Origin of the sequence: Candidatus Stoquefichus sp. SB1 (assembly GCF_001244545.1) — a bacterium.
Taxonomy (GTDB): domain Bacteria; phylum Bacillota_I; class Bacilli_A; order Erysipelotrichales; family Coprobacillaceae; genus Stoquefichus.
The window spans coordinates 57,672-115,342 of sequence record NZ_LN852693.1 but is presented as its reverse complement, the minus strand read 5'-3'; the positions used below and the strand labels follow the sequence as shown (position 1 = coordinate 115,342).

At 31.1% G+C, this 57,671-nt stretch carries 48 protein-coding genes and 3 other annotated features (2 of these 51 cut by a window edge); of the genes, 9 read left to right on the top strand and 39 right to left on the bottom strand.

The window, feature by feature from the left end; translation table 11 throughout:
* The 10 genes from rlmD to BN1865_RS01650 form a co-directional block, all read right to left on the bottom strand.
* Nucleotides 1-421: the 5' end (the start) of a 23S rRNA (uracil(1939)-C(5))-methyltransferase RlmD gene (gene rlmD / locus BN1865_RS01695; protein WP_050635535.1), read on the bottom strand. 932 nt of this gene lie to the left of the window's left edge; 421 of the gene's 1,353 nt are visible here — the first part of the coding sequence; its start codon is at nucleotides 419-421; the stop codon falls past the left edge of the window.
* Between the two features lie 33 nt (nucleotides 422-454).
* Nucleotides 455-1,192, bottom strand: a complete 738-nt coding sequence (locus BN1865_RS01690; RefSeq protein ID WP_050635534.1) for a hypothetical protein — start codon at nucleotides 1,190-1,192, stop codon at nucleotides 455-457.
* A 54-nt stretch (nucleotides 1,193-1,246) separates the two neighbouring features.
* The gene (gene gatB / locus BN1865_RS01685; protein WP_050635533.1) at nucleotides 1,247-2,680 is read right to left on the bottom strand and encodes an Asp-tRNA(Asn)/Glu-tRNA(Gln) amidotransferase subunit GatB; all 1,434 of its coding nucleotides are present in this window, start codon (nucleotides 2,678-2,680) and stop codon (nucleotides 1,247-1,249) included.
* A 3-nt stretch (nucleotides 2,681-2,683) separates the two neighbouring features.
* A complete protein-coding gene (gene gatA / locus BN1865_RS01680; RefSeq protein WP_050635532.1) occupies nucleotides 2,684-4,126 on the bottom strand; it encodes an Asp-tRNA(Asn)/Glu-tRNA(Gln) amidotransferase subunit GatA in 1,443 nt (480 codons plus the stop codon).
* Entirely contained in the window at nucleotides 4,127-4,417 is a 291-nt protein-coding gene (gene gatC / locus BN1865_RS01675; protein ID WP_050635531.1) for an Asp-tRNA(Asn)/Glu-tRNA(Gln) amidotransferase subunit GatC, read from the bottom strand.
* An 11-nt stretch (nucleotides 4,418-4,428) separates the two neighbouring features.
* Nucleotides 4,429-5,499, bottom strand: a complete 1,071-nt coding sequence (locus tag BN1865_RS01670; RefSeq protein ID WP_050635530.1) for a CamS family sex pheromone protein — start codon at nucleotides 5,497-5,499, stop codon at nucleotides 4,429-4,431.
* Nucleotides 5,496-7,484 carry an NAD-dependent DNA ligase LigA gene (gene ligA / locus BN1865_RS01665; RefSeq protein ID WP_050635529.1) on the bottom strand — a complete coding sequence of 663 codons (1,989 nt, stop codon included), beginning with the start codon at nucleotides 7,482-7,484 and terminating at the stop codon, nucleotides 5,496-5,498. Before ligA ends, BN1865_RS01670 begins: the two co-directional genes overlap by 4 nt.
* Before the next feature lie 239 nt (nucleotides 7,485-7,723).
* Nucleotides 7,724-9,871 (bottom strand): ATP-dependent helicase, encoded by a 2,148-nt coding sequence (locus BN1865_RS01660; protein WP_050635528.1) that lies wholly within the window; start codon nucleotides 9,869-9,871, stop codon nucleotides 7,724-7,726.
* A 102-nt stretch (nucleotides 9,872-9,973) separates the two neighbouring features.
* A complete protein-coding gene (locus BN1865_RS01655; RefSeq protein WP_050635527.1) occupies nucleotides 9,974-11,545 on the bottom strand; it encodes a hypothetical protein in 1,572 nt (523 codons plus the stop codon).
* Entirely contained in the window at nucleotides 11,538-12,242 is a 705-nt protein-coding gene (locus tag BN1865_RS01650; RefSeq protein WP_050635526.1) for an ABC transporter ATP-binding protein, read from the bottom strand. The genes BN1865_RS01655 and BN1865_RS01650 overlap by 8 nt, the downstream gene beginning before the upstream one ends.
* A gap of 138 nt (nucleotides 12,243-12,380) precedes the next feature.
* Between BN1865_RS01650 and BN1865_RS01645 the strand changes: the two genes are divergently transcribed.
* On the top strand, nucleotides 12,381-13,241 hold the full coding sequence (locus tag BN1865_RS01645; RefSeq protein WP_050635525.1) for an ROK family protein: 861 nt from the start codon (nucleotides 12,381-12,383) through the stop codon (nucleotides 13,239-13,241).
* A gap of 67 nt (nucleotides 13,242-13,308) precedes the next feature.
* Here BN1865_RS01645 and BN1865_RS01640 read toward each other — a convergent pair whose 3' ends face one another.
* On the bottom strand, nucleotides 13,309-15,003 hold the full coding sequence (locus tag BN1865_RS01640; RefSeq protein WP_050635524.1) for a Na/Pi cotransporter family protein: 1,695 nt from the start codon (nucleotides 15,001-15,003) through the stop codon (nucleotides 13,309-13,311).
* 124 nt (nucleotides 15,004-15,127) lie between these two features.
* Here BN1865_RS01640 and BN1865_RS01635 point away from each other — a divergent pair, with 124 nt between their 5' ends.
* Nucleotides 15,128-16,030 carry a Ppx/GppA phosphatase family protein gene (locus tag BN1865_RS01635; RefSeq protein WP_050635523.1) on the top strand — a complete coding sequence of 301 codons (903 nt, stop codon included), beginning with the start codon at nucleotides 15,128-15,130 and terminating at the stop codon, nucleotides 16,028-16,030.
* Here BN1865_RS01635 and BN1865_RS01630 read toward each other — a convergent pair.
* The 9 genes from BN1865_RS01630 to murC form a co-directional block, all read right to left on the bottom strand.
* The gene (locus tag BN1865_RS01630; protein WP_050635522.1) at nucleotides 16,027-16,947 is read right to left on the bottom strand and encodes a bifunctional riboflavin kinase/FAD synthetase; all 921 of its coding nucleotides are present in this window, start codon (nucleotides 16,945-16,947) and stop codon (nucleotides 16,027-16,029) included. The genes BN1865_RS01635 and BN1865_RS01630 overlap by 4 nt on opposite strands.
* Nucleotides 16,947-17,783, bottom strand: coding sequence for a tRNA pseudouridine(55) synthase TruB (gene truB, locus BN1865_RS01625; protein ID WP_050635521.1), 837 nt, complete (start codon nucleotides 17,781-17,783; stop codon nucleotides 16,947-16,949). Before truB ends, BN1865_RS01630 begins: the two co-directional genes overlap by 1 nt.
* A 58-nt stretch (nucleotides 17,784-17,841) precedes the next feature.
* The gene (locus BN1865_RS01620) at nucleotides 17,842-18,465 is read right to left on the bottom strand and encodes an FKBP-type peptidyl-prolyl cis-trans isomerase (protein ID WP_050635520.1); all 624 of its coding nucleotides are present in this window, start codon (nucleotides 18,463-18,465) and stop codon (nucleotides 17,842-17,844) included.
* A 9-nt stretch (nucleotides 18,466-18,474) separates the two neighbouring features.
* Entirely contained in the window at nucleotides 18,475-19,701 is a 1,227-nt protein-coding gene (gene tyrS, locus BN1865_RS01615) for a tyrosine--tRNA ligase (protein WP_050635519.1), read from the bottom strand.
* Between the two features lie 33 nt (nucleotides 19,702-19,734).
* Nucleotides 19,735-19,933: a binding site (T-box leader), on the bottom strand.
* A 48-nt stretch (nucleotides 19,934-19,981) separates the two neighbouring features.
* Complete coding sequence (locus tag BN1865_RS01610; protein WP_050635518.1) at nucleotides 19,982-21,541, bottom strand: ClC family H(+)/Cl(-) exchange transporter; 1,560 nt, start codon at nucleotides 21,539-21,541, stop codon at nucleotides 19,982-19,984.
* A 44-nt stretch (nucleotides 21,542-21,585) separates the two neighbouring features.
* Complete coding sequence (locus BN1865_RS01605; protein ID WP_050635517.1) at nucleotides 21,586-22,593, bottom strand: LacI family DNA-binding transcriptional regulator; 1,008 nt, start codon at nucleotides 22,591-22,593, stop codon at nucleotides 21,586-21,588.
* Nucleotides 22,594-22,595: 2 nt separating this feature from the next.
* Nucleotides 22,596-23,078, bottom strand: a complete 483-nt coding sequence (locus BN1865_RS01600) for a YtxH domain-containing protein (RefSeq protein ID WP_050635516.1) — start codon at nucleotides 23,076-23,078, stop codon at nucleotides 22,596-22,598.
* A gap of 21 nt (nucleotides 23,079-23,099) precedes the next feature.
* Entirely contained in the window at nucleotides 23,100-23,399 is a 300-nt protein-coding gene (locus tag BN1865_RS01595) for a hypothetical protein (protein WP_050635515.1), read from the bottom strand.
* A gap of 64 nt (nucleotides 23,400-23,463) precedes the next feature.
* Nucleotides 23,464-24,774 carry a UDP-N-acetylmuramate--L-alanine ligase gene (murC, locus tag BN1865_RS01590; protein ID WP_050635514.1) on the bottom strand — a complete coding sequence of 437 codons (1,311 nt, stop codon included), beginning with the start codon at nucleotides 24,772-24,774 and terminating at the stop codon, nucleotides 23,464-23,466.
* Nucleotides 24,775-24,898: 124 nt separating this feature from the next.
* Here murC and BN1865_RS18900 point away from each other — a divergent pair, with 124 nt between their 5' ends.
* The gene (locus tag BN1865_RS18900; RefSeq protein ID WP_255351745.1) at nucleotides 24,899-25,033 is read left to right on the top strand and encodes a hypothetical protein; all 135 of its coding nucleotides are present in this window, start codon (nucleotides 24,899-24,901) and stop codon (nucleotides 25,031-25,033) included.
* 84 nt (nucleotides 25,034-25,117) lie between these two features.
* Here BN1865_RS18900 and BN1865_RS01585 read toward each other — a convergent pair whose 3' ends face one another.
* Genes BN1865_RS01585 through hisS form a run of 3 tightly spaced genes read right to left on the bottom strand, consistent with a single transcriptional unit; the run spans nucleotide 25,118 to nucleotide 29,217 of the window.
* Nucleotides 25,118-26,200 (bottom strand): M24 family metallopeptidase, encoded by a 1,083-nt coding sequence (locus BN1865_RS01585; RefSeq protein WP_050635513.1) that lies wholly within the window; start codon nucleotides 26,198-26,200, stop codon nucleotides 25,118-25,120.
* A complete protein-coding gene (gene aspS / locus BN1865_RS01580) occupies nucleotides 26,178-27,944 on the bottom strand; it encodes an aspartate--tRNA ligase (RefSeq protein ID WP_050635512.1) in 1,767 nt (588 codons plus the stop codon). The genes BN1865_RS01585 and aspS overlap by 23 nt, the downstream gene beginning before the upstream one ends.
* Nucleotides 27,937-29,217, bottom strand: coding sequence for a histidine--tRNA ligase (gene hisS / locus BN1865_RS01575; protein ID WP_050635511.1), 1,281 nt, complete (start codon nucleotides 29,215-29,217; stop codon nucleotides 27,937-27,939). Before hisS ends, aspS begins: the two co-directional genes overlap by 8 nt.
* 36 nt (nucleotides 29,218-29,253) lie before the next feature.
* Nucleotides 29,254-29,437, bottom strand: a binding site (T-box leader).
* A 469-nt stretch (nucleotides 29,438-29,906) separates the two neighbouring features.
* On the opposite strand from hisS, the gene BN1865_RS18265 reads away from it, so the two are divergent.
* Nucleotides 29,907-30,065 carry a hypothetical protein gene (locus BN1865_RS18265; protein WP_157844071.1) on the top strand — a complete coding sequence of 53 codons (159 nt, stop codon included), beginning with the start codon at nucleotides 29,907-29,909 and terminating at the stop codon, nucleotides 30,063-30,065.
* Nucleotides 30,066-30,449: 384 nt separating this feature from the next.
* Nucleotides 30,450-31,892 (top strand): ISL3 family transposase, encoded by a 1,443-nt coding sequence (locus tag BN1865_RS17845; protein WP_050636206.1) that lies wholly within the window; start codon nucleotides 30,450-30,452, stop codon nucleotides 31,890-31,892.
* A 748-nt stretch (nucleotides 31,893-32,640) separates the two neighbouring features.
* On the opposite strand, the gene BN1865_RS01560 is transcribed toward BN1865_RS17845, so the two are convergent.
* From BN1865_RS01560 to BN1865_RS01540, 5 genes are all read right to left on the bottom strand, one after another.
* A complete protein-coding gene (locus BN1865_RS01560) occupies nucleotides 32,641-33,126 on the bottom strand; it encodes a nucleoside-diphosphate kinase (RefSeq protein ID WP_050635508.1) in 486 nt (161 codons plus the stop codon).
* Between the two features lie 113 nt (nucleotides 33,127-33,239).
* Nucleotides 33,240-35,456: a RelA/SpoT family protein gene (locus BN1865_RS01555; RefSeq protein ID WP_050635507.1), complete on the bottom strand. Its 2,217-nt coding sequence runs from the start codon at nucleotides 35,454-35,456 to the stop codon at nucleotides 33,240-33,242.
* A gap of 47 nt (nucleotides 35,457-35,503) precedes the next feature.
* A complete protein-coding gene (locus tag BN1865_RS01550; RefSeq protein ID WP_050635506.1) occupies nucleotides 35,504-36,016 on the bottom strand; it encodes an adenine phosphoribosyltransferase in 513 nt (170 codons plus the stop codon).
* 59 nt (nucleotides 36,017-36,075) lie between these two features.
* Nucleotides 36,076-37,698: a single-stranded-DNA-specific exonuclease RecJ gene (recJ, locus tag BN1865_RS01545; RefSeq protein WP_050635505.1), complete on the bottom strand. Its 1,623-nt coding sequence runs from the start codon at nucleotides 37,696-37,698 to the stop codon at nucleotides 36,076-36,078.
* A 38-nt stretch (nucleotides 37,699-37,736) separates the two neighbouring features.
* The gene (locus BN1865_RS01540) at nucleotides 37,737-38,024 is read right to left on the bottom strand and encodes a post-transcriptional regulator (protein WP_050635504.1); all 288 of its coding nucleotides are present in this window, start codon (nucleotides 38,022-38,024) and stop codon (nucleotides 37,737-37,739) included.
* Between the two features lie 79 nt (nucleotides 38,025-38,103).
* Here BN1865_RS01540 and BN1865_RS01535 point away from each other — a divergent pair, with 79 nt between their 5' ends.
* The gene (locus BN1865_RS01535) at nucleotides 38,104-39,426 is read left to right on the top strand and encodes an oligosaccharide flippase family protein (protein ID WP_050635503.1); all 1,323 of its coding nucleotides are present in this window, start codon (nucleotides 38,104-38,106) and stop codon (nucleotides 39,424-39,426) included.
* 1 nt (nucleotide 39,427) lies between these two features.
* Here BN1865_RS01535 and BN1865_RS01530 read toward each other — a convergent pair whose 3' ends face one another.
* The 6 genes from BN1865_RS01530 to BN1865_RS01505 all read right to left on the bottom strand — a co-directional run bounded on the left by BN1865_RS01530 (nucleotide 39,428) and on the right by BN1865_RS01505 (nucleotide 44,769).
* Nucleotides 39,428-40,729, bottom strand: coding sequence for a GGDEF domain-containing protein (locus tag BN1865_RS01530; protein ID WP_050635502.1), 1,302 nt, complete (start codon nucleotides 40,727-40,729; stop codon nucleotides 39,428-39,430).
* Nucleotides 40,730-40,844: 115 nt separating this feature from the next.
* The gene (locus BN1865_RS01525; RefSeq protein WP_050635501.1) at nucleotides 40,845-41,963 is read right to left on the bottom strand and encodes an aminotransferase class I/II-fold pyridoxal phosphate-dependent enzyme; all 1,119 of its coding nucleotides are present in this window, start codon (nucleotides 41,961-41,963) and stop codon (nucleotides 40,845-40,847) included.
* Nucleotides 41,963-42,688 carry an amino acid ABC transporter ATP-binding protein gene (locus tag BN1865_RS01520; protein WP_050635500.1) on the bottom strand — a complete coding sequence of 242 codons (726 nt, stop codon included), beginning with the start codon at nucleotides 42,686-42,688 and terminating at the stop codon, nucleotides 41,963-41,965. Before BN1865_RS01520 ends, BN1865_RS01525 begins: the two co-directional genes overlap by 1 nt.
* Nucleotides 42,681-43,364, bottom strand: coding sequence for an amino acid ABC transporter permease (locus tag BN1865_RS01515; RefSeq protein ID WP_050635499.1), 684 nt, complete (start codon nucleotides 43,362-43,364; stop codon nucleotides 42,681-42,683). Before BN1865_RS01515 ends, BN1865_RS01520 begins: the two co-directional genes overlap by 8 nt.
* A 19-nt stretch (nucleotides 43,365-43,383) precedes the next feature.
* On the bottom strand, nucleotides 43,384-44,151 hold the full coding sequence (locus tag BN1865_RS01510; protein ID WP_050635498.1) for a substrate-binding periplasmic protein: 768 nt from the start codon (nucleotides 44,149-44,151) through the stop codon (nucleotides 43,384-43,386).
* 132 nt (nucleotides 44,152-44,283) lie between these two features.
* Nucleotides 44,284-44,490: a binding site (T-box leader), on the bottom strand.
* 48 nt (nucleotides 44,491-44,538) lie between these two features.
* Entirely contained in the window at nucleotides 44,539-44,769 is a 231-nt protein-coding gene (locus BN1865_RS01505; RefSeq protein ID WP_050635497.1) for a hypothetical protein, read from the bottom strand.
* 318 nt (nucleotides 44,770-45,087) lie between these two features.
* On the opposite strand from BN1865_RS01505, the gene BN1865_RS01500 reads away from it, so the two are divergent.
* Nucleotides 45,088-46,821, top strand: a complete 1,734-nt coding sequence (locus tag BN1865_RS01500) for an LTA synthase family protein (RefSeq protein WP_157844070.1) — start codon at nucleotides 45,088-45,090, stop codon at nucleotides 46,819-46,821.
* Nucleotides 46,822-46,842: 21 nt separating this feature from the next.
* On the opposite strand, the gene BN1865_RS01495 is transcribed toward BN1865_RS01500, so the two are convergent.
* Nucleotides 46,843-47,133, bottom strand: a complete 291-nt coding sequence (locus BN1865_RS01495; RefSeq protein ID WP_050635495.1) for a hypothetical protein — start codon at nucleotides 47,131-47,133, stop codon at nucleotides 46,843-46,845.
* Nucleotides 47,134-47,264: 131 nt separating this feature from the next.
* Between BN1865_RS01495 and eno the strand changes: the two genes are divergently transcribed.
* The gene (eno, locus tag BN1865_RS01490) at nucleotides 47,265-48,518 is read left to right on the top strand and encodes a phosphopyruvate hydratase (RefSeq protein ID WP_050635494.1); all 1,254 of its coding nucleotides are present in this window, start codon (nucleotides 47,265-47,267) and stop codon (nucleotides 48,516-48,518) included.
* Nucleotides 48,519-48,552: 34 nt separating this feature from the next.
* On the opposite strand, the gene BN1865_RS01485 is transcribed toward eno, so the two are convergent.
* Nucleotides 48,553-50,289 carry an ABC transporter ATP-binding protein gene (locus tag BN1865_RS01485; RefSeq protein WP_050635493.1) on the bottom strand — a complete coding sequence of 579 codons (1,737 nt, stop codon included), beginning with the start codon at nucleotides 50,287-50,289 and terminating at the stop codon, nucleotides 48,553-48,555.
* Nucleotides 50,290-50,368: 79 nt separating this feature from the next.
* Nucleotides 50,369-52,075 carry a Na/Pi cotransporter family protein gene (locus tag BN1865_RS01480; RefSeq protein ID WP_050635492.1) on the bottom strand — a complete coding sequence of 569 codons (1,707 nt, stop codon included), beginning with the start codon at nucleotides 52,073-52,075 and terminating at the stop codon, nucleotides 50,369-50,371.
* A gap of 185 nt (nucleotides 52,076-52,260) precedes the next feature.
* Between BN1865_RS01480 and BN1865_RS01475 the strand changes: the two genes are divergently transcribed.
* Nucleotides 52,261-53,331: a hypothetical protein gene (locus BN1865_RS01475; protein WP_050635491.1), complete on the top strand. Its 1,071-nt coding sequence runs from the start codon at nucleotides 52,261-52,263 to the stop codon at nucleotides 53,329-53,331.
* Nucleotides 53,332-53,400: 69 nt separating this feature from the next.
* Here BN1865_RS01475 and BN1865_RS01470 read toward each other — a convergent pair whose 3' ends face one another.
* Both BN1865_RS01470 and BN1865_RS01465 read right to left on the bottom strand, forming a co-directional pair.
* Entirely contained in the window at nucleotides 53,401-53,934 is a 534-nt protein-coding gene (locus tag BN1865_RS01470; RefSeq protein ID WP_050635490.1) for a nitroreductase family protein, read from the bottom strand.
* Between the two features lie 336 nt (nucleotides 53,935-54,270).
* On the bottom strand, nucleotides 54,271-57,671 hold the 3' portion of the coding sequence (locus tag BN1865_RS01465) for a diguanylate cyclase domain-containing protein (RefSeq protein WP_050635489.1). 994 nt of this gene lie beyond the right edge of the window; 3,401 of the gene's 4,395 nt are visible here — the last part of the coding sequence; its start codon lies off the right edge, out of view — the gene reads right to left on this strand; its stop codon occupies nucleotides 54,271-54,273.

Genomic DNA, 57,671 nt, shown 5'->3' with positions numbered 1-57,671 from the left:
TAACCAATCTATTATTCTGATATCCTACAGGGACTTGAACCTTATTTCTATAAAACCATGGTTCATCCATCATAAAACAAGGCAGCACTTCTACATGACAATGTCCAATACGTTCCAATGTATCCTGAACTCGTTTGGTTTTAAATACCTGTTGTCCTTCTTTTGACAAATGCTGAAGATGACAACCACCACATTGTTTAAATAAAGGACATCGTGCCTCTTGACGACATGGGTGAGAATGATAAAGTTCAATTAAACGTCCAACAGCATAATTTTTTAATACCTTAATAATTTTCACTTTTCCAACTTCGTCAATCAACATATTTTTAACAAAAACCGGAAATCCTTCTACCTTAACAATCCCTTGTCCATCATGAGAATAATCAATACACTTTGCTTCAATATATTCGTTTTTTTTCATAAGTCCTCCAAAAAAAACGAGCAATGCTCGTTTTTAATTATCATTTAATGTCTCTTTTGCTTTTTCAGCACTATCTTTATCTCGTACACTTGCTAGTGTATAAGAAAATTCATCATTTTGAACATTCTTTGTTCCATAGATTGGAAAATCATCACTATTTTGAGAAGTTAAGAATAAATTCACTTCATACTGATTAACATTATCAATTTTTCCAAATAATGTACTATATGTTTTTCCTTCTTCTTTGGTTTTTCCAACAAGTTTATCTAAAGTTTGAACTGCATTTTCAGCAATTTTCTGAGCTTTTTTTGTATCCATTTTATCCTTATAGACAATATCCACTTTGACCTGACGACATGCGATTTCAATTGTTATATCTTGAACATCAGAATTCTCTTTCTTAACCGTATCTATCGCAGCTGTTTGTAAATCTTTAGGAATAGTCACTAAACCTTCACATCTTTTACCATAAACAGGTCCATCATTACTTGACAAAACAAAAATGTAAACAATAAATGCAATCATTAGAACAGCCAAAGCAATTAACAGATAATACCACCATTTCCATACAAATTTTTTCTTTTTCTTACTCATAGGTTGACTATCCTCTTCATCAAAATCTTCATATTCATCAGTATATCCATATGTATCTTCTACTGGTTCGCTTGATTCTTGCATCTTCATATTTTCTAATTCATCAATATGAGATGGTTGCTGATATCCACTTTCTGGTATATCATCTTCATCATCAAACTGAAATTTCTTTGCCATTATCTCACCTACTTTCTCTCATTGTACCAAAAATACTCACAAATGTATAGGGCATTATTTTGTTCTTTCTTTTAACAATTGAATCAAAAGCTGATTTGTAATTTTAGGATTCGCTTGTCCACCTGTTTTCTTCATAATTTGACCAACTAAAAATCCTACAGCACGATCCTTACCAGCAGCAAAATCCTGAATTGACTGTTCATTTTGATCAAGAACTTCATTAATAATATGTGTTAAAGTCTCAACATCAGAAATTTGTTTCATCCCTTTTTCTTCAATAATGATTTCAGGATCTTTTCCTTCAGCCATTAAACATTCAAAGACTTTTTTTGCTTGTTTAGATGAAATTGTTCCATCTTGAATAAATGTAATCATTTTTCCTAAATAAAGTGGTGTTAACTTTGTTTGCTGAATTGTGAGTCCTGCTTTATTTAAATAAGCCTGAACTTCACCTAATAACCAGTTACAAACCAATTTATATTCTTGACATGTTGTAATTGTTTCTTCATAAAAATCAGAAATATCTTTACTAGAAACAAGAATATGTGCATCTGTCTTTGGTAAACTATAATTCTCAATATAAATTTTTTCTCTTTCCTCTGCAAGCATTGGCAAGTTTTCTTTAATATCCATCACCCATTGATGATCAAGACGAATAGGCAAAATATTAGGTTCCGTATAATACTTATAATCAACAGCATCCCCTTTAGCACGCATCATGACAGTTTCTTTGGTATCTTCATCAAAACGTCTTGTTTCCTGTAAAACTTCACCACCTTGAATCAATACTTTTTCTTGACGCATTGCTTCAAATTCGATGGCTTTTTGGACATTAGAAATAGAATTCAAGTTTTTGATTTCTGTTCTAATTCCAAATTCTTCACTTCCAAATGGACGAATAGAAATATTGACATCACAACGCATTGATCCTTCTTCCATCTTTGCATCTGAAACATCTGTATATAAGAAAATCTGTCTTAATTTTTCTAAGTAAGCAGCTGCCTGGGCTCCACTTCTAATATTAGGTCTTGTGACAATTTCGATCAATGGAATACCAGCACGATTATAATCAATAAGAGAATAATCATCAAAATGGAATTGTTTTGCAGTATCTTCTTCCATATGCAAACGTTCAATTTCAACCCGTGTCATTTGTCCATCAACTTCAATATCTAAATAACCATTTCTACCAATTGGTCTTTTATCCTGAGTAATCTGAAAGCCTTTAGGTAAATCAGAATAATAATAATTCTTACGATCAAAACATAATAATTCATCTATTTCCATGTGTAAAGCATGGCATACACGAATGGCAAACTCAACACCACGTTTATTTAATACGGGCATTGTTCCTGTCATTCCCATATCTACTTCATTAATCATTGTATTGGGTTCTTCCCCAAATGTAACTGGGGCAGCAGAAAACATTTTAGAGTTTGTTTTCAATTCACAATGGACTTCTAATCCAATAACCTGTTCAAAATTCATCTTCTACCCCTCCCTTGAATATTGATTTTTAAATCCTAATGCATTTTCTAATGCATAGGCACAATTAAGAACTGTTTGTTCTTCAAAAAGACGACCCATTAAATTCACAGCAATCGGCATACCATCAACAAAACCAGATGGTAATGATAAACTTGGTGTTCCAGCAAAATTACCTAAACTTAAATGATTCTCTAAAATGAGATATTCATCACTTAAACGATCATCAGTTGCCTCATCAACACGAGGAGCAATACTTCCCCCATTAGGTGTTAAGATAATATCATAATCCTGATAAATTTTATTCAATTCTTCAACAATCAATCTTCTGACACGTTGTGCCTTTCTAAACATTCTTTCCTGATTTTCAGTTGCCAAAGCTAGATTACCAAGAATAAAACGACGTTTAATATGATCACCAAAACCATGAGTACGAGAATGAATCATAACATCATCTGTTGTTTGACCTGCCTGACGATTTCCATATTTAATACCATCTAAACAAGAATGATTACTTGTTGCTTCAGAATTAGCAATAATTGTATACGTTGGTAGTAATGTACGCATAAGTGTTGTTGGCATAGTTACATCTTCAACAGTTGCTCCTAATTCTTTAAATGTTTGTACAACATGTTCAAAATTTGCTTTAATTTCAGGATTTCTGATTTCATCACTGACTGATGTCAAAACCGCTATCTTCAAATGACGAATATCATCTGTTAAATTCTCTAAATAATGAGGAACTTCTCTTGTGCTTGATGTCATATCTCTTTCATCACGTCCAGCAAGAGCTTCTGTTACAATCGCCATATCTCGAACGTTACGCGTAAAAGCTCCAACTGTATCTAAACTTGATGCATAAGGGATGACACCATATCGTGAAATACGACCCCATGTTGGCTTAAATCCAACAATCCCACAAAAACCTGCTGGTTTACGAATAGAATCTCCTGTATCACTTCCTAAGGCAAATGGCACAACGCCACTGCCAACAAGTGCTGCACTTCCTCCAGATGATCCACCAGCAATACGTGTATGATCCCATGGATTGTAAACTGGTCCAGTAAGCGCAGATTTATTTGTTCCACCCATTGCCAGTTCATCCATCGATGCTTTTCCTATCAAACAGACACCCTGCTTCGTCAACAAATCAACAACATGTGCATTATAAATAGGTGTATAATCTTCTAACATACGGCTAGACGCTGTTGTTCGAATTCCTTTGGTATTATAATTATCTTTTAATACATAGGGTATCCCATTTAATAAATGATCAAATTGTGTGTTTTTTAAATCATCATATGCTTTATCTTTTGTAATTGTTACAAAAGCATTTAATCTCTCTTGTTGAAACTCAACTTCTTGAAATAATTCATCATAATACTCCTGAGGATTAAGTTCACCAGAAGCCAATAAATCATGAAGTTCTTCTATACTATATTGAATCATTTACCCCACCACCTTTGGTACTTTAATTTGATTATCTTGTACACTCTTTGCATTCTTTAAAGCTTCTTCACGACTAATTGTATGAACAGCTTCATCTTCACGCAAAAACGTTGTTTCTATTTCATAAGGAAAAGCCAAAGGCTCTACATCCGTTGTATCAATATCTTCCAATGCTTTAACATGACTCATAAAGACATTATATTCTTCAACTAATGCCGGCATTTCTTCATCACTTACATCAAACATCGTTTTACGACCTAACTGTTTTAACATTTTCTCAGTATCATTCATTTTCATACCCCCTAATCAAGACTATAACTCTGGGCACTTTCGCCCTTATTTTTAATAATAACAGCATCCAATTCATCCTGTGAATAAACCAATACTTTGATATCAAAATCATAAGTAAATTTATTATCAATCGCATCAGCAACAATAGATGTTAAATACATAAGTTCAGTTGCTGTTTTAACATTGAGATGAACATTAATAACCATCGATTGAATTTCATCATTTTCATATCTTGCTTCACCAACAAATCCAGCTGCTTCAGTTGCCGCATTTTTCAAGCTTGCTTTTATAGTATCAAAATCATTACTTGTTGTTTTATCAATTGCCTGCGCTCTTTCACTTGCAAAAAGCACAGTTTCCTGATTCACTTTAGAAATTTCTCCAACTTCTTTTTGACAATAACTCTTTAATATATAATGTCCATTAACAGTACTTGTTGTTTTATCAGTCGCCTGATAAACTGTCAATAAAATAGGTAAATTCTTAACATCCTTAAAATCATCAGCATTTTGAATGACTTTATAAAATTTCTGAATACATTCACGTCCGTACTTTTCTATTTCTTTATCACTCATTGCGACATCTAAACGAGAATTATCACTTTTACGTGGATCAAGGACAATCGTAAAAGCCATTCCTTTTAATGTATAACGATCACCATCTTTAATATAATAATCTTGTTCTTGAATATTTTGAACCATAATTGGATTTTGAATATTCTCTATCGTTGTACCATCTTGAGGCTGTAAAGAATTTTCACTCTTACGACTTAGCATTTCTTTGACCAAAGATAATTTTAAATATTGACCTTCACTCATATAATGATTAGATGTTGAAAAATAATCATCTGAAAGTAACTGCAGTCCTCGACCAATTGATTTAAAATCATTCGTAGAACCATAATCCAAATAAAAATCTTCTCTTAATTCACTATCATCAAATCTAACAATCTTATAATAAGAATCATCAAAAGAATCCATAGAAGCTGTATTGTTCGTTGTCTGTCCCTGAACTGACTCTTTTGCACGATGACATCCAACAAGCAACAATAATGCCATACCAACACAAATTAATTTTTTCATAACTGCACCTCCTCTTTAAATTCTTCTTCACTCATAACTGTTACACCTAACTGATTGGCTTTTTCCAACTTACTTCCAGCATCACGACCACAGATTAAAAAATCAGTTTTCTTAGATACACTCCCTGTCACATTAGCGCCAAGACGTGCCAAATAATCCTTGATTTCTTTTCTTGTCATTAACTCTAAAGTACCTGTTACACAAACTGTCTTGCCATTAAAAATACTCTCTTGAATCAATGACGTTTCTTTTAAATATTCCATATTCAATCCTAATGCTTTTAAATGCTCAATCAATTCTAATGAAGCTGGATCTCTTCTAAAACGATTAATAGATTGAACAATTGTCTCTCCAACATCTTTAATTGATAAAAGCTTAGCAGTCGAAACAGTCAATAAGCCATCCATATTTTTTAATTCCTTAGATAAATTATCAGCCATCTTTGCCCCAATACCTTTAATACCAAGACCAAACAAAAGTTTTTCCATAGAATTTTCTTTGCTCTTTTCAATTGCCGCAACAAGATTATCCATTGACTTCTTACCAAAACCTTCAATATCCATAATTTCTTGTTCATGTTTATACAAAGCATAAATATCTTCAATCGATTTTACAAAACCTAAATTATAGAATTGTTCAATAATCTTTTCTCCAAGACCCTCTATATTCATAGCATCACGTGATGCAAAATGAATAATCCGTTCAATCTTTTTAGAATCACATTGCTCATTTAAACAATAATAAGCAGCTTCATTATCTTTTCTTATCAATTTGCTGCCACAATAAGGACAAACACTAATCATCGTAAAAGCTTTTTCACTACCATCACGACGTTCTTTTAAAGCACGTACAACTTCTGGAATCACATCTCCAGCTTTTCTAACAACAACATAATCTCCGACTCTAATATCTTTATGTTTAACATTATCTTCATTATGTAATGTTGCGCGTTGGACAGTACTTCCTGCCACACGTACTGGTTCTAATACTGCATTAGGCGTAATTTGTCCCGTTCTACCAATTGTAAAAATAATATCCTTTAATTTTGTCACAACTTCTTCAGCTGGAAATTTATATGCAATTGCCCATTTAGGAACTTTGGCTGTATAGCCTAAACGTTCTTGTCTTTGTAAATTATTGACTTTAATGACAATGCCATCGATTTCATAAGGAAGGGTTTCTCTTTTTTCTGTCATTTCTTGAATAAAAGCCCAAACTTCCTGAATATTTTGACAAACTCTTGTCATCGGATTAGTCTTAAATCCTAACTTCTTAATATAATCTAATGCCTCTTTATGGGTTGTACAACCCACTTCTGTGGCTGTTGGTACCATATATAAAAATGCATCTAATCCACGTTTTGCAGCTATTGATGAATCTAATTGTCTTACACTGCCAGCTGCCGCATTACGAGGATTAGCAAACAATGTTTCTCCAGCAGCCTCTCTTTGACGATTCAATTCATTAAATGATTTTTTAGGCATAAAAATCTCACCACGTACTTCAAAATCACCATCATAATCAATAGAAAGCGGGATTGATTTAATTGTCTTGACATTATGTGTAATATCCTCACCAATTGTTCCATCTCCACGAGTTGCTCCATAATCCAAATGACCATCAGCATAGACTAATGAAACCGCCAAACCATCAATTTTCAATTCACAAACATATTCTACATCAGGATAAATTTCACGAATACGATCATCAAATTCTCGCAGTTCATCTTCATTAAAAATATTTCCTAATGATAACATCATTCTTTGATGAGTGACTTTCGTGAAATTATCTAGCACCTGTCCTCCAACTCTTTGACTCGGTGAATCAGCAGTTAACCACTCAGGATGCTGCATTTCAATTTGTTGTAACTCTTGCATCAAACGATCATATTCCTGATCTGAAACAGTCGGATTATCTAAAACATAATATTGATAATTATATTCATTTAATAACTTCTTAATTTCCTGTAATCTCTCAAATGTCATCTCTATACACTCCATTTCACTTGCTCATTATACCAAAAATAACCATTGAATAAAACCATAAAGGCAAAAAATTCTTAAAGACCTCATTCACCCTTATCATAACCTATTCTTCCCGATTATTTCTTAAGAAAACATTAATATCTCCTTTCACATCATCCATCATTACAAAATCAAATTCTATAAACATGAAAAAGAGTAAAGATCCTTTTATGACCATTTACTCTTCTTCACAAAAATAATTAAGATGCAAGTTTTTTCAATGCTTTATGATGAGCCATTAAAGTCTTAATACCATAAGGAACAGAAAAAGCAATATCCAAAGTATTTCCATTGACTTTAACAATGACACCTTTGCCAAAAGTATCATGTTCAACCAGATCTCCTTGTTTCCATTCACTTACTTCATTATCGCCAATCATCTCTTCAACAGTTGGACCTAAATGAAGATATTCCTTAGGTTTAAATTTTGAAGGATTACCCACATGTTCAACTTGATCACTACCAATTTCATCAATAAAACGTGATGACATCTTAGGAGAATTGGTAATAAAGTTAAAGCCTTGACTATCGGTTAAATACAAACGTTTTTTCGCACGTGTAAATGCCACATATGCCAATCTTCTTTCTTCCTCCATACCATCATCACCAGCCTCTGAAACACTTCTAAAGCTCGGAAAAACATCTTCTGACAATCCCACTACAAATACATAGTTAAACTCTAAGCCTTTGGCCATATGAATACTCATCAATGATACATACTCATCATCAAAAACATCATCCTGTGATGTATATAAAGCAATATCCTGCAAATAACTTTCAAAAGTTGGTGTATCTGGATGTGTATTCATATAATTGGAAATAGAAGCTTTTAATTCCATTAAGTTTTGAATACGATTATCATCCTGATCATTTTTTAACATATCAAAATAACCAACATCCCCTAATAATTTTTCAAAAACATCTGGCAAACTTAACGATGATGATTTTGCTCTTTCAATACATTTTACAAATTCCATCAGTTGTTTTTTCGCCTTACCAGATAATCCCATTTCATCATGAAAAACACTCAACGCCTCATAATTACTCATGCCATATTCAATCGCTTTATTTTGAATCTTCGCTAAAGTCTTTTCACCAACTCCACGAGCTGGAACATTGACAATTCTTTCAAAAGATAAATCATCCTGATTTACCATCAATCGAATATAACTCAAAGCATCTTTAATTTCTTTACGATTAAAGAATTTTAAGCCCCCAAATATTTTATAATCAATCTGTCTTTGAATTAATTTCTGTTCAAAAGAACGAGAAAGATAATTGGCACGATACAATATTGCAAAATCATGATAATTGACCCCTTCTACCTGATGAATAATATCTTCAATTGTATCACAAACAAAATTGGCTTCAGCTTCTTCATCAACACCTGAATAATGTAAAACCTTAGGACCATCATCTAATTCTGTAAACAAATCTTTTTCCATACGATTCTTATTTTTACGAATTAAATTATTTGAAATATTAAGAATTGTTTTGGTTGATCGATAATTTTGATCTAAAATAACTGTTTTGGTATTTGGAAAATCTTGATCAAAATTCATAATAAAATTGATATCTGATCCCCTAAATGAATAAATTGTTTGATCAGGATCACCAACCACACAAAGTGTAGATCGTCCTGACAAATATTTAATCAATTTATAATCAACTTCACTCACATCCTGAAACTCATCAACATGAATAAACTGAAAATGTCTTTGCCATCTTTCTAATATTTCTGGAAATTTTTCAAACAATTCTACCGTTTTTAATAAAAGATCATCAAAATCCAGCATAAAATGATCAGCTTTATATTTTTCATAATCTTCATATGCAATAGCTTTTTTTTGTTCACCGATAAAATCACCCGCAAACATTAAAGCACGCTCTGGTGAAACACCACCTATTTTACATGTTGAAATATAATGAATACAACTTTTAACACTGATTGTTTTTGGATCAATTTGACGTTCTTTAAAAATCTTTTTTAAGAGTGATTTTTGGTCCTCTTCATCCATAATAATAAAATTATTTGGATAATCAAGTGCTCGAATATTTTGTCTTAAAATCCTTACACACAAAGAATGAATTGTACAAAGCAAAGCCCCAGAAGCATAATCACCTAACAATCCGATAACTCTTTCTTTCATTTCGTTAGCTGCTTTATTAGTAAACGTAATGGCTAATATATGGCGTGGTTCAATGCCAATTTCTTCAATCAAATAAGCAATACGATAAGTTAAAACTCTGGTCTTCCCACTTCCTGCCCCCGCAATAATACGCAAATGAGAGTCCAAATATGTCGCTGCTTCTTTTTGTCTTGGGTTTAATAATTCATCTAAATTCATTGTCCCACTCCTTTCATTATTTCATTATACCATATTATCAAAATAAGAAAAGTGATGAAATTTGTCATCACTCATTCCAGTCAAATTCTTATCTTTAAAATCTTAATTATGTATTTTAAAAGTTTGCTCAGCTTTTTTATAAACCAAAACACAACTCATCAAACAATAGAAAATACAAAAAACAATACACACAATCCCAAAAGCAAAAGTAGGCAATTCAATTCTTATAAATGCATAACAAACAATATAAGTCAAAGAAAGCACAAGGGAATAAATAGGATTTTTGATTTCAGTCTCCATATTATAAGGTTGTAATAAATAATAGAGAATTAAATAATGAGTCGAAAAAAAGATACTCATAGATATAATAGATATAAAACCAATCATAGCATTTAAGAATTCATTCATCCCTCCACATATTAATGAAACAATCAAATATCCCATTGCCAAAACAAAACCAGGCAATAAATTGATTTTTATCATTTCTTTTAATCTCATTTGAAACAGCTGTAAAATATGGGAAGGAACACGATAAAATGAATATGTTAACATACTGTGATCACAATTGACAAACATCGCATTGGTTGCATTTTGAGTTGTATTTAATAAATACATAATAAAGACAAAATAAGGTAAAAAAGTTTTTAATAAAACATGAACTTCTTTTTTGATATTCATATCACGACAAATTATCAATATGATCAACATCATGATCACAGTTAAACAATAAGTTTGACGTTTCGCTGTTTTCCATAAAATCTTTTGATGACGTTTCACAAACAGTTCATGAAAATACGCAAATCCTTTTTTAGAACTCTTTTTATCTGTTTCAATAGTAATCACTTGATGATATGCATCATTAACGAGTTCCTGATTATCGCTTTGAAACAACTGATGAACATTTCGCAATAAATCATGACTAAAAGCATGATAACAAGGATAATTAAAAATATATAATCCACAAATGATACCCAGAAATAGACTTATTGTAAATATGAATACAAGAAATATCATAGGAAGCATGATATCAAAGAATAAAAGCCCATACCCTGCTATTAAACAAATAAAAGCAAAAACAAAAGTACCTCGATGATGGTCGTTTTGACAAGAAATCCGATGATGTTTTTGATAAACATAAAGATCATAGGCAACAACAACTGTTTTTAAACATCCCATAGCAATTGGCAAAACAAAACATAACCAGATTGCATAATCCATAGAGATTGTAAAAAATAAAAAGCAAGGAATTAAACCAATAATATATCTAAGTAATTTATAAATATATTGTGAGACACTATATTCACGACTATCCATTTTCATCAAAATAATCGCATAATATTTATCTTGACTAGGATTAATCATTTCTGTATTGAATCGTGTGCCAATCAATGTTAAAAAGAAAAGCAATTGTAAAAACGAATGAAAATCAACACGGTCCATATAAGCCAGTGGAACCATAAACATGATGAGAAAATAAATGAATTTACCAAGAAAAAGAGAAATAAATTCCCATAACACACTTAAAATATGACCTAATACTTTTAATCCGTAATGCTGATATAAGGAAACAGGCAATATTTTTTTAATAAATGGAAGACTTTTTAAAGCATAGATCATACTATTGACATGATAAGTATCTTTTAAGCGATAAGCAATCAAAAAGGTCTTAAGCATCATGGTCATCCTTTAAAATTTTGATAATTTTTTCTTGTAATTCATCTTGATTCAGTCCATTCCTATCAACAAAAGATAATTGACCTTTATTTAAAATAACAATTTCATCACATAGATCAATAGCCAATTCCATAATATGTGTTGAAAAAATAAGAATATGTTCTTCCTTCATTTGTTTTAAAAGTTTTTTCATTTCATCAGCCACAACAACATCTAAAGATGTAAGTGGTTCATCTAGCAATAAGATAGCAGGCTTGGCAATCAATTGAATTAACATCTGCATCTTATTTTTCATTCCATGTGAAAAATCTTTTAATAAACGATCACGATCTTCAGCAGCAATATTGACAATATCAAAATATTCATCAATACTTTTTAAGTCAACAATATTTTTTTGATTCACTTCAATAAAAAATTTCAAAAATTCTCTAGCTGTTAAAAACTCTGGAACTGTTGGTGTTGATAAAACATAACCAATATCATTCATGGTAAGAGGACGTTGTTCACCATCCTCAATATAAAATGTTCCCCCATCAATATCTATATCATGATTCAAGCAATTAAATAATGTTGTTTTTCCAGCCCCATTTCTTCCTAATAAGCCATAAATTTTCCCCTGTTCAAAACAAAAATGAATATCTTCTAAAACTTTTTTATCTTCAAAACTTTTTTGAAGATGTTCAATAACTAATTTCATATATCCCCCTTATTTATAATAATTTTGATAAAAGTATATCATCAATCAATGGATATCACAACAACCATTTGATGGTATTCTTTTTCTTTACAATTCATACATTCAATGAAATAATAGAAAAAAGGAAGTGAATAAAAAATGTATTTAGTCATTGATATTGGTGGAACTTATACAAAATATGGCTATTACCAAAAAGATGGTCATTGTTTAAAAAAATCAAAGATACCAACTGTTAAAACAAATCTTGCTGATTTTTATAACAGTTTAACAAGCCTCATAAAAGATGATGTTGTCGGTATAGCCATCAGTATGCCTGGCATAATTGAGAGTCAAACAGGTTATGTGCATGCGATTACACTTTTGCCTTTTTTAGCCAATCATTCTCTTAAACAAGAACTCGAAGACATTACCCACCTTCCCGTTTCTATAGAAAATGATGCTAAGTGTGCTGCTCTTGGTGAAATGTGGAAAGGCAGTTTACAAAATGCCCACAATGCTCTCATGATTGTTTTGGGTAGTGGAATTGGCGGAACGCTTATCTTAGATGGCAAAATCTATAACAGTCATCATCATAAAGCTGGTGAGATTGGTTCTATTCTTATGAATACTGATGATACTTATAGAGTAATGACAAATTTTGGAAAGAACAATAGTGCTAACGCACTCATCGCTTCAATGAGTCAAATGATGGGATGTTTAGAAGATGGTCAAGTTGTTTTTGAAAAAATTCAGGATCATCCTACTGCCTATCAGCATTTTCTAAAGTATTGTCGTCAAATTGCATTTATGATTTATAATCTTGATTATATTCTTGATCTTGATGTTGTTTGTATTGGTGGCGGTATCAGTGAACAACCTATCCTCATAACAACAATTCAACAAGAATTTCAAAAACTTCGTCAGCAATATCAAGAAGATGAACATCAGCCTATTATAACAGCTTGTCACTATTATAATGATGCTAATCTATTAGGAGCATTAAAAAATCATATATCTTAAATATGATTTCAATAAAGAGTTATCGCCACAAAACGATAACTCTTTTCATCAATCAAAATGAATGATTTTATATTTGATTTGGATCAAGATATTTCTGTTCATGTTTTTTATAAGCCACAAAAGTACGATTGGCAATATCCAAAGAAATGTCCCCAATTCTTTCCATGTGTGATAAAATATCTAGAAAAACTGAAGCTGCAAATGAATTGTCACATATATTCTGACACATTCTTTCAAAATGATTTTGTTGACATTGCAATTCTAATAAATTCAGTTGTTTTTCTTTATTATTCAACTGTCCTAATAACCTTGCACCTTTTCTTGTATCATAAATATGCATAGCATCTGCTAACATATCTTCAATTAAACTATAAATCTTTTCAAAATCATCAATGGCACCAGATGAAAAAGTTCCTTTTTCATCATAAACCATCTTATAAAAATCAATGAGATTATTAACCTGATCAGAAATTTGTTCTAAATGTTTAACAATTTGATAATTTTTATAATATTCCTGAGTTTGATCTTGTGATAAAGTTGGCTGCTGAGCTATTTTGAGCAGATATTGAGATAATGAGGCATCATATCTATTGACTAAAGCTTCAATTTCTATCACTTCATCATACTCTTCTGTATTATGTGACAAAAGATATTGTTTTGACAATTTGATATTTTCTAAAACATTGCGTCCCATTCTTAAAGTATTTTTTCTAGCAACTGCTAAAGCGGCAGCTGGGAATTTTTCAATCAGCTGATCATCAAGCTGATCAATATTTTCAATTTTGATACCTTTATTATCTTCACCTGGAATCAGTAATTTTAATAATTTAACACATTGGCCAACAAAAGGAATCACAAGGATGGTAGAAGCCACATTAAAGATAAAATGTGCCTGAGCAATATACATTTCAGGACCACCATATATGATCTGATTAACCCAATTTGTCAAATTGACAAAAGGCGTCAAGATAATCATTCCTAACAAAGCTCCTAAAAGATTATAGACTGCATGAAACCAAGCAGCTCGCTTTGTTGCAATAGAACCACCTAAAGAAGCCAATAAAGCCGTCATACAAGTTCCCACATTTGCTCCAAATATAAAAGCCGCTCCTGCTGCCGGTGTCAATACACCTGTAATATATAACTTTTGAACAATTCCAATAATAGCAGTTGATGATTGCATAATAGCAGTTGCAATTGTTGCTCCTATCAAAGCAAACCAAGGCTGTTTTCCTAACATAATCATCATATCCATAAACCATGCTTCTTTAGCAATCAATACCAGTTCATTGCTCATCATTTCTAAGCCTACAAAAATCAAGCCAAAACCAGTTAATACCTTTCCCACATAGGATATTTTTTTCTTCTTTGCTAAAAACATAACTGCTACACCAATAAAAACAAAGTAATAAGCAAACTGTTCAATGTTCAACCCAATCATAATAGAAGTAACACAGGTTCCAATATTCGCACCAATAGTAATACCAATTGCCTGTTCCAATCCCATCAGTCCAGCTCTTACTAAACTAATTGAAATGACTGTAACGGCTGAACTTGAATGTAGTAATGCTGAAATAAACGTTCCAACCAAAATTGACATCAACAAGTTTCTTGTATATTTTTCAATATATTCTCTGATTCTTGTTCCAGCAATACTTTTTAATGCGTCACTCATCATTTGAATGCCATAAATAAAAATAGCCAATCCACCCAAAACCAATCCAACTGCCTCTATTGTATTTGCATTTAACCAATCCAACATAATGATCCCAGCTTTCCTAATTCTATTTTAACATAGATTTTTTATTTTTTAACAGAAACTTCAGATAAATCCAACATGTTCTTCATTTTTAATTGTTATACTACAAATGATTGGAGGAAAACAAATGAAAAAAGCAATTATAGATATTGGTTCTCATTCTATTCATCTACTCATTTATCATGACAAAAATAAAAAAGATGAAAAACTGATGAGCAAAAATAAAATGGTTGGTCTGATGAATTATATACATGACGATAAATTAAACCAAGAAGGTCAGAATGCATTAATAGAAACACTAAGAGAATTCAAAAAACTAATCAGACGTCTTGATGTTGATTCAGCATATTATTTTGCTACTGCAGCACTTAGAAACATTTCTAATCGTCAGGAAGTTCTAAGACGAGTGACAACGTCTTTAGGAATTCATATTGAAGTTCTTTCCCATCAGGAAGAAGGAATGTTAGATTTTTATGGTATGCGAACATCCATTCATATTCCTAAGGGGTTGATGATTGATATTGGTGGTGGAAGTAGTGAAATTGTTCATTTTCAAGGTAATCATATTATTCAAAATCAATCGATCCCACTTGGTGCATTAAGTCTTTATAGAGATTATGTTAAAGGAATCACCCCAACGACAAAAGAACTGAATCAAATTTATGCTGAAGTGAAAAAACAGGTGCAATTATTAGATACATCTCATTTTTCTACACATGCAATTGGAATTGGTGGAACAATGCGAACAACACTTCGCGTTGCTCAAGCAATATTAAAAAAGAACCAGATTCATGATACAATGACCAAAGAAGAAATAGATTATTTAATCAGACAGCTGACTCAAAACACTAAAAAATCTGCACATACAATTCTTAAAATCAAGCCAGAACGTATTCATACTTTTATTCCAGGTCTGATTATTTTAAAAGAAATGATGACACAGTTTCAGATTGAACATCTTACAATTAGTTATACAGGATTAAGAGAAGGCTATTTTATAAAAAGAATCCAAAAAAACACAGATCTTTAATTCTGTGTTTTAAAATACTCTCTTACATAATTTTCATCTTTTTTAAGTTGATGAATCAATTCATCCTGAGAAGAAAAAGGCTTTTCTTTACGAATCAAATGATAAAATTCAACTTTCACTGTCATATCATATATATCATCATCAAAATCTAATATATAAACTTCTAAAGAAGGTTTATCCAATGCTGTAAAAGTTGGATTATAACCAATATTACACATTCCTAAATAAACGCAGTCATGAACATAGGCTTTAACAGCATAAACGCCTCCACAAGGCAAAAAGTAAGACTGATAATCTATGTTAGCGGTTGGAAAACCAATAGAATGACCAATTCTGCGTCCATGAATCACTTTCCCTAAGACACAATAATGACGACCAAGCAAAGCATTCATATCATCAATATTTCCTTCTTCTAAAACAAGTTTAATGCGTGAAGAAGATATTTTTTCACCTTTATAAAGCACTTCATCAATAACACTGACATGTGATCCAAAATATTTTCGTAATGTTTGAGCATCACCCAAATTACGATTCCCAAAACGAAAATCAAAACCACAGACAACATGCTGAATATGACTTGAAATTAAATATCTTTGAATAAAATCTTCAGGTGTTAATGCTGCAACTTCTTTAGTAAATTGAATAATAAATAAATAATCAATACCAGATTGTTCTAAAAGAGAAATCCGATCAGCCATAGACGTAAGATACTTCTCTTTTGAAATACGCCCTAAAACATAGAGAGGATAATGATCAAATGTCATTAAGGCTTTCTTATACCCCTTCTCATCACTTACACGAATAACTTCATTAACAAGCGCCATATGACCTATATGCAAACCATCAAAAAAACCAATAGCACTGCAAATAGGTTCAGTAATATCCAATTGTTGTCCATTCAAATAAACAATTTCCATCAAAATAACCCTCTTATACTCTTTAAATATCCTTGACCATTAGGTCCATAAACCGCTAATACTTTTCCCATCTGGTTCACAACAACAACCTGATGATCAATATCACTTTGAATCATTTTCCCATGAATCACAATATTTTCATCTTCAACAACATAATGCTCATAATGTGCAAAAGCCTGTTCCAAAGCCAAAATATGATAATCACCATTTTCAATTTCCTCTAATGTTACACAATCATCTAAACGAAAATGTCCTGACTGACTTCTCACCAATTTTGACATATGTCCTGGATATCCTAATTTTTTAGCAATATCAACGCAAAGTGAACGAATATAAGTACCTTTAGAACATTGCACCTTAAATGTTATTGTGTTTTTTTCTTGTTGTAAAAGTTCAATTGATTGAATGACAATATCTCTTGGTTCAATTTTAACTTCTTCATGATTTCTAGCATATTCATATAATTTTTTACCATTCACTTTAATTGCAGAATAGATAGGTGGCATTTGTTTTTGAGGACCTAAAAATGATTTTAATGTTGCTTCAACATCATTTACACCTTCAAATGTTTTTGTTTCTACAACTGTCCCACTACTATCATATGTATCAGTCGCCTCTCCTAAAGAAAGAGTTGCTATATATTCTTTTTCTTCACTTGTTAAAAACTGCAATGCCTTGGTTGCTTTTCCAATACACAAAACAAGTACACCTGTTGCATCAGGATCCAAAGTTCCACAATGTCCAACTTTCTTGGTATGTAGAATTTTTCTCACTTTATTGACCACATCATGGCTTGTCATCCCTGATGGTTTATTCACTAATAAGATTCCGTCCATTTTATCACCTGCTTTAGTATATCATAAAATTGAAAAAAATGGATAAAAATACCCATTTTTATTTCACAACTCTGTAAATATGGTTCACAGCCACATCAAAAGTCACTGCTTTTCCAGCCAAATCAGCTGCACCATAATTTTTAGGAAAAGTCACTTCAATCGTTTTTGATTCTTTCGCTTTCATTCCCATTAATTGATCTTCAAATCCATCAATAAATGTACCAGAACCAAGTTCCAATAAATATCCACTAGCACTGCCACCACTAAAGAGCTCTCCATCTTTTTTTCCAACATAATCAATCTTGACAATATCACCCTTTTGACATGCTGAAGATGTTTCTTCACGATAGACAGACACAAGATCAATATCAAAAGTCACATCTTTTCCAGCCAAATCAGTTGAACCATAATTTTCTGGAAAAGTCACTTCAATCGTTTTTGAACTACCCAAACTCATACCAGCAACCTGTTCTTCAAACCCATCAATATAAGTTCCAGAGCCTAATTCAAGGATAGCTCCTTGGGCTGTTCCACCTTGGAAAGCTGTCCCATCCAGTTTTCCAACATAATTCAATTTCACAACATCACCATTTTCAGCTTTGATATTGCTTTCTGTTTTCTTTTGTGAACTACAGCCAAACAAAACACTTAAACATAAAGCTAAACTTAATATTTTTTTCATTGTCTTCTCCTATTGATGATTAATCACATAATAATTTTTCTTACCACGTCTAATAACTGTTGCCTGTTTTCCAAAAGCATTTTCTTTTTGAATAACAAACTCAACATCAGTGATCTTTTCACCATTAATCAAAACAGATCCACCAGTCACAAATTGACGTGCTTCACGATTAGAAGACGCTGCCCCAACTTTAACTAAGGCATTTAAAATCTGCATATCTTCATCTAATTCAATACTTGGAACACCATTAAAACAAGACTGAACTTGTTCTAATGTTAAATTTTGAATTTGACCAGAGAATAACATTTGGCTAATATCCAATGCTTCCTGATAAGCTTCCTCACCATGAATAAAGGTAATAACTTCTTTTGCTAATGCTTTATGAGCTTCTCTTAAATGTGGCTGTGTTTTGTTTTTCTCAGCTAATTCTTCAATTTCTTCTTTTGATAAGAATGTTAAGAATTTTAAATAATCAATAACCTTATCATCTTCTGAATTAATAAAGAACTGATACATCTCATAAGGAGATGTTTTCTTTCTATCCAACCAGATTGCATGACCATTTGTCTTACCAAATTTCGTACCATCACTTTTTGTGAGCAATGGCATAGTAAATCCATAAGCTTCCTGACCTGTTTTCTTTCTAATCAATTCAATCCCAGCAGTAATATTTCCCCACTGATCCTGACCAGCAACCTGCATATGACAATCTTTATTTTCATATAACCAGTAAAAATCCATCGCCTGCATAATCATATATGAAAATTCAGTATACGTAATTCCTAAATCTAATCTTCTTTTGACAATATCTTTATTCAACATATAGTTGATATTAAAATATTTTCCATAATCTCTCAAGAAATCAATAAAATTTAAATCCTTTGACCAATCATAATTATTAACCACTTCAAATCCAAATAAATCCTGAGCTTGTTTTTTCAAACAATCAAAATTATGTTGAACTTGTTCTTTTGTAATCATTGGTCTTTCCGTATCCGGTTTTGGATCTCCTATCAAACCAGTTGCACCTCCAACTAGTAAAATCGGATTATGTCCAGCATCTTTTAATCTTTTACTGATTAAAAATGATGAAAAATGACCAATATGCAAACTATCTCCGGTTGGATCAGTCCCAATATAAAAAGTCATTCCTCCATTATTCAATTTTTCTTCAATGTCTGGTGAACTTACATCCTTAATTAATCCACGCCATACCAATTCATCATAAATTTTCATAATATCCTCCTTTAAATAAAAAAGAATTCTATCCCAAAGGACGAATTCTCGCGGTACCACCTTTATTTATGCATTAAGCATACTCTCTTTATTGATAACGGTGTTGCCACCGGCTAAACTTTGCATTTAGCTGCTCTAGAGTGTATTCATTATATCTATTGTCCTGTTTTCACCAGCCACAGGCTCTCTGTATCAAATCAATATAATTACTTGTCTCTTTCAACGCTTGTTTATATCATATTAAATTTTACAAATGAAGTCAATAAGGAAAAATAATTCTTTATGAAAATGTAAATATTTCTGCTAATTTTTCTTTAGATTCTTCAATCCGATATTTATCAACAATAATAATCACCTGATCTCCTACATAAAATTGTGTATCTCCATGTGGGATAATTTCATTTTTACCACGCATTAAAGAAACCAATAAACATCGAGGTGGTAATTGCAAAGAGGCGACAGTCTGATTCACAGCAATACTCCCAAGACTGACCACAAATGATATTAATTCTTTATTTTCAATATAATCAATAGGGTTTTTATTTTTTGTTAAACGATGTAATAAGCTTTCATAAATAGGCTCACTCCCAATACTATTAGCAATAATATAAGCAATAAATGAAACTGTTGCTATAGGAAGAAGAAGCTTTAATGTCCCACACATCTCTGCAATTAATACAATTCCTGTAATAGGTGCGCGGACAATCCCAGCAAAAAAACCAGCCATTGCAAAAATAATAAAGTTTACAAAATAAATATCTTCAACTCCACATAAGATAGCCACTTGCCCAAAAATAGCACCAATTAAACTTCCTAAAATCAGCAAAGGAAAGAAAATACCACCTGGTGCACCAGAACCAAAACTCAGCAATGAAAAGATAAATTTAACAATTAACAAAATAATCAATGTACTTAAAACAATATGATCACTATTAAGATAATCAACCAAAACATGTCCTCCACCAATAACTTGCGGAATATAAAGTCCTAAGATTCCAGAAATAAAGAGAGGAATAATGACTTTTTGATGAGATTTTAAAAACGGAATCTTATCATACAGTTTTAATGAAGTCATGGTCATTTTGTTATAAAAAGCACCCAATAATCCAGTTGCGATTCCTAAAACCAACAACCAAACATAATGATGAAGTGGTAATGTATTTTCTAAAACAAAGTGTAATGATGGTGACAATCCAAAAATCTGTCGACTTAAAAAATCTCCAGTAATAGAAGCACACATAACCGAAACCAAAGCACTTGTAGAAAAGTTTTTATGAACTTCTTCTAAAGCAAACATAATCCCTGCCAAAGGAGCATTGAAAGCAGCGGATAACCCAGCAGCCGCTCCACATGTCAATAAGAATCGTTCTTCTGTCTTGATTCGATGGAAAAACTGTGAAACAGCTTTCCCAACCATTGCCCCTAACTGAATACTTGGTCCTTCTCGTCCTAAAGACAATCCACCAACAATACACAATGTCCCAGCAATCATCTTAGAAATTAAAATCTTATACCAGCATTGGTTGATTTGTCCTTGTACTTCTGCTTCAACCTGTGGAATTCCTGAACCAGAGATATAAGGCTCATACTTTAAAAACAATGATATAATGATTCCCAAAATAACCAGGCCAATCAACCATAAAATGATATAAATCACATTGCCTTTTACAAATGAAACAATTGTAAAATATAAGTTCTCAGCATTCGTCAAAAGCAATCGATAAATAATCGCAATCAGTCCAGCAAAAGCACCCACCAATAATCCCTCAAAAAACAAACGACTGCTCAATTGACTTCTCTCTTTTAAAATATGAAGTGTCTCTGAATCTCTCTTTTCCATATTTTCCCCTCTCTCACAAAAAAACTTCTAAATCAATAGAAGTTTTATTTTGTTGTTCCTCTTGGCATCAATAAATGCAATACTGGAACCTCTTTTTGATCAATTTCTTCTTCATTTAATATTTTCGTCAATAGACGAACAGCAAGTGCCCCCATATCATAAACAGGAACATGAATAGATGTTAATGGTGGACGACAAATCAAAGCATAACTTGTGTTCATCATACCAATAACTTCCATCTCATCAGGCACCTGAATACCATTATCCACTGCTGCATTAACAACCGCAACAGCCTCTTTATCATAACCAGTCAAAACAAGATCATGACGATGTGACTGAAAATATTCTAAAAATTGAGGATAACTTTTTTCATAATGAGTTGATGTATGAATCATTTGTGACTCTAAATCAAAAGTCATACCATGTTTTTGATAAGCCTCCTTTATCCCAGCGACAAAATCTTCTGTCTTAATAAGATTTTGTCGAGGACTTACAAAAACAATATCAGTTTTACCTTTTGCTAAATATTCATCAACAACTTCAAAAGCAATCTTTTTAGAATCTACAAATATAGATCCCATATACTCACTAGATACACGTGAACCAATCACAACAGAAGGAATTTTATATTTATTAACCAATTCAATTTCTTGATCAATTTCTTCATTATTAAAAAGAATAACACCATCAGCTCTTGATTTCACGACTCTTTCGATCACTGTTTCAATGGGATTCCCATCACCAATTTCATCAGTTGTATAAATACTAACATTATAATCTAAACGGCGACTTGTATCACCAATTCCACCAATCATATCTTTCACATGAGCAAACAATGATTGTGGAAACACAATAGCAATTGTTGTTGTTTTACTTGTTGCAAGACCCCTTGCAATTTGATTAGGTTTGAAATCCAGACGTTGAATTGCTTCCATCACACGATCACGCGTTCCAGGTTTCACAACATTTGAACCATTAATAACACGTGAAACCGTTGCTAAAGAAACACCTGCTTCTCTAGCAACGTCATAAATCGTTACATTCTTACCCATACTTAATCTTTGATTTCTTCAATCATTTCTTCAAGTTTATCTTCAACATCATCAATTTCTTCTTCTAATTCATTTAAATAATCATCATCTAAAGAGGCATCCAAAACTTTTGTTTTGACCTCATCAATTTTAGAATTGACTTTATCAGTTAAATCAACAACACTTTCTTTAACTTGCATAAATTGGTCACTTTCTTTAACCTTTGCTGCAAATTCTTCTAATTTTGCTTCCAAATCAGTTAATTTTTGTTTTGTTGTATCTTTAAACGTATCAACATCAAATTCATCAACAGATTTCTTTACTGTTTCAATTGTTTGACCAAGTAAAGCTTCAACATCTTCTTTTGTCATATTCTTTAAATTATCATACGCTTTTAAAGATTCTCTTTTAATATCCTCTCTTAATTCACTACCTTTTTTAGGAGCAAGCAATAATCCTGCCGCAGCACCAATTCCAAGTCCCATTAAAAACTTTCCAAATTTCATTTTCTTCTCACCTTTCTTTAATTATTTTTTTCTTCTAAACATAGAAGTTAAAAAACCTAATAGAGAAAGCATACTTGCTTTCAGTCCACCTCTTGAAAAGAATCCACTTACGAGTTCAACAGGGGCATTTAACATATCCATCTTATTATTGACATCATCTAAAATATGATTCACTTTTGCTAAAGTTGTTTCTAGAATCGTCATTAACACAGTCGCTTCTTTAACTGCTCCAGACATTCTAATCAGCAATAGCCCTAAACTTAATAAAGCAAAGGCTCCAGACAATATTAAAATGCAATAGCATACTAATTTTGCGTCCATAAATTCTCCTTTCATCGACTTTTATTCATTATACCATAAATTTCCATTGATTAAAAGTCAGCACTTAGTGAGACTCTTTATAGGCTATAACATTATCTTCTAATTTATAAATATCTTTACTACTCATAAACAAATAAACAACATTATCATATTGAGCTAATAATTTGACAGCCTCTTCATCCTCATGAATAACTTGTGCACGTGGAATATATTGTGCAATTTCATAAATATCTATATCAATCCCTGGTTCTTTTTTAGCATTTTCAGGAAAATGAACAAGAAATGGATGATCTGCTAAATTTAAAGATGCTGCAAATTCTTTGGCAAATCTTAATCCTCTTGAAAAACGATCAGGCTGGAATATAGCAACAATTTTTTTACCCGGATAACGTGAACGTGTCGCTTCAATAACATATTGAATAGCCGTTGGATGATGAGCATAATCATCAACATAAATATTATTCCCAATTTCTTTAACTGTATAACGACGCTTCACACCATCAAAAGTTGATAAACGTTGCTGGATATAATCAGCACGCATATTTTCTAAATAGCCAAGTGTTATCACTGCTAAAGAGTTATAAAGCATATGCATTCCATAGAATGGCAAAGCAAAATGTCCAAACAATTCACCATGAATATAAACATCAAAAGATAAACCATGTTCATTGTTTAATATATTTTTAGCTTTAACATCATTATGTTCGCCTACTCCAAATTTTAAAACACGTGTTGTATAATTCAGATGAGGAAGATAAGGATCATCTCCCCATACCACTACTGTATCTTTTACTTGATTGGCAAATTTTTCAAATGATTCTTGATATTGTTCAATCGAATGAAAATAATCAACATGATCCATTTCAATATTATTAATCACTGCATATGTTGGATAATAATGTAAAAAATGATCTTGATACTCACATGTCTCAGCAATAAAATAATGACTACCTTCAACCGCATGACCAGTTCCATCACCAATTAAGACAGATGTTTTATCATAATCCTTAAACAAATGATAAGCCATCCCTGTAGTTGTTGTTTTTCCATGTGTTCCAGCAATTCCTATAGAAGTATACTGATCCATTAACTGTCCTAAAAAATCATAATAAGTATGTGTTTTCACACGTGGATTGTCATAAGCTGCCTTAACTTCTTCATTTGTTTCATCAAAAGCATTACCAACAATGACATCATAATCATCTTTAATATTATTCTTATCAAAAGAATAAATAGGAATCCCTCTTTTTCTAAGTTCATCCTCTATAAAAATATATTTATCAATATCACTTCCAGCAACTTCATAACCCAAATCATAAAGAATTGTTGCTAATGAAGCCATACCTGAACCTTTAATTCCAATAAAATAATACATCCTTGTCACCTCTTCACTATTCTAGCACAAATTTTGGAAAATGTATGCTTTCTCTTTATATTTTTTATATTTTTTTTGAAATGTCACATACTAATAATGTCAATAGAAAACAAAGGAGAAAACAATGAGTCATAAGAAATCAAAGAACAAACAAAAACAAGAGATGAACAAAGGTTATAATCAAAATCAGCAAGCAAATGATAGTTTTGAACAAATGGATAACTTTAAATTTGAAGACAATTCTAATGCTCGCGCATAAACACGGGAAACCGTGTTTTTTTATTTACCCTTATTTTTCCCTCATTGTTATAGATTATTCAAAAGAAAAAGGAAGTTGCCTTCCTTATCCAATAACTAATAAATCTTTTGTATATGAGTTTAAAACTTCACAGCCATCTTTTGTAACCAAAACAAGATCTTCAATACGAACACCAAAATCACCTTGAAGATAAATGCCTGGTTCAATTGAAAAAATCATTCCTTCTTCCACTTCCATATCAAAAGCAGCAGAAACATCACCATATTCATGAACATCTCTTCCAATAAAATGTCCTAAACGATGATTAAATTGTTCACCATAACCAGCCTTTGTTATAACATCTCTTGCTGATTGATCAATATCGCATAATTTAACACCTGGTTTAATCATGGCTTCAGCAGTTTCATTAGCCAAACGCACCAAGTTATAAACTTCTTGTTGTTTTGGTGAAACTTCTTTATAGAAAACGGTTCTGGTCATATCACTACAATACCCTTGATATAATCCACCCATATCAATCACAATACTATCACCTGGCTGCAATTTTGTCTCATCACCTTCATGATGTCCATCAGCACCATTTGCTCCATAAGCAATGATAGCTGGAAATGAGAAAGAAGAACACCCTAATGATTGAAAAATCTCAGTAACTTTCTCTGTGACTTCAATTTCACTTAAATCACCTTGAGCACATAATTGGATAACCTGATCCATTGCCAAATCATTAATTCGACTCGATTCACGCATCAGTTCTTGTTCTTTATGATCTTTAATCATACGAACATGATCAACACAAATAGACCCTATTTCAAAACAACATTCTTCATTAGCAAGTTCCATGACACGCATCAAGAATTTAGCTTCCCAATTTTTATCTACACCTACAACATGTGCATTGACTAAATGTTGAGCAACCAACGCAGCTCCATCATCAGTATCAGCATACCAGACAATATTAAAATCTAATGACTGATCTAGGTAGAATAATTTATTAAGAAAAATCGTATGTTGACCATCTAATGATAGTAATAAGACAAACATTCTTTCACCAGGATGATTGTCATATCCTGTTAAATAATGAATTGAACTTGGTTCACTAATAATCAAATGATCCATTCCTCTTAATTGCATTTCATTAAGAACTTTATTTATTCTCTGTTGATGCATCTTCATTCACTCCTATTCCTAATTCATCTAATTGAGCAATAGCAACTGCTGTTGGTGCTTTTGACATTGGACATGTTGCACTTGTATTTTTAGGGAATGCAATGACATCTCTTAAAGAATCACAACCACAAAGTAACATGGCAATACGATCTAATCCTAACGCAAAACCACCATGTGGAGGTGTTCCATATTGAAGTCCTTCTACAAACCATCCAAATTGTGAATCGATTTGTTCCTGGGTCATTCCTAAAGCTTTAAACGCTCTTTCTTGCAAGCTTTGTTCATAGATTCTTTGAGAACCCCCACCTAATTCAAATCCATTTAAAACAATATCGTAAGCATCTGCTAAACAATGTTCAGGATCTGTTTCTAATTTATCAATATCTTCATCCTTTGGACGTGTAAATGGATGATGTTTCGCATAATATCTTTGTGTTTCATCATCATATTCAAACATTGGGAAATCCACCACCCAAAGGAAATCAAATGTCGCTGGATCGTATAATTTTAACTCTTTTCCTAAGAAATTACGAATTGCTGCCAAGGCATCACATACAACTTCATATTTTGCATCACTCACAAATAACAATAAATCATTTTCATGTGCATCCATGGCTGTTAATAAGCGAGTTAACTGTTCTTCAGTAAAGAATTTTGCGATTGGTCCCTGCACACCTGCATCTGTTACTTTTAACCATGCTAACCCTTTGGCTTTATATGTTTTGGCTAAATCAGTTAATTGATCAATTTTTTTACGTGAATAATTTTGTGCTTCACCAATGACATTAATCCCTTTAACATGCCCATGAGCTTCTAAAGCACTTTTGAACACCGCAAAATCAACATCAGCAACAACTTCATTTAAATTAACCAATTCTAATCCAAAACGTGTATCAGGTTTATCAATCCCATATTTTTCCATCGCTTCATGCCAAGTCAAGCGTCTTAAAGGTAATTCAATATTGATTCCTTTGACATCACGCATAACTTTTGCCATCATACCCTCACCAATCTCTAAAATCTGATCAGTTGATAAAAAGCTCATTTCCACATCGACTTGTGTAAATTCAATTTGACGATCAGCACGCAAATCTTCATCTCTAAAACAACGTGCAATCTGATAATATTTTTCAAAACCAGATACCATTAATAACTGCTTAAATAATTGAGGTGATTGTGGCAAAGCATAAAAAGCTCCCTTATGGACACGAGATGGAACAAGGAAATCTCTTGCACCTTCTGGTGTTGAACGATTTAAATAAGGTGTTTCAATATCAATAAAATCAAGATTATCTAAATATTCTCTAATAGAACCCGTAATCTTATGTCTGATCATGATATTTTCCTGCATCTTAGGACGTCTTAAATCCAAATAACGATATTGCATTCTCGTTTCTTCTAAAGCATCTGTTTCATCCGCAACAATCATTGGAGTTAATTTTGCTGTATTGATAATTTGAAATTCTTTTGCCTGAATTTCAATATCTCCTGTTGGCATTTTTGGATTTTTAGAAGATCTTTCAATCACTGAACCTTTTACCTGTAAAATATATTCATTTTTAACTTCTTTTAATCTTTCTTCAAAAGACTCATCAAAAATAACTTGTGTTATCCCATATCGATCTCTTAAATCAATAAAAACAAGTGCTCCTAAATTTCTCTTTTTAGCAACCCAACCAATCAATTCAACATTATCTCCAACATGTGATAAACGCAATTCTCCATTATTATGTGTTCTATTCATGATGATCTCCTCCTTCATAATGATTTTCAATAAATGCCACAATATTTTCTAATGGCACAATACTTTGTTCCTTAGAATGATTACATTTCATATTCACAACTTCTTTTTGAACTTCCTCTTCACCAATAATCATTGAAAAATGAGCATGATAGCGATCAGCAGACTTAAATTGTCCTTTTAATCCACGATCACATTGATCCATATCACATGTAAATCCATTCGCACGCAACATTGTTAAAATCTGCATTGCTAAATCCTTTGCTTCATGACCTAATGGCATAATATAAACATCCAAACCATCTTCCTCATTATTGTCATCACCTAAAGCAATCATTAATCTTTCCATACCAAAGGCAAATCCAACACCAGGATTATCTGGTCCACCTAATTCACTAATTAAACTGTTATATCTACCACCAGCACCCACAGTCGCCCCAGCACCTAATTTTGGATCATCTGAGATGACTTCAAAAACAGTGTGTGAATAATAATCTAATCCACGAACCAAATTCGTATCAATCACATAATCAATTTCTAAATCATCTAATAATGAACAAACCTTATCAAAGTGTTCTTTAGCACTTTCACTTAAATAATCAATGGTTCTTGGAGCATCCTTCATAGCACTATGATCTTTATCAACTTTACAATCTAAAATACGTAAAGGATTTTTCTCAAAACGTTGTTGACAATCATAACACAATTCATTTAATACCGGTGCAAAATGCTGTTTTAATGCTTCTCGATAAGCATCCCTTGAAGCTTCATCACCTAATGAATTAATATGTAATGTAATATCTTTTAATCCCAATGCTTCCACCACTGTTACAGCCATAACCATACATTCAACATCTACATAAGGTGATTCTAATCCAATCATTTCTACACCAAATTGATGAAATTGTCTTTGTCTCCCATTCTGTGGTCTTTCATATCTAAACATTGGTCCCATATAATAATATTTTTGTAGTTTTTCAGGTAATGCATATAACTTGTTTTCCACATAACTTCTTGCAATCCCGGCTGTTCCTTCTGGACGCAAAGTTATAGAACGTCCTTTTTTATCTGCAAAAGAATACATTTCTTTAGTGACAACATCAGTTGTATCACCCACTGCTCTTGAAAACAATTCCGTATGTTCAAAAATTGGTGTTCTCATTTCCTTTACATTATAATTTGCACAAATCGTTCTTAATAACTGCTCTAATTCCTGCCATTTCCCTGATACTTCAGGTAAAATATCAACTGTTCCTCTTGGTGCACTATAAGCCATAATCTTCTCCTCCTTAAAATAATAAAAACGTCCTTATCTAAGGACGTTCATTCACGCGGTACCACCTTAGTTCATACATTGTATGCCCTCAATATCTTAACGCGATAAACGGTTACTTTCATAACATCCTCCAAAGTGTCCCATAGCTTCCTTTTACTGTTCTCACCAACCACAGTATCTCTTCAAAATTTCACTATTTAATCTTCTTCAACGGAACTTATCTGAATTATAATGTATTCTTGACAAAAAAGCAATCCTTTAAACAAGAAAAGGAATTATTTTCATTCATTACTCAATTGAAAAACTAAATTCCACCCTCTCCACTCATTAGATAATGCATTATTTGTTAATATGATGAAAAGTTATTTTATAGTTCTTCTTTTGTTTTAATAACCAGACTGATACAAGCATTAGTATTAAAAATCTGATATATTGGAATTAAGAAATGACTCTATATTTTAGGGTATATCACTACTTATCAAAGAGGAGGAGATTATATGTGAAGAAAAAAATATTTATTTTATTGCGATTTGTTGTCTTGCTTTTGTGGGTTATTTATCTTTGATAAATGAACAACATTTCCAAGTTATGCTTATATTGCTGACGTTATAGAAACTGATTCTGAGATTACTTTTGAAATATCCGATGGTACTGGTGACAACAAATATCATCATTATGAGTTAAATGATATGGGGAATGGTGTTTATGAATTTCAATTATATCAATTCTTTTTCACAGGTCATCATTATCCTAAGTTCATTAAAATAGATAATCAAAATCAGCAGATAAAAGAAATACATCAAATTAATCTCGACAAACAAATAGAAATGATTTATCCATACCAATAAAGATTCGCATGTTACACATATTTAACTGAATACTTGAAGAATTTATTGGAGAAAACAAAGCATTAGGAAACGATGGAGAAGTTGAAATAGAATGTCTACGATGTCACGATTTAATAAGTTGATTCAAATAGATATAACAATTTTTAGCGACTTCGTTTTAAAACCAACCTGAAAGTTGGTTTTTCTTTATCTGTCCTATATTCCTTGATATATCCAAATTCTTGATAAACAAGAAAAGATAGGAATCTCTCGACTCCGGCTCTATAATTTAACTGGAGGATTTAAATAAATCTTTCAGTTTTATTTTTTATATAAAAATAGACATAACTATAACCTTACTGTAAAATTTATGTGCTAACTAAAATTCTTTGGAGGTTATATATTATGTCCACTTCTGATTATATCAATCTTATTCTTGAAATTCTACAAATTAATCATTTTTCTCATCTTTTTATTCCTGCTCCCTTTGATGATTCTTCTTCATGTCTTAAAAAAGTTCCTGATTCTAACGGTGTTCTCACTTTATTCATCCATCTTAAATCTCAAGTCTCTCCTCTTGTCTGTCCTCACTGCGGTTCATATAATCATCACATATCTAAAGGAACAAGATCTATCAATCTTAAGCATTTCTCCTTTGGCTCTCTCCCTGTCGTTCTTGTGGTTTCCTATCACAGATATATTTGTCATGACTGTTCTTCCTATTTCGTTGAAGATATTCCTTTTCAGTTTTACAATAGAAAGGCTACTATTCCTAATGTTCAGTCCGCTCTTTTTGAATTGAATGAAAATCATTCTATGGCTTCCATCTCCAGAATGCATGGCCTTGGTAAAAATACTATGTATCGCATCTTCAGTGAAAATATCCATATTCCTGATAGATTCTATCATCTTTCCTCTGTTATCTCTATTGATGAATTTAAGGCTACCAGCGATAAGGGAACTTATGCTTTTAATATAGTCAATCCTATCACTGGTAAAACTCTTGATATTATCGAAGATAGAAAAGCTTCCTTCCTGAAAAACTATTTCCTTAGGTTTCCCTTCTCTGAAAGAAAGAAGGTTAAGTTTATCATTATGGATCTTTCTGGTCCTTTTTACTGTATTATGCATTCTCTTTTCCCTCATGCCCAGATTATATGTGACAGGTTTCATTACGTCAGACTTGCTGGTCAGAATTTTATCCAGTCAAGACTCGATGCCTGTTCTTCTCTTCACTATCAGCCATTAGCTAAATCTATCAAAAGACAGCTTCGATTATTCTATAAATTCAGAAAAGATCTGGATAATGAAAAGACATGGTATGATTTTCATCTGAAAAGATACTTTACCTGTGCTTCCTATATTGATTATCTTTATGATCTTAGTGAAAGAAGAAATGATAAAGACTGTGATGATAATACTATGTTCGATTCTCTTGTCATTTTAGAAATGCTTGATAACTATGAAATTTATCAGAATCTATTGAAACTTATACATGAAAAACATAATGACTACAAAAAAGAATTAAACAGATGGCTTGATTATATCTTTGATACTCAAAATAGTTATTATCAGATAACTGCTAAAAACTTTAGAAAGAGATGGTTTATTCCTCTTTTATGTTCATTATCCTATACAACCATATACAAAAGAAGAAACAGATCATATAGAACGAGCTTTAATAATGGATTCATTGAAGGAATGAATAATAAAATCAAACTTGTCAAAAGGAATGCATATGGTTTCAGATATTTCTACAATTTAAGAAAACGCATATTTTTACATCTTGGATATAGTTATACTTTTACTTATAAAGACAGAAAAAAAGGAATCCCTATTTTTCAATAGTTATTCCTTTATCCTCCACTCTTGACACAGAGCCTCGACTCCTATCCTATATAAAGAAGAAATATTATCTTCTATGTGACTTATTTATATAAATCTCATAAATAATATTCATTATTTATTTGCTTACCATTTTCATATCACTCTTTTAACAAGCTCATTTCTTTTTGACTATCTTTTCTATTTTCCATTTCCTACATATCCTAGAAACACTTGTTAATTCGTTTCAACTCAATGATAATCTCATGAAGGATGTTTCCATCTTTTCCATAAAGTGATTTCATCATGTCTTTTTTTACTCATTCATATTAGCAACTTACTTATTGGTATATGCGACATTTATTCTTACAATTTCATCATGGATACAATAATAATTAAAAACTATTTTATACTTTCGATTTCATTTATAATACCAAATATTCAAATCCAACAAACAAATACTTTTACATTAATATGAACTTTCTCATTCACCCATCATGATCTTTCTTTACTATATCATGAACTTTTTTATATTTACGGCCTTTTTAAATTCAGGCCTAACGTATGTTAGGGGGTAGCAAATCTCTTATTAATCGATAATCTTTTGGAAGATTAAGATTAACCATGAATACAGGTCCTAAATATAAAGTTTTTATTTTCATATCATTTAACATCTCTAAGACCTCCTTTCATGTCCTTTCCTTTTCTACATCTATATAATAGCACAATCCTTCTTAAAATGGAAGCCCTTACACTTTCATATTTTGAAAATTTATTTTTCTAAATACATTTTCCAAATCTCTAATTCTCGCTTAGCTGATTCGATTGAGTCAGAAGCATGAATAACATTGTTAACAAGCCTATTTTCCTGATCGGCTAAATCATAATTATCATGACTAAATGTTCCACGTATGGTTCCTGGTGCTGCTTCAATTGGATTGGTTTTTCCAACCAATTTTCTAGAATAAGCAATAATATCTTCGCTTCCTGTATAACTCACTTTCATTGGCATAATCCAATGTGGTCCATCAAAATAAAATGTATGAAATAACCGAGCCGGGAAATTAAAGACCGCACCTTTATCATCAATCACTTGATGATAATGTTCTAATAACACCTTCATTACATCCATATTGACTTCAACAACCTGAGACGACTCAACACATAATCCATGGTCTTCCATCATCTTTAAAATTGCATCTGGCTGATTGCCCTGAAAAGCATCTGGTTTTAACATCATATACGTATATTGTTTCATTGTTCTTCCTCTTTTCTTTGGATATCTATTATTTTATCATAAATGCTTTCAAAAGATGTCAAATATACAAAATAATCATCTATAGTTTTCCTATAGATGATTATTTTAAACAATTAATGAATAACTCTTTTGATTTCATAGATTCCTTGTATTTTATTAAGGTTATCAATTGTCAATTGTAATAATTCAGCATTTTCAACTGATAAAGTCAACTTAATTTGTGCTTCCATATCCTTAATGCCAGCATTGATATTTAAAATATTTACTTTGACTTGTCCTAATACAGTTATAATATCATTCAATAAATTAGGACGATCAAGTCCACTAATTTCAATATCCACCTCAAAGCGTTTTTCAGTAATATTGGTATAGTCCCAATAAACATCAATAAGTCTTCCTTTTTCAGCACCATTCAAGTTAGGACAATCTGCTCTATGCACTTTAATCCCTTGTCCTTTAGACACATAACCAACAATAGGATCACCAGGAATTGGATTACAGCATTTTGAAAGTTGAACTTTTAAACCATCTACACCATTGACACTAATACCGAGACTGCCATTTGTTCTCTTTTGATTTTTAATCGCATTATTATTCTTTTTAAGCATCTTTGATAAATTATCAAAGAATCCTGTATGATTCGGTAAAATTTTATCAATAAGGGTTGCCGCAGTGGCTTGCTTTTTCCCAATCACTAACATTAAATCATCAAAATTATTGGCTCCAAATGAACCGAAATAAGATTTATAAGTTTCTGGATCCAGATATTTCTTTTCATCTAATTCACGTTTACGAATTTCTTCTTTTAGTAGTTTTTTACCTTCTTCAATAAACTCTTTTTGTGTCTCAGCATCTTTTTTAGAAATATACTGACGGATTTTATTTCGAGCACCAGCTGTCTGAACAAATTTCAGCCAATCTTCGCTTGGGCCTGAATTCTTATTGGTTTTAATTTCACATACATCACCTGTTTTTAACTTTGTATTGATAGGAACCATTACATTATTAACAATTGCTCCTACTGCATGATGTCCAACTTCTGTATGGATACGATAAGCAAAATCAATTGGTGTCGCACCATTAGGAAGTTCTACAATTTTTCCCTGTGGTGTCATAACATAAACATTGGCTTCAAAAATATCACGTCTTAATGAATCATAATATTCCTTCGCATCGCCATCTTTAATCTCATCACTTAAAGTAATAAAATCTCCCAGCCATTGAAGTTTATCGACAATGTCTTTTTGTTCTTGTTTAGATGAATAATCGCGTCCTTCTTTGTAACGCCAATGTGATGCAACTCCTCGTTCAGCCAATTCATCCATTTCTTCAGTTCGAATCTGGATTTCAAAAATATGCCCATTTTCACCAATCACTGCTGTATGAAGTGATTGGTACATATTAGGTTTTGGCATTGCAATATAATCTTTAAAACGCCCTGGTAAAGGACGATAATGATCATGAATAATTCCTAAGACTTCATAACATTTCATTTTATCTTTTAAGATAATACGCAAAGCATTCAAATCGTAAAGTTCATCAAAACGTTTATGCTTAATAACCATTTTTTTATAAATACTATATATATGTTTTGCCCGTCCTTTGATACGATACTCAATATGATGACGATCTAAAAGTTCTTTAACAGAATTCATCATCTTATCAACAGAATCTTTACGTTCACTACGTTTTTGTTCAAGCAATTCTGAAATTTCCTGATAAGCTTTAGGATCTAAATAATTCAAACAAAGATCTTCTAATTCAATACGAATATCATTAATCCCTAGACGATGAGCAATAGGAGCATAAACTTCTAAAGTTTCTCTTGCAATACGTTGTTGTTTGTCAGGACGCATATATTGTAATGTACGCATATTATGCAAACGATCCGCCAATTTGATTAAAATAACACGGATATCTTTAGCCATTGCAATATATATTTTTCGATGATTTTCTGCATAAACATCAGCTTCATCTTTGAATGGCATTTTATTAATTTTTGTTACACCTTCAACCAAGGTTGTAATCTCTTCGCCAAAACGTTCAACCATTTCATCATGTGTCACATCACAATCTTCCATGACATCATGCAACAATCCAGCTGCAATTGTCGTTGGTCCAGTTTGTAAAGTTGTCAAAATATAGGCCACCCATATCAGATGATTCGTATAAGGTTCTCCACTTTTACGTTTTTGTCCAGCATGCATAACCATAATAAAATCATATGCACGTTTGATAAGTTCAATACTCTCCTGATGAGTAATATATGTTGAACAGCTTTCTAAAACATCATCAAACGTAACCTGATCATGCGCTCCTTTATATTCCATATTTCTTCCTCCTTTACAATAATGACAAAAAAGAGACAATGTCTCTTTTAATACTTTAAGACAGAGTAAACATCATATCCCTTTAAAAGGTCTCTTCCCTTTAAAGCTTCTAGCTCAATTAAGAAAGCAATTCCTACGACATTTCCACCCATTTGTTCAATTAGAGAGACAGCTGCCTCAACTGTCCCACCTGTTGCTAATAAATCATCAACAATCAAGACATTTTGCCCAGGTTTAATACTATCACTATGCATTTGAATTTCATTAGTTCCATATTCTAACTCATATGATTTTGAAACAACTTCACGAGGAAGTTTCCCCGGTTTTCTAACTGGTACAAAACCACAATTCAATTCAACTGCAGCTGGACAACCAAACAAGAAACCTCGAGCTTCTGGCCCAGCAATAACATCAATATTTTTATCTTTAGCAAAATCCACAAGTAAACGAATAGATTCTTTATAAGCTGTTGCATCAGCTAATAAAGGGGTCACATCTCGAAACAATACACCTGGTTCAGGAAAGTCAGGAATATCGGCAATATATTTCTTTAAATCCATAGCTAAAAAGCCCTCCTTGTTTTTATATTATAACAAATTTTCATAAGATAATAAAGATTCTATATCATATCTTTAATAATAAAATTAATACTTTTTTGATTTCTAAATTCATTAATACTTAAAGTTCCAATTAAATTGACTGTCTTTTGATTCAAAAGTTGCTGATAAAGTTCACCATGTTGAAAATATAAAGCAGATAATTTAACATTAGCAAAAAGAATATCTAATTTAAGATGTTTCCCTCCGCTTAACTGATAAAGCTTATTAATAGGCGCATTTTTTAACAAATAAACAGGTTCTTCATTACACATACCAAATGGTTCTAAAATTGATAAAGATTCAATATTTTCAATACTCAAATCATTTTCATCAATAAGTAAAACAGGCATTGAAGAATGCAATGAAACATCTTTTAAATTCTCTTCAATACAATGATAAACAGATTCATAATGTTGCTCATCAACACTAAAACCACCTGCTAAAGAATGACCGCCATAAGTAATGAACTGTTCACTGTGAGCCGTAAAAAATTCATGCAGTGAAAAACCATCAACACTTCTTGCACTTCCTTTATAAATTCCAGCTTTTTTATCATAATGCATAACAAAACTTGGACGTTCATATTGTCTTGTATATTTACCTGCAATTAATCCTACTAATCCTTCATGAACATCTTCACTTGCCCAATACAAGAACTGTTCATTCATATTTTGACTAGCCATAGCATACTGTTCATTAGTTAATGCCTGACGTTTACTGTTAATTTGAGTAGCTAATTGTGACACTTTCATCATCAGTTCTAAAGCTGCATCCTTTAAAAAATATTTCACCAAAATATTGGGATTACATAATTCTGGTAATCGTCCAAATGAATTGATTTTTGGTGCAATTGTAAAGCCAATTGTTGTTGTGCTATAACTTTGCTGATCACCTAACAATAATTCCAATGATGTATATTTTTCTGCTTTCATAAAAGTCAAAGCCTTTTTTACCAAAGAACGATTTTCATCTAATAATGGCATCATATCAGAAATAGTTGTAATCGCCGCTAGACAATACAAATATTTATCTTGTCTTTTCAACAATGCACTGGCTAATTTATATGCTACAAATCCACCTGAAATCTCTTTAAATGGATAAGAAGGAGAAAGTTTAGTATGAATAAAAGTACAGGCATCAGGCAAATCAGCATCAAATTGATGATGATCTGTAATAATAACATCTATGCCTAATTCATTGGCACACTCTACTGCATCAAAAGCTTTGACACCATTATCAACCGTAATAATTAAGGTATAACCTCTCTTTGCCATCTGCTGAACACGTTCAACATTTAAACCATAACCATCATCAAAACGATTAGGAATATGATAGCCTACTTGTATGCCTAATTCTAAAAAGGCCTGTACTAAAATTGTTGTTGCTAGTATGCCATCACAATCATAATCGCCATAGATACAAATCTTCTCTTCATTTTCAATGGCTTCATGAATACGTTCTAAAGTCATATCTGCTTCTTCAAACAAAGAAAAATCATGATAAATTAAACGGGGATTTAAAAATGTTTGTAAGGTTTCTTGATCATAGCCATGACTATCAATAATTTTTGCTAATAATGAATTCACATGATATTGTTCTTGAATCATTTGATAGTTTTTTGCTTCAATTGTTTTATATTCCATAATGTTCTCCTCAAAAAAGAAAAATAACTGTTATCCAGTTATTTAGCAATCAATTCACTAAAATCATCTATTTTCATAGATGAAGCTTCTTTAATCACTTTTAATTTCAAATAATCAAAAACCTCAGAAAAACGCAATGACATAATATCATTAATGACATCACACATTGAGAGAGTTTCTGTATTTTTCCATTTAATTTGATATAAATACTCTTTAATATCTTGAGCATTAATATCCTGTACACCTTCTGTTTTAAACTCATTAGCCTTTATTCGAATTAAAAAAAGAATATCTAATGGTAAGTTATTCTTGAGATTGATTTCCATTTATTGCACTTCCTAACATATTTCTCATGTATTCAACATATTTATTATAAAGGAAATTCGACAATAAAGGAAGTGTTTTATGAAAAGAAAATTGATTAATTCATTTATCATCTTAAGTGGTAGTACCCTCATAACCAAGGTGTTCTCTGTTTTTAATAGAATGATGCTGGCAAGATTACTTGATGAACAAGGAATGGCATTATATATTTTAGTTATACCAACACTTTCTTTATGCATTACGCTTGCTCAGTTTTCCATTCCATCTGCTGTCTTTCGATTGATTTCTAATCCTAAATATAACAATAAAAAAGTTATCATTTCAGCTATTATGATTTGTTTTACCTCATGTTTTATCATTATTTGCGGTATTATCTTTTTTGCAAAAATCATTGCCGTTAATTTTTTAAAACAAGACCAAGCTTATCTCCCCTTATTAACTATGATTCCTTTTATTCCGCTTGTAGGAATCAGTGGTATCATTAAAAATTATTATTTAGGAAAAGAAGATGTTTGGACTTTATCAGTCGCTCAACTGCTTGAAGAAGTATCACGCATTGTATTTACTTATATCATGATTCGTTCATTTTCCTATTTACCAATCACTTATTTAGTTTCAATTGCGATTGCTGCTATGAGTATTGGAGAATTGACTTCGATTCTGTATTTATATTTACATCTCCATCGTAAGGTCAATGTCAGTTATCATCCAATCGAATATTTACAAGAGCATTTTATCTTAAAAGATATGATGAATATTGCCTTACCATTAACAGGTTCACGTATTCTTCATTCATGTTACAATTTTATTGAACCAATTGTCCTTGTCACCATCTTAACACGATTACAAATGAATGAAACAGATATTCATTTACAATATGCAATTATCAGTGGTTATGTCATTTCATTACTGGTCACACCAACCTTCTTTAATAATGTTGTTTTAAGATTATTATTACCAATTCTTAACAAAGATATCGCTTATCGAAAATATCATGATTTAAGAAAACATGTTATTTATGGGATTGTTGTTTGTTTTTTAATCAGTCTTCCATTCACTTTATTATTTTATTTCTTTGGAGATGTTTGTCTCTTATTTATGTATAATACCAAAAATGGGTATGAATATTTAAAATATATGGCTATTCCTTTTACTCTCTTCTATCTTCAAACACCATTAAGTGCCACTTTACAAGCACTCAATAAAAATAAAGAAATGTTTGTCATGAGTACATTAGAAGTCATTATTGAATTTGTCTGTTTACTTATCTTAACACCACGCTATCATGTTTTAAGTGTTGCTATGGTTATGTTAATAGGCTTATTTACGACGCTTGTTCTTTCTGCTTTTTATGTATATATGGCAATCTATTCAAAACGTTCTATAGAAAAAGAAATGCGATAAATCATCCCATTTCTTTTTCATTATATATACGCATTGTTCCTTTACAATCTTTTTTGGTTCCATATAATGCCTTATCAGCCAAATAATAAAGTACATCACAATTGTAACGATTTCCCTTTTGACATACGACACCAATAGAAATTGTCACTCTAGGGATACTTTTTATCAAATAATTTTGTTGATCGGGTTCAATCAAAGTTAAACGCTCTATTCTTGTGAGAATTTCTTTTTTGTCTTGAACATCAGGGATAAATAATAAAAACTCATCGCCACCAATACGTGAATAAACATTATGTTCGCCATGAAACTCCATTAACCCATAGGCAACATATTTCAAAACACTATCGCCAATAGGATGTCCATAAGTATCATTTATTTCTTTAAAATCATCAATATCAAAAATAGCCAATAAGCACTCTTGCGTCTCATCCATTTGTGCTAATAAAGAATCAATCTGTCCGCGTGCCATACGTCGATTATATATTCCTGTCAAAGGATCCCGTTGAGCATCTCGCTGATAATGCTTTTGTTTAAGAATTTGATAATGAGTATCTAAAAGTCTACCAACTATGCGACTGTTTTGAGCATTATCATCATAAAACTTAGCCAGTTGACACTGTGACCATATATTCTCATTTCTATGATTACGAATATAAATTTCATCTGTGTCTGAATCAAAATTTTGATAATCAAGTTGTACTTGATGCATATGAATCTGATATTGTTCATCAATAATATGTTGACCTAATAATTTTTGAAAATCATCAAGACAAGGTTTGCGTCCAAAACGTTCTTCAAACTTCCCATAAATATCAATTGTTTTATCATGATAAGACACATCAAAAACAACATCTTTCGCCATATCAATAAGAACTTGCTGTTGATCATTACGTCTTTTTAATTCATACTGCAATTGCTTTTTTTCAGTAGAATCTACAATAAAAACATAAAACACATCTTCGCCATTGGCTTGATGAATTAATCGTCCATAATCATCAACCCATCTCACTTGTCCATTCTTTTGAATAATTCGATATTCAACATAATCATATCCTTCTAAAGAATTTTCAACTTGTTGCTTAATTTCACTTTCAACATGATCAAGATCATCTGGATGAACCATTCCTTTAAATGAACCATGAACAAGTTCCATAAATTCCTTTTCATGACAACAACCATATAATTTAATAATATAATCATTAACAAAAAGAATGTCTTCATTATGATAAGCACTATAAATCAAAAAACCTCCAGGCATATACTTGAAGAGTTCAAAAGGAGAAACATCTCTATTTTGGTCCATTGCTTTTCCCTCCATATATTGTTTATCATATTACATAATTATGTAAGAGTAAAGATTTCTTTCATAAATAAATCAATAATAAAAGAAAAAAGCGAATAAATGACACTTTATTCGCTTATTTATCAAATTGTCTTAACCACTTTGAAAAAATTGTCAAGCCTTCTTTCGCATACTCAACTTCATGTGTAAATCCATATCTTAAATGATTTTCAACTCCAAATGCTGCTCCAGGAACAAAGAAAACACCCGTTTCTTTTTGCAATTTTTCACATAATTCCTGAGATGGCATATCAATATCATATTTCAAAAAACATACAGTACCATCTTCTGGAATCACACAAGACACATGAGGTTCTTGCATTAACCATTCTTGTAAACATTTTTTATTTTGACGACAGATATCTAAACTTCTTTTAAGAATATTTTCTTTATGATTTAAGATAAGTGTTGCCAAATAATCATCCATTGGTCCACTGCTTATAATATGATAATCTCTTCTTAAATCAATGGTATGAATCACTTCTTTTGGTCCCTTAATCCATCCTAGTCGTAATCCCGGAAATGAGAAAACTTTTGACAAACTCTGAGTAACGATTGCTTTATCATAGTAATCACTAAATGATGGACAAAGTTTTCCAGTCACAGTATTCACACCACGATAAATTTCATCACATAAAATATAACAATCATAGGCTTTTGCTAAAGCTATAATCTCTTTGATAAGTGATAATGGGAATGTTGTTCCAGTTGGATTATTAGGAGAATTTAAACATATCATTTTTGTTTTTGAATTGATGCATTGCTTAAAATTCTCAATTGAAGGCAGCCAATTTTTCTCTTCTGATAAATGAATCAATGAAACTTCACAACCTAAAGAGCGAGGAAAATCATACATTTGCTGATACGTTGGAAAGAGACTGATAATATGATCCCCTGGTTCTAATAGTGATATCATAGCTAGTTCATTTGCATTAATAGCACCATGAGCAATTGTTACATTGTTTTCATTTCCTGTTTCATATAATGATAAAATCGCTTTTTTTAATGCCAAAGAGCCAACAATTGGACCATAATCCATTGTCATAGACATGATTGAAGTCACAATATCTTCTTCAACAAATTCTTGAAGTTCATTTAAAGACATTGGTTTCACACATGTTTCTGTTAAATTATACTGACAATTATTTTCATGATCAGTCATCCAAGTTTCTACTTCAAATTCAGCAATCTTCATTAATGCATAACCTTATTCAAGAAATCTTGAGCCCTTTCTGTTTTAGGATGTGAGAAAAATTCCTGACTACTATTTTCTTCAATAATTTTTCCCTCTTCTAAGAAAATCACTCTATCAGCAACTGTTCTAGCAAATCCCATTTCATGCGTCACAACAATCATAGTCATGCCTTCTTTAGCAAGTTCTTGCATAACTTCTAAAACTTCAATAACCATTTCTGGATCTAAAGCACTTGTTGGTTCATCAAATAACATGACTTCAGGATTCAAACATAAACTTCTTGCGATCGCAACACGCTGTTTTTGTCCTCCCGATAATTTATTTGGATATTCATCTTTCTTATCTAATAAACCAACTCTATCTAAATATTGACAAGCAATTTGTGTGGCTTCTGCTTCAGTTTTCCCCATAACCTGAATAGGAGATAATGTTAAATTTTCTAAAACTGTTTTATGTGGAAACAAATTGAAATGTTGAAATACAAATCCCATCTGACTTCTTAATTGTTTATAGTTATCAGCTTTTCTATCTAATAATTGATCATTTAAATAAATATGTCCCTCTTCTGGTATTTCCAGTCCATGAATACATCTTAATACTGTACTCTTTCCTGAACCAGAAGGACCAATTAAACAAACAATTTCACCTTTCTTTATTTCTAAAGAGACATCATCAACAGCCTTTAATTGTTTGAATTTTTTTGTAATATGTTCTACTTTAATCACTGGCAGCCAACTTCCCTTCTATACGTCTTCCAATATATGAAATACTTAATGTCATAATTAAATAAAAAACTGCTGATAGACAATATGGTGACATGACATCAAAATATTGTGCACCAATTACTTGTGCTCCTTTTAAAAGTTCTACCGCACCAATACAACTAATCAAAGATGAATCTTTAATTAAAGTGATAAACTCACTAATTACAGGTGGAACAATTCTTTTAAAGGCTTGTGGCAATATAACAAGTTTCATTGTTTGCCAATGACTTAGTCCTAACGTTTCACAAGCTTCCCATTGGCCTTTATCCACACCATTAATTCCACTTCTAATTAATTCTGTAGAATAGGCTCCACTGTTAATACTCATTGCAATAATCCCAATCACATAAGTATTGATTCTTAATATTTCACCAGTCATTGCTGTATAAAGCGATGGAACAACTGAAAACAAAATCAATATTTGAAGTAACATCGGTGTTCCTCTGATGACTTCTACATAAATATTTCCAATAATTCTTAATATACGATATTTAGAACGTTTCGCACTTGCCCCTAAAATACCAAATATTAATCCAATAATAAGGGATAGTGCGGCTATCATCAATGATATCAATGCCCCCTTAGCTAAATACAATATATTTTCTGGTGTAAACACTTTATCAAATGCAACAAACATACTATCCCTACTTTCTTTTTTATTTTTCTAATTTCTTTAAACCATATTGATCACATAATTTTTGGTAATCTTCTGATGCAAGAAATTTTTCAATACATGTATTAATTTTACCAATCACTTCTTTATTACCTTTTTTAGCAATAATATAATTTTTTTCATCTAATAATGAATCATTTAACATTGTAAAATTACCACTTTTTACATAGTTATTTGCTACTGCTAAATCAACAACAGCGCCATCATATTGATGAGCAGATAAACCATTGAAAATATCCTGAACATTTTTCATTCCAACAACTTCAGCATTTTCAACATCTTTTGCCGCTTTTTCTCCTGTAGCACCTGTCTGTGCTGCTAATTTTTTACCTTTTAAATCACTGACAGATTGAATTGAAGTATCTTTAGGCATAACAGCAACTTGAGCAGTCGCAGTATAAGGAACAGACCATTCTACTTCTCTTTCTTCATCATAAGTAAAACCTGAAATTCCTAAATCAATTTGATTCCCTTGAATTTGTGTAATAATGTTATCAAAATCCATTTGTTTGAATTCTAATTTATATGTTTTTCCTTCTGATTCAGTTAAATATCCTTCAAATAATTTCACCATATCAGCATCAAAACCAACTATATTTCCATTTGTATCTAATGATTCATAAGGTGCATAATCAGGTGAAACACCAACTGTTAATGTCACTGTTTCCTTATCATCATTACCTTTTCCACCACATGCAGTAACCATCACTGCCATCATAACAACTAACATCACTTTTAATAATTTTTTCATTGTTTTTCCCTCTTCTTTCTTCATTTTTATTTCTTACATATCATTTTATATTGATATCCCTACCGTAAGAAAACCATCCATTCCATAAACTCATCTCCCCCTTTGAATAAAAAAACGCCTCTTAGTTTCATACTAAGAGACGAAAAATTCCGCGGTACCACTCTTGTTGATATATCAAAGATATATCCCCTCTTGTCTTTAAAGCAGACCTACTCAATATCCTATGATTTCAGACATTGCTCTCCAAAGTGCGGTTCATTTAAACTGATATACTAACCTCACACCAACGTTAGCTCGCTTGATACTCATTTAAACTACTCTCTTTTTCACTGAGTTTATTGATATAGTTGTATTATAGTCAATTGTCTAGAATTGTCAATAGTTTTTTCATTTCATATAACTTAATATCTTTTTTGATATCTGATTCACCTTTGATAAAGGTTCATTCATACTCTCTAATTGTTCAATTAATTCATCAAGTTCCTGATTTGTCGCATCTATTTCACTCTTATAAGCTTTGATTTCCTTGATTTCATGTGTCATTTTCTCACGTCGATCTAAAAAATAGATTGCTAAAGCAAGTAATAAGATGCCACCTATAATATAAATTACAATCATAACCATTCCTCATTTCTTTCCCTATTATACCACATCTTGAGAGATTTGAATAATATATTATTCGACATTATTCGTTTTCATTGTTTCAAAACTCAAAAAATGTTACGATAATTTTGGGTGATACTTATGATTAACAAACAATTACTTCACTATTCATGGCTTTATATGATCATAACGCTTTTTTATCTTGAGTTATTACTTAGAATTTCAGTTTTTAAGAGTATTCAATGGACTTTTATTTACCCACTGATTTTTGGAATCAGTATAGGTCTTTTTTTCAATCTGCTCGCTCATGTTTTTAAAAAGAAAGTAAATAAAATGATATTTGGAGTCTTGTTATTTATTATTGGGTTTTATTTTTGTAGTCAAATCCTTTATTATAATTTTTTCAAAGTTTTCTTCACTGTATATTCTATTGGTAACGGTGGACAGGTGGCTGAATTTTGGCAGGATATTGTCAATCTCATTATTTCAAATATATTTTGGATTCTGCTTTGTTTTGTTCCTTTTGGATTTTATATTCTTTATGAAAGAAAACATATTCATTTAAAACGTTTTGGTGATAAATCTATATTGATTTCTTTAACAATGATAATAGCGTTTTTCTTTTTGGGTTATGGTCTCTTATATCTTCCAAACACTGCATTAAACACACCTTTAGACTTATATAAAGAAGCATCTATGAATGAATTAACAGTTAGTCAATTAGGGATGATAACCTCTTGTCGTTTAGATGTTCAATCCTTTATATTTGGCAGGACAAGTAATGATATGATTAACGAAGAACCCATTGAACCTGAAGAGTCAAAAAATATGACTTATAAGGATCAAACAATGGATATTGACTTTAATCAGCTTATTGATAATTCAAAAAATGAGACTATCAAAAACATGCATAAGTATTTTCAAAATGTAACACCTACCAAACAAAATCAATATACAGGTATGTTTAAAGATTTCAATGTAATCTTACTCACTTGTGAAGGTTTTTCACCTTATGCTATTGATAAAGAATTAACACCCACATTATATAAATTAAAAAATGAAGGATTTATTTTCAATCATTTTTATACGCCTTTATGGAATGTCAGTACAAGTGATGGAGAATATGTCGCATTGCAAGGTTTAATTCCTAAAAATGGTGTTTGGAGTTTTAAAGAATCTTCAAAAAACACTTTGCCATTTACGCTTGGAAAACAGTTTCAAAAATTAGGTTATACTACACAAGCTTATCACGATCATTCTTATACATATTATGGTCGTAATCTTTCACATCCTAACTTAGGCTATGATTTTAAAGCTGTTGGACATGGTTTATCACTAAAGAAACAGTGGCCTGAATCTGATTTAGAAATGATACAAAAAACTGTTGATCAATATATAGATAAAGAACATTTTCACACATATTATATGACTGTAAGTGGACATACTAATTATACTTTTGTAGGAAACAGTATGGCTGCAAAAAACAAATCACTCGTTAACAATCTTGATAAATCTGAACTTGCCAAAGGATATCTTGCAACCCAAATTGAATTAGATCGTGCTTTAGAATACCTCATTACACGTTTAAAACAAGCTGGAATTGCTGATAAAACATTAATCGCTATGAGTGCTGATCATTATCCTTATGGTTTACCAGATAAAGACTATAATGAACTGGCAGGTCATCAATTAGAGAAAAATTTTGAAATCTATAAAAATGAATTGATTATTTGGAGCGAAGCAATGAAGGAGCCAATTGTTGTTGATAAGCAAGGAAGTAGTTTAGATATTCTTCCAACACTTTCTAATCTGTTAGGATTAGAATATGATTCACGCCTGTTAATGGGCACTGATTTACTATCTGATAACGATTCATTGGTTATTTTTGAAAATAGAAGTTTTATAACTGAACACGTTATGTATAATTCTAAAACCCAAAAAGCAACATGGATCAATAATGCTGTTGAAGATAAAGATTATCTTAAAAAAATCAATACACTTGTGAAACAAAAAATAGATTATTCAAAAAAAATATTAGATAACAATTATTACAAATATATCCAATAGGAAATCCTATTGGATATTATTCTATATAAAATAAGTATATTTCAGATAAATAGCAACACACAAAGATAAGAAGGTTAAAATTGTCTCAACAATGAGAAACCACTTTAAACATTTCATAGCAAGTTCTTTCCAATTATTATGGAAACGATGAAACAATCCTTTTCGATGAATAAGATAGTAAACAACCAATGAACCTATACATACAATTATGGCATAAGCTATATAAATATCTACAATTATTGGTAACAAAGATAAAATCATCATTGGTCCAGAAAAAAGCAACAAAATAATAAGAACACTTATTCCACCCATACATTATTCTCCTTTTTTGTATATAAATATATCATATTCCTTTTTCACATATAAAAAAAGAAAATTTATGAAAATATATTGTATTTTTTTATAAATTTTGTCTACCCTATTCAAAAAGGAGTGTAGATAAAATGCCATATATTACAAATATATTTGCTAGACAAGTTTTAGATTCTCGAGGTTTTCCAACGATTGAAGTAGAAGTTCATAGTGAAAGTGGTGCCATTGGTAAAGCCATCGTCCCTTCTGGTGCTTCGACTGGAATCTATGAGGCTCATGAATTAAGGGATGGTGAAAAAGATTGTTATTTAGGAAAAAGTGTTTTTAAAGCTGTTAATCATGTTAATGATATCATTCAAGATGAATTATTAGGTTTTGATGTAACAGATCAAAGATTAATTGATCAAGAATTAATTCGTATAGATGGAACAAAAAATAAATCCAAATTAGGTGCCAATGCTATTTTAGGAGTTTCTTTAGCATGTGCTACGTGTGGTGCTCATTATTATGATATGCCTTTATATCAATACATTGGTGGCTGTAATGCCCATGTTCTCCCTATTCCAATGATGAATATTATTAATGGTGGTGCTCATGCAGACAATCCATTAGATTTTCAGGAATTCATGATTGTTCCTGTTGGTGCTCATAGTATCAAACAGGCTATCGAAATGGGGTCAACTGTTTTTCATCATTTAAAAAAGATTTTAAAAGAAAAAAAACTCAATACTGCTGTTGGTGATGAAGGTGGATTTGCCCCGATGCTAGAAGATAATGATACAGCCTTGCAATGTATTATTGAAGCCATCCAAAGTGCAGGTTATCAACCTAAAGATGATATTTGTATTGCCTTAGATGTCGCTGCAAGTGAATTCTATCATGATGGTCATTATCATATGCAAAATAAAGATTATACATCTCATGAAATGATTGACTATTATCAACAGCTTTGTCAAAACTATCCAATCATTTCAATTGAAGATGGTTTAGATCAAGATGACCAGGAAGGATGGAAATCATTGACTAAAGAATTATCTTCTATTATGTTAGTTGGAGATGATTTATTTGTAACTAATAAAGAGAGATTACAAATGGGTATTCAAGAAAAAATTGCCAATGCTATTTTAATTAAAGTCAATCAGATTGGGACTTTAACTGAAACACTAGAAGCAATTGAATTAGCCAAACGACATCAATATAAGATTATTGTCTCACATCGTTCAGGTGAAACAGAAGATACTTTCATTGCTGATTTAGCAGTTGCAACCAATGCAGGTTATATTAAAACTGGTTCTTTATCAAGAAGCGAACGTATTGCTAAATACAATCAATTATTAAGAATTGAAGAAGAATTAATTCCTAATCAATGTTATGGTTTAGAATAAATAAGGAGGGCTGCTATCAAACAGTCCTCCTTATTTATTCACTTTTAAACTGCATATTATACAAATATGCATATTGACCCTGCTGAGCCAATAAATCCTCATGTGTCCCTTCTTCACTAATTCCTTCAGCTGTTAAAACACATATACGTTTTGCATTTTTAATTGTTGATAAACGATGAGCAATAACAAAAGTCGTACGATTCATTGCTAATGATTCCAATGATTCTTGAACAATATGTTCACTTTCATTATCCAAAGCACTAGTTGCTTCATCAAAAATCAAAATAGGTGGATTTTTCAAAAAGACTCTGGCAATGGAAAGACGTTGTTTTTGACCACCAGAAAGTTTGACCCCTCTTTGTCCACAATCAGTATTATACCCATCAGGAAGTTCCATAATAAAATCATGAGCATTGGCTTTTTTAGCAGCTTCAATGACTTCTTCATCGGTTGCACCAAACTTACCATAACGAATATTATCCATAATTGTTCCAGCAAATAAATAGACATCCTGTTGAACAATACCAATATTTTGACGTAAAGAAGCCAATTTTACATTTCTAATATCTTGACCATCAATTGTAATAGAACCTTCAGTGACTTCATAAAAACGTGGCAACAATGAACATATTGTTGTTTTTCCAACTCCTGATGAACCTACTAAAGCAACATAATCACCAGGTTGAACTTCTAAATCAATATTTTTGAGTACATAATCTGTTTTATCATTATAGCGAAATCCAACATTTTGAAAACAAATATGACCCTCAACATTTTTTAATTCAATAGCATCTTTCGTATCCTTAATATCAGGCTGTACCTCAAGAATTTCCATAAATCTTTCAAACCCAGTTGCCCCTTCTTGAAATTGTTCTGTAAAATTAATCAATTTTTTAACAGGCTCAATTAAATTTGTAATATACAAAACAAAAGCAATTAAATCAGGTGTCGTAATTGAATCATGACTAATAAAAATCGCACCAAAAAAGATAACTGCAACAGTAATCATACTAGTAAAAACACCTAATCCAGAATGATATTTTGCCATATAAAGATAACTATTTCTTTTGCTGTTTACAAAATTCATATTCTCAACTTTAAATTTATCCATTTCCTTATCTTCATTAGCAAAACTCTTTACAACACGAATACCAGATAAATTATCTTCAATTCTTGCATTGATATCACCTATTCTTTGTTTATTACGTTTAAAAGCTTTTTTCATCTTTTTATTGTAATACAAAGCAAAACCACCCATGATAGGAATAAAAGCAAAAACAATTAAAGTTAAATTCAAATTAATTGTTGATAGAATAATAAATGCTCCAACAAATTTTATTAAAGATATGACAATATCTTCTGGTCCATGATGATAAAGTTCTGTTAATGAAAAAATATCATTAGTAATACGTGACATCAATTGTCCAGTCTTTTGTTCATCATAGAAACTAAATGAAAGTTTCTGATAATGTTCAAATAATTCATTACGAATATCTCTTTCCATATAAGTTCCCATCACATGCCCTTGATAAGCAACATAAAAATTACAAAAGAACTCAACAATCACTAAAATCACCATAAAAATACCCAACTGATAAATACGATTCAATTGAATGGGTGTTTCTAATAAAATAACCCCTGTAATATATCTGGTAATCATTGGAAATGCTAAGGTAATTCCAGCAGCCACCATAGCACAAAACATATCCGTTAAAAACAAGCGTTTATATGGTTTATAATATGATAAAAATTTTCTAAATCTTCCTTTCATTTTCCCTTCTCCCCCTTAGTTCTCTCATTCTAACGCATTTTAAATCATCCGTCTAGAGAAAAAGCCTACAAATGTAGGCTTAAAGTATATAATCAGATGGATCCACATGTTCTTCTTCAATTAAACGATTAATTTCCTCACTATCATCATTTAAAATTGAAAAAGCAATATTCGTAGCATGATCTCCAACTCTTTCTAAAGCTGCTGCCAAATCAGAATATAACATTCCTTCTCTTGGAGCCGTTTCTTTTCTTTTTATATCTGTTAAATAAGCCTTTTGAAGCCTATCTTCTTTTCGATCAATTAAATCTTCTAATTTTAATATTTCACTTAAATGATCAAGTGATTTTTGCGTAAACATTTCTAAACTTAATTCTAATTCAGAATTAACCATGGTTAAAAGTTCACGAATTTCAACTTTACGTTCATGTGTAAAACGATATTTTTTTCTTTCACATGTTAATGTAATATTCGCAATTGATTTCGCATGGTCACCAATACGTTCAATATCAGCAATAACATGGAATAATGGACCAATAATACGTGAATCCTCATCAGGCAATGGTGTCTGATTAATATGGTTCAAATATTCAAAAATAGCATGATTCAAAAAATCAATGTGTTCCTCATTTTTAGCGATTTCTTCTTGCGTTGATGTATCAACATTCAACAAAGAATTGACAGCAATATTTAAATTCTTACGAGCCAATTCAGCCATACGTTCGACTTCATGAATGACCTGTGGAATGGCAGTTGTTGCTGAAAAAGCCACTTTATCACTAATATATTGAAGCGTAAAGCCATGTTCCTCATCATCACCAGGCACTAATATATAAGTTGCCTTAACAATCAATTTAGCAAACGGATAAAGAATAATCACCTGGAAGACTTTAAAAATCGTGTGTGCGTTCGCAACATTTCTTGCCATTGCATCATGTAATGCCTGTCCTGTTAAATGCTGAGAACCAGTCAAAGCCATAATACCTGTTTCGATATAAGGCATAAACAATTGTAATATCACAACAATGGCTAAAGAGCCAAAGACATTAAATAAGAAATGAATATATGCTGCACGTTTGGCATTTTTCTTGCCGCCTAGACTGGCAATTAACGCAGAGACACATGAACCAATATTGCATCCTAAAATAATATAGAAACAAATATGTAATTGCAACAATCCCTGTGATGCCAGCAAGATAATAATACCCACTGTTGCTGATGAAGATTGTAAAATAGCCGTAATAGCAAACCCAACCAAAATAGCCAAGAATGGATTCGTTAATGTTGATAGCGCATGAACAATAACTGGTGAATCTTTAAGTGTTGACATGGCCGCTGACATAGAAGACAAACCTACAAATAAAATACCAAATCCTAAAATCACTTCACCAATTTTTTGAATATTAGGTTTCTTTGATGACATAACCATAATCACCCCACCTAAAACAAACAATGGTGCAATTTCAGATAAATTAAATGCAATTAACTGTCCTGTAATTGTTGTCCCAATATTAGCTCCCATAATAATACCAGTCGCCTGATATAAATTCATCAATCCTGCATTGACAAAACTAACAACCAATACTGTTGTGGCTGATGATGATTGAATAACAGCAGTAAAAGCCATTCCTACTAACATCCCTACAAAAGTATTTTTTGTCATTTTTTCTAATATCGTACGTAATTTGGCTCCCGCAACATTCGCTAGAGAATCGCTCATGAGTTTCATCCCATATAAGAACATCCCTAGTCCTCCCATTAGCGAGAAAACTAACGTCAAATCCATAAAATGACCTCCTCATTTTCGTCATTTTTTTACAAAGTTACAATCGTATTATACTATATTCTCAATCCCTTGAAAACAAACAATTTACATTTTTTTAACAATTTCTTAATATTATCTTAACATTCTAGTAAGATAGACAATTTTTGAGATGTTTGATATAATACACAAGAAAGTGAGCTGATGATATGAAATATATTTTTAAAATAATGAATTTTCGTCCTTACGAACATGAATTATTACAACAAAAACTAAATCGTTTAGGTCAATTACATTATAGTACAGATGATTTATCTTTCTTATCTATTTTCAAAAAAACAGATACTCCTGTTTACTATAAAATTGATTTCTTTACTCCAAAAGGTAAAAACAAAGCAGACAAAAAGAAAAGCAAAGAACTTTTTTATGATCCTTACTTAGATGAATTTTATCAACCTATTTACAATAAAAAAGGAATGTATGTTTTTATTGGAGACCATGAAATTCCTGAACTTATCAAATGGGAAGAAAAACAAGATTTTATCGATGATAAAAAAAGATTAAATTCTCTTAATGCATTTGTTATTGCTTTACTTGTTACAATTTTCTTTATTGTTGGTTCTCTTTATGCTATGAATATTGATACTTTTTTAACTTATGGTATAACAATTGCCTATATTGGTTTGATTCTAGCACTCTGTACAACTGTTTTTCGAACATTTTGTAATCTGTTTTATACCCATCTATTTTATAAACAATTACAAGTCAAAAAACATCAGTTACCACAATCTACATTATCTCTTTTAAGAAAAATATATACAATTTTCACTGTAATATCAGTCATTTTTATTGCTGGTGGAATGATAGAAGATACTTTGAATGCTCAATCATTTACAATTCAAGAACATCCTCTTTTAACATTAAATAATTTAGGAATCAGTGGAGAAACAAAACTATCAACTCAAAAAAAATCAAGTTTTACAGTCCCACATTCCTATTCATCATTAGAGACTGCCCCTGATAATTCCTTACTTTACCTTAAAGAATATCAACTGCACTCTGAACAATCAGCCAGCCAATTAATGCATGATTTTAAAAAACAACCTGATTTATATTTATGTACATCTGCCAAAATAGAAAACAATGTTCTTTATGGCTACTCACAAAAAGATTTAACAACTTTGATTATTCAAAACAAAAATCAAGTGATCCTTGTTTCCTATGGATTCATTCCTAATGAAACACAAATTCAAACAACAATTCAATATTATCAAAAATAAACATGGGATGATGAAAAGTCATCCTATGTTTATTTCAATAGATTATTCTTTAACTTAAATATGACCATCTTACTTGATTGTTACAATATCTTCAAATTGTTTTCTTTGAGGCATTTCTACTTCAAAGTCACTATATCCTACCGCAATTACACTAACAATTGATTCATTTGATGGGATATCAAAAATTTCTCTTATCTTTTGAGCATCACGAATTCCCATAACCAAAGTTGAAAGACCAAGTTCTGTTGCTTTTAAAAGCAAGTTCATATTATGCATTCCACAATCATAATAACCCCATCCATTACCTAACTCATTGCTGGCGTTTCCATTGCGTTCAAATCCTGAACGATCTAAAACAATGGTAGAAACAATCAGGATAGGTGCATTTTCTACATTATGCTGATTAAACTCAGGTAAAGCTTCTTTAACTTTTTGTAGAGTTTCAACTGACGTAGCTATATAATAACGTGTCACCTGAGAATTTTTCCATGAAGGAGCTAGTATTGCTGCTTGAATGATTTTATGTAAATCTTCATCTGATACAGGTTGATCCACATACTTTCTAATACTTCTTCTTTTTTCTAAAACTATCTGTAATTCCATTAATAATCCCTCCTTTGATAGTTTCATTATATCAAATTTATCTTCCAATTTAAAACAGCTTTAATACAAATACTCTACTTGATAGAACCAAAGGATTAGTTTTGCAATGATTCTTAAATTCATCATTTCTATACTTTATAAAAAATATGATATCTAAAAGTCATTTCTAATCAGAATAAATTTATTGACATTAAAGTATAATTTTATTTATATCCGTAAAAACAGATAATCCAAAATGACTTAGATAAACAAGTTATTTTGGATTACTGATTATTCTTAAACTTTTTATATAGCTATAATATTTATTTTATGAATTTTAAAGCTTAGTAAGCATAATTAATCTTCTCTATAATTATGACTTATATCAAATTGGCTTGCTATAACAGGTTTGCTATAATAGTATCCTTGAATATAAGTACATCCCATTTGAGCTAGTATATCAACTTGTTCTTTCAATTCCACACCTTCTGCAACATTATATATATCCATTTTTCTACACAGATCAATAATACATTCTAATGTCCATTGAGATTTTTTGTTTTCAATCAAATAATCAATAAGCTGTTTATCAAATTTCAAAGTATCAAAATGAATATCTGAAAGAATAGAAATATTACTATATTTAGATCCAAAATCATCAAGAGCAAGTCGATATCCAGCCATTTTTATTTCATGACATTGTTTAATAATCGTCATTCGCTCTATTTCACCAATATTTTCAGTGATTTCTATCTCAATGAGTTGTGTATCGATATCATATTTTTTATGAATTTGATTCATATAGTCAACAAGTTCATCACTTAATAAAGTTACTCTTGAAAAATTTAATGAAATAGGGATAAGCGGTATTCCTTTTTGTTTCCATAATGTTAAAAGTTTATGTACCTCTTCAAAAATCAAAAAATCAACATAAAATATTAATCCTGTTGTTTCTAGATAAGGAACAAACTGCACTGGTCCAACAAGTCCATGTTTTTCATCTTGATATCTAATTAAAGCTTCAGCTCCTACAACATGTCCATTTGCACTATTTACTTTTTGTTGAAGAAACATTTTGAGATATCCTTTTTGGATTGCATCTATTAAATGTTTATAAGCATATTGCTTATTACCATCATTTTCATGAAACATAAAAAGTTCACCATAACTTAATTGTTTTTCCATATTTCTTTGCTCAATCGCATTATTAACCAAGTTAAATAAAGAAATTTGTTTTTCCGCCCATGAAACACCTACCGTTACTTGACAGATTGAACTGATGTTTTGTTTTATAGATATAGTTTTTTTAATAAAACTTTCATAAGTTATATTTTCAAAAACAAGTAAAAATTCATCACTATCAAAACGATATACATTGGCATATTCTTTTTCCTTCCCTAGTTCATTAGCTAATCTTACAATAACAGAATCGCCATAAGCCAATCCATATATCTTATTCAATTCTCTTAAACCATTAATATCTATTACCATGATACCTAATGAAATCAATGTATCAATATTTAAATTTCTACTATAATGAAAGAAACTCATGCGATTTTTAACTTTCGTTAAAGAATCAAATTCCTGATAATATTCTATCTTTTTTTGAGCAATGAAAAGACGCTGTTCTCTAATGATTGTCAATAAAATTGCCTTCAAAAATGATATTTGTTCTTGATTTTTCTTGATTCCACTAACACTCAATAAAGCTGATAGCTCATTATTTTCAAATAAAGGTATCATAATTGCAGGATATTCATCTTTTGTATATAACTGAGAATATAGTAATGTTTTTAATTGTTCTATACTAAGAAGATTATCAACTTTATACTCTATAGCCCACTGTTTTATTTTATCAATATGAATGAGTAAACATTCTTTATACTCCAAATAGACAAGGGTCTCTTTCTTATTTTCAACAAAATAATCTTGAGATATATCATATAAAAATGCTCTATCACCATCATAAAACTTACGTATTTCTCCTAAAGCCTCTTGAATATTGATGGGAAATGGTAAGGAGTATAAATAATTAGTAAATGTTGATAAATCTAATTCATTTTTTGTTTGTGAACATTTTTGTTCATCATCATTTATCATTATTTCTAATCCTTCAATATGCGTATTTTCAGATATATCACGCATTGATTTTTTAACTTTATTATAAAGTTCATCAAATGTTTTTGATGTATAATCAATAGTTGCTCCAAACATGATACTAATCCTATCCTGAATTCCTGGAACAATTGAATATATACGCATAGATTGCTTAATTTCATTAACATAACGAAGAATACTTTCTCTATCAAAATCATTATAGATAAAAACAACAAACTCTCCTGTATACAACTTCCCAACCACTTTATTTTTTGAAAAACATAAAAGTAAATAACTGGCTATTTCTTTTAAGACTCCATTGATATTATTTTGATTATTTAACACAAAATGATTCAAATCAACATGAAATAATAAAAATGCAAAAGGTTTATGATCTTGCAACTGTTCAGATAAAATTTGTTCAATCATTGCAGCAACTGTATCTCTTGAATAAATACCTGTCAAAGGATCTTTTTCAATATTTTTATGAATTTTTCCCTCTAATACTTTATTCATCATTATGTCCTGTAAAACACCAAGAATATGCAAATCATTTCCATCTAGGAAAATCTTACTGATTGCTCTCACCCATGATAAATGACCTTGAGTATCTTTCCTGCGATAATCACAAGTCAGGATATTTTCACCATGTGAATAGGCCTCCATAAGAGCTTCTTTACTAAAAATATTTTGAACTCTTAAAATATCCTCTTGTGTTGCAGAAAATTGTTTTTGTAATTCAAGAATATCATCATATGTCAATAAATTTTCATATTTCACATCAATACTATGAAATTGATCAATTTGGTTTTTCGTAATATTACAATCAAAATATGCTATTAAATCCTTGTTTTGAATCACCTGATAAAACAAATCTTTTTGGTATTCCATTTGTGTTTCTTTTTGTTTAGTCACATCTTTTCCAACTGCAATAGCAATACAAGGATGACCATAGTCATCATATATCATATGGTAATGAATACGTTGCCACCACCAATGCTCATTATCTATACCTCGGGTCAAAATATCAGCTTGAATTTCAGGAATTCCCTTTTCAATTTCCTGATACATATCACGTACAATTGGAATACTCATTGGATGAATGACTCCTTGTTCTATCATTGATTCAGGGGTTTGATATTCTACTATACTAAGTGAATTCTTTTTTGAAATACCTTCAGTTAAATATAAACGTTTTTGCTTTAAATTATACTCCCAAACATTCATATGTGATTTTTGTAAAGCCGTTTGATAAACAAATTCTTTATGTTTAAGTTGTTGAAAAAAATCAATATTTTCTTTAGATTCATAGTTTTTATTAGACACATCATCGATATATTTTGTATCATATTCTAATTTCTCATGACCTCTATGAGTCAGGAAATGAAAATGATGATCATTTTCATAAACAACAAACTGGTTTTTACCATTTTTCTTAGCTTCATACATAGCGACATCAGCCTTATGAAACAATGAAAGAAAATTATCTCCATGGAAAGGATATATACTGGCCCCGATACTAAATCCTAAATCAATATGATATTTATCTAAGAATCGCTGATGAATTAAATCTTGAAATTTTTTAATTCTTTCATTTAATTCATCCAAAGAAACATTTTGTGTTACAAATATGATAAATTCATCTCCACCATATCTACCAA

Excerpts from the sequence above, each read along its gene's own strand:
- BN1865_RS01690 (WP_050635534.1), bottom strand. The coding sequence starts at position 1,192 with ATGGCAAAGAAATTTCAGTTTGATGATGAAGATGATATACCAGAAAGT.
- gatB (WP_050635533.1), bottom strand. The coding sequence starts at position 2,680 with ATGAATTTTGAACAGGTTATTGGATTAGAAGTCCATTGTGAATTGAAA.
- gatA (WP_050635532.1), bottom strand. The coding sequence starts at position 4,126 with ATGATTCAATATAGTATAGAAGAACTTCATGATTTATTGGCTTCTGGT.
- gatC (WP_050635531.1), bottom strand. The coding sequence starts at position 4,417 with ATGAATGATACTGAGAAAATGTTAAAACAGTTAGGTCGTAAAACGATG.
- BN1865_RS01670 (WP_050635530.1), bottom strand. The coding sequence starts at position 5,499 with ATGAAAAAATTAATTTGTGTTGGTATGGCATTATTGTTGCTTGTTGGA.
- ligA (WP_050635529.1), bottom strand. The coding sequence starts at position 7,484 with ATGACATTTGAGAGATTACAGGAAATTAAGAAGTTATTAAATGAATAT.
- BN1865_RS01660 (WP_050635528.1), bottom strand. The coding sequence starts at position 9,871 with ATGAATTTAGATGAATTATTAAACCCAAGACAAAAAGAAGCAGCGACA.
- BN1865_RS01655 (WP_050635527.1), bottom strand. The coding sequence starts at position 11,545 with ATGCTTAAGACCTTTTTGATTGCTTATCGCTTAAAAGATACTTATCAT.
- BN1865_RS01650 (WP_050635526.1), bottom strand. The coding sequence starts at position 12,242 with ATGAAATTAGTTATTGAACATCTTCAAAAAAGTTTTGAAGATAAAAAA.
- BN1865_RS01645 (WP_050635525.1), top strand. The coding sequence starts at position 12,381 with ATGTATTTAGTCATTGATATTGGTGGAACTTATACAAAATATGGCTAT.
- BN1865_RS01640 (WP_050635524.1), bottom strand. The coding sequence starts at position 15,003 with ATGTTGGATTGGTTAAATGCAAATACAATAGAGGCAGTTGGATTGGTT.
- BN1865_RS01635 (WP_050635523.1), top strand. The coding sequence starts at position 15,128 with ATGAAAAAAGCAATTATAGATATTGGTTCTCATTCTATTCATCTACTC.
- BN1865_RS01630 (WP_050635522.1), bottom strand. The coding sequence starts at position 16,947 with ATGGAAATTGTTTATTTGAATGGACAACAATTGGATATTACTGAACCT.
- truB (WP_050635521.1), bottom strand. The coding sequence starts at position 17,783 with ATGGACGGAATCTTATTAGTGAATAAACCATCAGGGATGACAAGCCAT.
- BN1865_RS01620 (WP_050635520.1), bottom strand. The coding sequence starts at position 18,465 with ATGAAAAAAATATTAAGTTTAGCTTTATGTTTAAGTGTTTTGTTTGGC.
- tyrS (WP_050635519.1), bottom strand. The coding sequence starts at position 19,701 with ATGAAAATTTATGATGAATTGGTATGGCGTGGATTAATTAAGGATGTA.
- BN1865_RS01610 (WP_050635518.1), bottom strand. The coding sequence starts at position 21,541 with ATGGAAAAGAGAGATTCAGAGACACTTCATATTTTAAAAGAGAGAAGT.
- BN1865_RS01605 (WP_050635517.1), bottom strand. The coding sequence starts at position 22,593 with ATGGGTAAGAATGTAACGATTTATGACGTTGCTAGAGAAGCAGGTGTT.
- BN1865_RS01600 (WP_050635516.1), bottom strand. The coding sequence starts at position 23,078 with ATGAAATTTGGAAAGTTTTTAATGGGACTTGGAATTGGTGCTGCGGCA.
- BN1865_RS01595 (WP_050635515.1), bottom strand. The coding sequence starts at position 23,399 with ATGGACGCAAAATTAGTATGCTATTGCATTTTAATATTGTCTGGAGCC.
- murC (WP_050635514.1), bottom strand. The coding sequence starts at position 24,774 with ATGTATTATTTTATTGGAATTAAAGGTTCAGGTATGGCTTCATTAGCA.
- BN1865_RS18900 (WP_255351745.1), top strand. The coding sequence starts at position 24,899 with ATGAGTCATAAGAAATCAAAGAACAAACAAAAACAAGAGATGAACAAA.
- BN1865_RS01585 (WP_050635513.1), bottom strand. The coding sequence starts at position 26,200 with ATGCATCAACAGAGAATAAATAAAGTTCTTAATGAAATGCAATTAAGA.
- aspS (WP_050635512.1), bottom strand. The coding sequence starts at position 27,944 with ATGAATAGAACACATAATAATGGAGAATTGCGTTTATCACATGTTGGA.
- hisS (WP_050635511.1), bottom strand. The coding sequence starts at position 29,217 with ATGGCTTATAGTGCACCAAGAGGAACAGTTGATATTTTACCTGAAGTA.
- BN1865_RS18265 (WP_157844071.1), top strand. The coding sequence starts at position 29,907 with ATGGGGAATGGTGTTTATGAATTTCAATTATATCAATTCTTTTTCACA.
- BN1865_RS17845 (WP_050636206.1), top strand. The coding sequence starts at position 30,450 with ATGTCCACTTCTGATTATATCAATCTTATTCTTGAAATTCTACAAATT.
- BN1865_RS01560 (WP_050635508.1), bottom strand. The coding sequence starts at position 33,126 with ATGAAACAATATACGTATATGATGTTAAAACCAGATGCTTTTCAGGGC.
- BN1865_RS01555 (WP_050635507.1), bottom strand. The coding sequence starts at position 35,456 with ATGGAATATAAAGGAGCGCATGATCAGGTTACGTTTGATGATGTTTTA.
- BN1865_RS01550 (WP_050635506.1), bottom strand. The coding sequence starts at position 36,016 with ATGGATTTAAAGAAATATATTGCCGATATTCCTGACTTTCCTGAACCA.
- recJ (WP_050635505.1), bottom strand. The coding sequence starts at position 37,698 with ATGGAATATAAAACAATTGAAGCAAAAAACTATCAAATGATTCAAGAA.
- BN1865_RS01540 (WP_050635504.1), bottom strand. The coding sequence starts at position 38,024 with ATGGAAATCAATCTCAAGAATAACTTACCATTAGATATTCTTTTTTTA.
- BN1865_RS01535 (WP_050635503.1), top strand. The coding sequence starts at position 38,104 with ATGAAAAGAAAATTGATTAATTCATTTATCATCTTAAGTGGTAGTACC.
- BN1865_RS01530 (WP_050635502.1), bottom strand. The coding sequence starts at position 40,729 with ATGGACCAAAATAGAGATGTTTCTCCTTTTGAACTCTTCAAGTATATG.
- BN1865_RS01525 (WP_050635501.1), bottom strand. The coding sequence starts at position 41,963 with ATGAAGATTGCTGAATTTGAAGTAGAAACTTGGATGACTGATCATGAA.
- BN1865_RS01515 (WP_050635499.1), bottom strand. The coding sequence starts at position 43,364 with ATGTTTGTTGCATTTGATAAAGTGTTTACACCAGAAAATATATTGTAT.
- BN1865_RS01510 (WP_050635498.1), bottom strand. The coding sequence starts at position 44,151 with ATGAAAAAATTATTAAAAGTGATGTTAGTTGTTATGATGGCAGTGATG.
- BN1865_RS01505 (WP_050635497.1), bottom strand. The coding sequence starts at position 44,769 with ATGATTGTAATTTATATTATAGGTGGCATCTTATTACTTGCTTTAGCA.
- BN1865_RS01500 (WP_157844070.1), top strand. The coding sequence starts at position 45,088 with ATGATATTTGGAGTCTTGTTATTTATTATTGGGTTTTATTTTTGTAGT.
- BN1865_RS01495 (WP_050635495.1), bottom strand. The coding sequence starts at position 47,133 with ATGGGTGGAATAAGTGTTCTTATTATTTTGTTGCTTTTTTCTGGACCA.
- eno (WP_050635494.1), top strand. The coding sequence starts at position 47,265 with ATGCCATATATTACAAATATATTTGCTAGACAAGTTTTAGATTCTCGA.
- BN1865_RS01485 (WP_050635493.1), bottom strand. The coding sequence starts at position 50,289 with ATGAAAGGAAGATTTAGAAAATTTTTATCATATTATAAACCATATAAA.
- BN1865_RS01480 (WP_050635492.1), bottom strand. The coding sequence starts at position 52,075 with ATGGATTTGACGTTAGTTTTCTCGCTAATGGGAGGACTAGGGATGTTC.
- BN1865_RS01475 (WP_050635491.1), top strand. The coding sequence starts at position 52,261 with ATGAAATATATTTTTAAAATAATGAATTTTCGTCCTTACGAACATGAA.
- BN1865_RS01470 (WP_050635490.1), bottom strand. The coding sequence starts at position 53,934 with ATGGAATTACAGATAGTTTTAGAAAAAAGAAGAAGTATTAGAAAGTAT.